At 38.7% G+C, this 57,671-nt stretch carries 49 protein-coding genes and 1 other RNA gene (1 of these 50 running past the window's edge); 27 read left to right on the forward strand and 23 right to left on the reverse strand.

Annotated features, from left to right (window positions below; all coding sequences use genetic code 11):
• Window positions 1–260: 260 nt before the first annotated feature.
• The 3 genes from AW165_RS07120 to rimI all read left to right on the forward strand — a co-directional run bounded on the left by AW165_RS07120 (window position 261) and on the right by rimI (window position 2,821).
• Entirely contained in the window at window positions 261–1,142 is an 882-nt protein-coding gene (locus AW165_RS07120; RefSeq protein ID WP_060465354.1) for a metal-dependent hydrolase, read from the forward strand.
• Between the two features lie 235 nt (window positions 1,143–1,377).
• Complete coding sequence (locus AW165_RS07125; RefSeq protein WP_032057683.1) at window positions 1,378–2,253, forward strand: metal-dependent hydrolase; 876 nt, start codon at window positions 1,378–1,380, stop codon at window positions 2,251–2,253.
• A 106-nt stretch (window positions 2,254–2,359) separates the two neighbouring features.
• On the forward strand, window positions 2,360–2,821 hold the full coding sequence (gene rimI, locus AW165_RS07130; protein WP_060465355.1) for a ribosomal protein S18-alanine N-acetyltransferase: 462 nt from the start codon (window positions 2,360–2,362) through the stop codon (window positions 2,819–2,821).
• Here the strand turns inward: rimI and AW165_RS07135 are convergent.
• The 3 genes from AW165_RS07135 to trxB all read right to left on the reverse strand — a co-directional run bounded on the left by AW165_RS07135 (window position 2,807) and on the right by trxB (window position 5,442).
• Window positions 2,807–3,622, reverse strand: coding sequence for an arginyltransferase (locus AW165_RS07135; RefSeq protein WP_004703325.1), 816 nt, complete (start codon window positions 3,620–3,622; stop codon window positions 2,807–2,809). The two genes, rimI and AW165_RS07135, sit on opposite strands and share 15 nt — an antisense overlap.
• Window positions 3,623–3,640: 18 nt before the next feature.
• Entirely contained in the window at window positions 3,641–4,372 is a 732-nt protein-coding gene (gene aat / locus AW165_RS07140; protein WP_016803285.1) for a leucyl/phenylalanyl-tRNA--protein transferase, read from the reverse strand.
• Between the two features lie 122 nt (window positions 4,373–4,494).
• Entirely contained in the window at window positions 4,495–5,442 is a 948-nt protein-coding gene (trxB, locus tag AW165_RS07145) for a thioredoxin-disulfide reductase (RefSeq protein WP_002121722.1), read from the reverse strand.
• A gap of 269 nt (window positions 5,443–5,711) precedes the next feature.
• On the opposite strand from trxB, the gene AW165_RS07150 reads away from it, so the two are divergent.
• Complete coding sequence (locus AW165_RS07150; RefSeq protein ID WP_060465356.1) at window positions 5,712–8,765, forward strand: DNA translocase FtsK; 3,054 nt, start codon at window positions 5,712–5,714, stop codon at window positions 8,763–8,765.
• A gap of 151 nt (window positions 8,766–8,916) precedes the next feature.
• Window positions 8,917–9,537, forward strand: coding sequence for a threonine export protein RhtC (rhtC, locus tag AW165_RS07155; RefSeq protein ID WP_031947563.1), 621 nt, complete (start codon window positions 8,917–8,919; stop codon window positions 9,535–9,537).
• Between the two features lie 41 nt (window positions 9,538–9,578).
• On the opposite strand, the gene AW165_RS07160 is transcribed toward rhtC, so the two are convergent.
• The 6 genes from AW165_RS07160 to AW165_RS07185 all read right to left on the reverse strand — a co-directional run bounded on the left by AW165_RS07160 (window position 9,579) and on the right by AW165_RS07185 (window position 13,942).
• Window positions 9,579–9,866 carry a PA4642 family protein gene (locus tag AW165_RS07160; RefSeq protein WP_002121755.1) on the reverse strand — a complete coding sequence of 96 codons (288 nt, stop codon included), beginning with the start codon at window positions 9,864–9,866 and terminating at the stop codon, window positions 9,579–9,581.
• Window positions 9,867–9,949: 83 nt separating this feature from the next.
• On the reverse strand, window positions 9,950–10,222 hold the full coding sequence (minE, locus tag AW165_RS07165) for a cell division topological specificity factor MinE (protein ID WP_000896934.1): 273 nt from the start codon (window positions 10,220–10,222) through the stop codon (window positions 9,950–9,952).
• A gap of 2 nt (window positions 10,223–10,224) precedes the next feature.
• Window positions 10,225–11,037, reverse strand: a complete 813-nt coding sequence (minD, locus tag AW165_RS07170) for a septum site-determining protein MinD (RefSeq protein WP_002121719.1) — start codon at window positions 11,035–11,037, stop codon at window positions 10,225–10,227.
• A gap of 66 nt (window positions 11,038–11,103) precedes the next feature.
• Entirely contained in the window at window positions 11,104–11,832 is a 729-nt protein-coding gene (gene minC / locus AW165_RS07175; protein WP_005075304.1) for a septum site-determining protein MinC, read from the reverse strand.
• 120 nt (window positions 11,833–11,952) lie between these two features.
• The gene (locus tag AW165_RS07180; protein ID WP_005803142.1) at window positions 11,953–12,999 is read right to left on the reverse strand and encodes a hypothetical protein; all 1,047 of its coding nucleotides are present in this window, start codon (window positions 12,997–12,999) and stop codon (window positions 11,953–11,955) included.
• A 16-nt stretch (window positions 13,000–13,015) separates the two neighbouring features.
• Window positions 13,016–13,942 (reverse strand): acyltransferase, encoded by a 927-nt coding sequence (locus AW165_RS07185; protein WP_057085441.1) that lies wholly within the window; start codon window positions 13,940–13,942, stop codon window positions 13,016–13,018.
• 246 nt (window positions 13,943–14,188) lie between these two features.
• On the opposite strand from AW165_RS07185, the gene AW165_RS07190 reads away from it, so the two are divergent.
• From AW165_RS07190 to AW165_RS07235, 10 genes are all read left to right on the forward strand, one after another.
• Window positions 14,189–14,842, forward strand: coding sequence for an OmpA family protein (locus tag AW165_RS07190; RefSeq protein ID WP_009390536.1), 654 nt, complete (start codon window positions 14,189–14,191; stop codon window positions 14,840–14,842).
• Window positions 14,843–15,035: 193 nt separating this feature from the next.
• Window positions 15,036–17,075: a UvrD-helicase domain-containing protein gene (locus AW165_RS07195; RefSeq protein WP_005070868.1), complete on the forward strand. Its 2,040-nt coding sequence runs from the start codon at window positions 15,036–15,038 to the stop codon at window positions 17,073–17,075.
• 24 nt (window positions 17,076–17,099) lie between these two features.
• On the forward strand, window positions 17,100–17,552 hold the full coding sequence (dut, locus tag AW165_RS07200) for a dUTP diphosphatase (RefSeq protein WP_002121799.1): 453 nt from the start codon (window positions 17,100–17,102) through the stop codon (window positions 17,550–17,552).
• 198 nt (window positions 17,553–17,750) lie between these two features.
• Window positions 17,751–19,169 (forward strand): phosphomannomutase/phosphoglucomutase, encoded by a 1,419-nt coding sequence (locus tag AW165_RS07205; RefSeq protein ID WP_060465357.1) that lies wholly within the window; start codon window positions 17,751–17,753, stop codon window positions 19,167–19,169.
• Between the two features lie 15 nt (window positions 19,170–19,184).
• On the forward strand, window positions 19,185–20,090 hold the full coding sequence (argB, locus tag AW165_RS07210) for an acetylglutamate kinase (protein WP_002121716.1): 906 nt from the start codon (window positions 19,185–19,187) through the stop codon (window positions 20,088–20,090).
• Between the two features lie 122 nt (window positions 20,091–20,212).
• A complete protein-coding gene (locus tag AW165_RS07215) occupies window positions 20,213–20,995 on the forward strand; it encodes a GNAT family N-acetyltransferase (RefSeq protein ID WP_002121744.1) in 783 nt (260 codons plus the stop codon).
• A gap of 107 nt (window positions 20,996–21,102) precedes the next feature.
• On the forward strand, window positions 21,103–21,951 hold the full coding sequence (locus tag AW165_RS07220) for a class II glutamine amidotransferase (protein WP_060465358.1): 849 nt from the start codon (window positions 21,103–21,105) through the stop codon (window positions 21,949–21,951).
• Between the two features lie 251 nt (window positions 21,952–22,202).
• Complete coding sequence (locus tag AW165_RS07225) at window positions 22,203–22,658, forward strand: bacteriohemerythrin (protein WP_002121698.1); 456 nt, start codon at window positions 22,203–22,205, stop codon at window positions 22,656–22,658.
• Window positions 22,659–22,811: 153 nt separating this feature from the next.
• Window positions 22,812–23,879: a hypothetical protein gene (locus tag AW165_RS07230; RefSeq protein ID WP_155859632.1), complete on the forward strand. Its 1,068-nt coding sequence runs from the start codon at window positions 22,812–22,814 to the stop codon at window positions 23,877–23,879.
• Entirely contained in the window at window positions 23,879–24,193 is a 315-nt protein-coding gene (locus AW165_RS07235; protein ID WP_014205982.1) for an RnfH family protein, read from the forward strand. Before AW165_RS07230 ends, AW165_RS07235 begins: the two co-directional genes overlap by 1 nt.
• Before the next feature lie 64 nt (window positions 24,194–24,257).
• Here the strand turns inward: AW165_RS07235 and AW165_RS07240 are convergent, their stop codons facing one another.
• A complete protein-coding gene (locus AW165_RS07240) occupies window positions 24,258–24,656 on the reverse strand; it encodes an outer membrane protein assembly factor BamE (protein WP_002121740.1) in 399 nt (132 codons plus the stop codon).
• A 111-nt stretch (window positions 24,657–24,767) separates the two neighbouring features.
• Between AW165_RS07240 and fur the strand changes: the two genes are divergently transcribed.
• A complete protein-coding gene (fur, locus tag AW165_RS07245) occupies window positions 24,768–25,205 on the forward strand; it encodes a ferric iron uptake transcriptional regulator (protein ID WP_002121758.1) in 438 nt (145 codons plus the stop codon).
• Window positions 25,206–25,274: 69 nt separating this feature from the next.
• On the opposite strand, the gene AW165_RS07250 is transcribed toward fur, so the two are convergent.
• Window positions 25,275–26,393: a PilT/PilU family type 4a pilus ATPase gene (locus AW165_RS07250; protein ID WP_060465360.1), complete on the reverse strand. Its 1,119-nt coding sequence runs from the start codon at window positions 26,391–26,393 to the stop codon at window positions 25,275–25,277.
• A gap of 19 nt (window positions 26,394–26,412) precedes the next feature.
• Window positions 26,413–27,450, reverse strand: a complete 1,038-nt coding sequence (locus tag AW165_RS07255; protein WP_002121749.1) for a type IV pilus twitching motility protein PilT — start codon at window positions 27,448–27,450, stop codon at window positions 26,413–26,415.
• A gap of 126 nt (window positions 27,451–27,576) precedes the next feature.
• Here AW165_RS07255 and AW165_RS07260 point away from each other — a divergent pair, with 126 nt between their 5' ends.
• Complete coding sequence (locus AW165_RS07260) at window positions 27,577–28,269, forward strand: YggS family pyridoxal phosphate-dependent enzyme (protein ID WP_032057669.1); 693 nt, start codon at window positions 27,577–27,579, stop codon at window positions 28,267–28,269.
• Between the two features lie 200 nt (window positions 28,270–28,469).
• Here the strand turns inward: AW165_RS07260 and AW165_RS07265 are convergent, their stop codons facing one another.
• On the reverse strand, window positions 28,470–32,066 hold the full coding sequence (locus tag AW165_RS07265; protein WP_060465361.1) for an AAA family ATPase: 3,597 nt from the start codon (window positions 32,064–32,066) through the stop codon (window positions 28,470–28,472).
• Between the two features lie 9 nt (window positions 32,067–32,075).
• Complete coding sequence (locus tag AW165_RS07270) at window positions 32,076–33,344, reverse strand: exonuclease SbcCD subunit D (RefSeq protein WP_060465362.1); 1,269 nt, start codon at window positions 33,342–33,344, stop codon at window positions 32,076–32,078.
• A gap of 163 nt (window positions 33,345–33,507) precedes the next feature.
• Between AW165_RS07270 and AW165_RS07275 the strand changes: the two genes are divergently transcribed.
• On the forward strand, window positions 33,508–33,981 hold the full coding sequence (locus AW165_RS07275; protein WP_212823837.1) for an OsmC family protein: 474 nt from the start codon (window positions 33,508–33,510) through the stop codon (window positions 33,979–33,981).
• Window positions 33,982–34,056: 75 nt separating this feature from the next.
• On the opposite strand, the gene AW165_RS07280 is transcribed toward AW165_RS07275, so the two are convergent.
• Window positions 34,057–34,434: a VOC family protein gene (locus AW165_RS07280; protein ID WP_014205987.1), complete on the reverse strand. Its 378-nt coding sequence runs from the start codon at window positions 34,432–34,434 to the stop codon at window positions 34,057–34,059.
• Window positions 34,435–34,814: 380 nt separating this feature from the next.
• On the opposite strand from AW165_RS07280, the gene AW165_RS07285 reads away from it, so the two are divergent.
• On the forward strand, window positions 34,815–35,267 hold the full coding sequence (locus tag AW165_RS07285) for an ABZJ_00895 family protein (RefSeq protein WP_017386708.1): 453 nt from the start codon (window positions 34,815–34,817) through the stop codon (window positions 35,265–35,267).
• A gap of 83 nt (window positions 35,268–35,350) precedes the next feature.
• Entirely contained in the window at window positions 35,351–36,256 is a 906-nt protein-coding gene (locus AW165_RS07290; RefSeq protein ID WP_060465364.1) for a TIGR01777 family oxidoreductase, read from the forward strand.
• Here the strand turns inward: AW165_RS07290 and AW165_RS07295 are convergent.
• Window positions 36,248–37,363: an NAD(P)/FAD-dependent oxidoreductase gene (locus AW165_RS07295; RefSeq protein ID WP_060465365.1), complete on the reverse strand. Its 1,116-nt coding sequence runs from the start codon at window positions 37,361–37,363 to the stop codon at window positions 36,248–36,250. The genes AW165_RS07290 and AW165_RS07295 overlap by 9 nt on opposite strands.
• A 25-nt stretch (window positions 37,364–37,388) precedes the next feature.
• Window positions 37,389–38,402 (reverse strand): porphobilinogen synthase, encoded by a 1,014-nt coding sequence (hemB, locus tag AW165_RS07300; protein WP_060465559.1) that lies wholly within the window; start codon window positions 38,400–38,402, stop codon window positions 37,389–37,391.
• Between the two features lie 142 nt (window positions 38,403–38,544).
• On the opposite strand from hemB, the gene AW165_RS07305 reads away from it, so the two are divergent.
• From AW165_RS07305 to ssrA, 5 genes are all read left to right on the forward strand, one after another.
• Window positions 38,545–39,042: a thioesterase family protein gene (locus AW165_RS07305; protein WP_002121786.1), complete on the forward strand. Its 498-nt coding sequence runs from the start codon at window positions 38,545–38,547 to the stop codon at window positions 39,040–39,042.
• A 267-nt stretch (window positions 39,043–39,309) separates the two neighbouring features.
• Complete coding sequence (locus AW165_RS07310; RefSeq protein WP_060465366.1) at window positions 39,310–40,461, forward strand: EmrA/EmrK family multidrug efflux transporter periplasmic adaptor subunit; 1,152 nt, start codon at window positions 39,310–39,312, stop codon at window positions 40,459–40,461.
• Window positions 40,462–40,467: 6 nt separating this feature from the next.
• Window positions 40,468–41,991 carry a DHA2 family efflux MFS transporter permease subunit gene (locus AW165_RS07315; protein ID WP_005803108.1) on the forward strand — a complete coding sequence of 508 codons (1,524 nt, stop codon included), beginning with the start codon at window positions 40,468–40,470 and terminating at the stop codon, window positions 41,989–41,991.
• Window positions 41,992–42,295: 304 nt separating this feature from the next.
• Complete coding sequence (gene ggt, locus AW165_RS07320) at window positions 42,296–44,281, forward strand: gamma-glutamyltransferase (RefSeq protein WP_060465367.1); 1,986 nt, start codon at window positions 42,296–42,298, stop codon at window positions 44,279–44,281.
• A 161-nt stretch (window positions 44,282–44,442) separates the two neighbouring features.
• Window positions 44,443–44,802, forward strand: a transfer-messenger RNA (tmRNA) gene (gene ssrA / locus AW165_RS07325).
• Between the two features lie 453 nt (window positions 44,803–45,255).
• On the opposite strand, the gene AW165_RS07330 is transcribed toward ssrA, so the two are convergent.
• Window positions 45,256–48,963, reverse strand: coding sequence for an SIR2 family NAD-dependent protein deacylase (locus AW165_RS07330; RefSeq protein ID WP_060465368.1), 3,708 nt, complete (start codon window positions 48,961–48,963; stop codon window positions 45,256–45,258).
• A gap of 465 nt (window positions 48,964–49,428) precedes the next feature.
• Between AW165_RS07330 and AW165_RS07335 the strand changes: the two genes are divergently transcribed.
• A complete protein-coding gene (locus tag AW165_RS07335) occupies window positions 49,429–50,829 on the forward strand; it encodes a KAP family P-loop NTPase fold protein (RefSeq protein ID WP_060465369.1) in 1,401 nt (466 codons plus the stop codon).
• Window positions 50,830–51,135: 306 nt separating this feature from the next.
• Here AW165_RS07335 and AW165_RS07340 read toward each other — a convergent pair whose 3' ends face one another.
• Both AW165_RS07340 and AW165_RS07345 read right to left on the reverse strand, forming a co-directional pair.
• Window positions 51,136–51,987: a TIGR02391 family protein gene (locus tag AW165_RS07340; RefSeq protein ID WP_060465370.1), complete on the reverse strand. Its 852-nt coding sequence runs from the start codon at window positions 51,985–51,987 to the stop codon at window positions 51,136–51,138.
• Between the two features lie 226 nt (window positions 51,988–52,213).
• Complete coding sequence (locus AW165_RS07345) at window positions 52,214–52,498, reverse strand: hypothetical protein (protein ID WP_000675273.1); 285 nt, start codon at window positions 52,496–52,498, stop codon at window positions 52,214–52,216.
• A gap of 770 nt (window positions 52,499–53,268) precedes the next feature.
• On the opposite strand from AW165_RS07345, the gene AW165_RS07350 reads away from it, so the two are divergent.
• Window positions 53,269–54,093 (forward strand): hypothetical protein, encoded by an 825-nt coding sequence (locus AW165_RS07350; protein WP_000826026.1) that lies wholly within the window; start codon window positions 53,269–53,271, stop codon window positions 54,091–54,093.
• 59 nt (window positions 54,094–54,152) lie between these two features.
• Here the strand turns inward: AW165_RS07350 and AW165_RS07355 are convergent, their stop codons facing one another.
• From AW165_RS07355 to AW165_RS07365, 3 genes are all read right to left on the reverse strand, one after another.
• Entirely contained in the window at window positions 54,153–55,499 is a 1,347-nt protein-coding gene (locus tag AW165_RS07355) for an OprD family outer membrane porin (RefSeq protein ID WP_060465371.1), read from the reverse strand.
• Between the two features lie 77 nt (window positions 55,500–55,576).
• Window positions 55,577–56,962 carry an MFS transporter gene (locus tag AW165_RS07360; RefSeq protein ID WP_060465372.1) on the reverse strand — a complete coding sequence of 462 codons (1,386 nt, stop codon included), beginning with the start codon at window positions 56,960–56,962 and terminating at the stop codon, window positions 55,577–55,579.
• A gap of 172 nt (window positions 56,963–57,134) precedes the next feature.
• Window positions 57,135–57,671, reverse strand: partial view of a dihydrodipicolinate synthase family protein gene (locus AW165_RS07365; protein ID WP_060465373.1) — the 3' portion only. It continues 408 nt past the right edge of the window; only the last 537 of its 945 coding nucleotides appear in the window; the start codon falls outside the window, past its right edge; the stop codon is at window positions 57,135–57,137.

Below are 57,671 nucleotides of genomic sequence, written 5' to 3' on the forward strand. Positions count from 1 at the left end.
CCGTGAAGGTGGTCGTACTGTAGGTGCAGGTGTTGTTGCGAAAGTAACTGCATAATCACTTTCAGTGAAAAAAAAGCGCTCTTTTTAGAGCGCTTTTTTTATACTTAATTGTCTAACAATCACTATAAAGGCTGGCCCTAACTGATATTTCAATGTCCTTATTTCCCCTTAACCCTTTTTGTTAAATTTGTATGATAAGAATTAAGAAAACGAACAATAAAGTTTGAGTAACTAGGGTTACTTACTAAGGAGCTTTGGGTATGAATGCTAAAGTGAATATTACGAATCGTGCAGGTGCAAGCTTTCCAGTACGTCGTATGAATTTTGACTTTAATGATGTACCAGAATATTGGATGAGTGGTTCTGCTGGACTCACACATTTTATGACTGCATTGTCGGCATTGTTTCCGGCTGGTGAGAAATTCTTTATAGATAGTGTACGAGCAGTACGTTATCACCCAGCGATTAAAAATGATGAAGCGCTCCAAAAAGAAATTAGTGCTTTTATTGGGCAAGAAGCAATGCACACTCAAGAGCATGTAAACTTCAATGCTTCTGCTCAAAAGTTTGGCCATGATGTAGAAACGTTAGAGAAATTTACCGATACGGCAATTCAAACAGCAATTAAAACTTTTGTAAAAATTGTCAAACCTTTCGGTATGACAAAAGAAATGGTTGATTTGACTGCTACAACGGCTCTTGAGCATTTTACCGCTACTATTGCGTCGCAATTATTGGTCAATAAGCACATTCAAGAGCTTATGACAGATGAGACAATGTCAACGATGTGGTATTGGCATGCTATTGAAGAAAATGAGCATAAAGCCGTAGCTTATGACGTATACGAAGGTGTATTTGGTAAAGGTCTAAAAGCCTATGCGTTACGAACCAGTTCTTTAGTATTTGCTATGACTTTAATCTTTTTAATCCAGTCATCTTTTGTGCTTCGTTTATTAAAGCAAGATAACAAGTTGAATTTAGATGAACTATCAGTAATTTATAAATACGGATATAGCCCATCTAAAGGTATTATTAGTGGTATGGCTAAAGAAATGTTAGCTTACTTTAAACCTGGCTTTCATCCAAATGACCTAGATACCGTTGGTCTATTGAAAACATGGAAAGCAAAATTAGGTTTATAGATTTAATTCATGATCTATAAAGGGCCGATAGAGGCCCTTTTTTATTTTTCTATAACTATTTTAAAGAGATCATGGAGCAAATATTGCACCTTTATGTGTCTATGAATGACCTCATCTGATATTTCTCTGTCCTCATCTGCACTTAATTGGTACATCGAAAGACGTATGATTATAAATATTAAGAAAATAAATAAAGTTATATGTGAATTAGCTATTCACTTAAAAGGAGTCTGAGATGAATGCTAAGGTAAATATTTCCAATCGTGCTGGCGCTAGTTTCCCGGTGCGTCGTATGGATTTTGAATTTGCTCAGGTCCCACGCTATTGGGCAAATTATGATGCTGCATTAACACATTTTATGACAGCATTATCGGCCCTTTTTCCAGAGGGTGAGCAGTTCTTTGTAAACAGTACGCGTGCGGTTCGAAATGATCCAAAGCTTGCTGATCCAGATCTTCAAAAAGAAATTAGTGCTTTTATTGGTCAAGAAGCGATGCACTCCAAAGAGCATTTAGCATTTAATGCTTCAGCACAGGCTTATGGTTATGATGTGCGTCATATGGAAAAGCAAACAGGAAAAGTCATTAAGATGGGTACAGCTGTTGTAACCAAATTAATGAAACCTTTTGGTTATACTAAAGAAATGATTGATTTGACTGGAACCTGTGCTCTAGAGCATTTCACATCGACCATTGCAGCTGAACTTTTACAAAACCCTGAAATTCAGGCCATGTTCCAAGACGACACTATGTATCATTTGTGGATGTGGCACGCAGTTGAAGAAAATGAACATAAAGCTGTGGCATTTGATGTGTATACAAGTATGTACGGACAAGGTCCGAAAGCTTATTTTATGCGTTCAACAGCCTTGATTATTGCAATGGCATTAATCTTTGCAACGCAGTCTTATTTTACTGCTAAGTTACTCAAGACTGACGAAAAATTAACTTGGAAAGATACGAAGTACATGCTTAAGTTCATGTATGGTCGTAAAGGTTTTATGACTCGTCAAATTCCAGAGTTACTTGATTTTTTAAGACCAAAATTTCATCCAAATGATTCGGATACCACAGCATTGCTGGCAACTTGGCGTGAAAAATTAGGTCTTTAAAATTACTTTAAAAAAGGACAATTCAATTGTCCTTTTTTTTGCTCGTTTTTTCTTGGGAAGTTTTTATAATACGCACTACTTTAGAATCTTCATTGCGTTGAAACTCATGATTCGTATTATGCAAAACACTGATGTGGATATTGTCGTTCAAATTGAAAAATCAGTTCAGTCCCATCCGTGGTCAAGACAGCAATTTATTGAATCTTTGAATTCTTATCAATGTACAGTGATTGAGTCACAAAACAGAGTGGTTGGGTTTTGCATTTTACAGCCTGTTTTAGATGAAGCTAATTTGTTACTCATGGCAGTTGATCCTAAAATGCAAGGGCAGGGTTTAGGATATGAGTTATTAAGTGCATCAATTGAAAAATTGGAAAATCAGCCAGTACAAATCTTTTTAGAAGTTCGTGAAAGTAATAAAGCCGCTATTGGTTTATATGAAAAAACAGGCTTTCACCAAATTGATCTGCGTCGCAATTATTATCCTACCCAAGATGGTGGGCGGGAACATGCGGTCATTATGGTAAAAACCTGTACAGATGATTTCGCATCTTTATTTAATGATTAAATTATTCCATTCAGAAGGTAGCGTGGTCATAAGAGACGTACCTAGTTGTTGAATTTCTTCTGGTGATAATGACCTGTTTAAACGGCGCCATTGCCCATCGAGCAGAAGTTCTAAAGGGGTATATTGCGATTTATAGTTCATTTTGGCTGAATGAGGCACCCAATAGCCTAAATAAAGGTACTCTAAACCGAGTGATTTCACATATTCAATTTGGTTAAGAATAGAGTAAACACCAAGTGATCTACGATGCTCATCGGGATCAAAGAATGTATAGACAGCCGATAGTCCATCATCCATTAAATCACAAGTAGAAACGCTAATGAGCCGATTGTCTTTCCAAAGCTCAAGAAAAAAACTATCTGTGCAGCTATGTACTAAAAACTTTTCAAACTGATCTAAGCTCGGCGGAAACATATCACCATCTGCATGGCGTTCATTAATATAGCGTTCGTATAAATCATAATGAATTTGTGCTGCTTGTCGCGTAGGCAGAACAGTCATGGTGAGATCTTGATTTCGTTTCCATGCTTTTTTTTGCATGCTGTTCATTTGAAAATCGGCAACTGGAACACGACAAGACAGACATTGTCTACATAAGTGACATTCAGGGCGATAAACAAAGTCGCCACTACGGCGAAAGCCTAAACGAGAAAGTTCTGAAAGAGTGACCACATCAATTCGATGGATGGGATCTAAAAACACCATGCGTGCTGATTTATTTTCTAAGTAGCTACAATCATGAGGTGGAGTAATATAATACTGCAGATCATTTAAAAGGGACTTCGGGTGATATGATTTCATGATTGGTCCCTCCTGTTATCATTCCATTAATTTTGCATCTAATGCTATTGTTTTACTTGAAAATACACGTTCTTGATACTTTTTCCAATTGATAGAGGGGTGAATAATTACATCTTGTAACGATTTTAAGTAGTCTTGACGAGAAAGTGTACTGGCTCCCAGACTAATTAAGTGACTGTTTACGAGTTGGCAGTCTATCCATGGTAGCTGATTTTCTTGTCCTATGAGCATTAATGTATAAAAAGCCATTTTTGAAACATCGGTTTCGTTGCTAAACATTGACTCACCAAAACACCCTTTGCCAATCGTAACACCGTATAAACCTCCTACAAGCTCCTCTTGTTGCCATACTTCAATACTGTAACCATAACCAGCATTAAACATCTCACAGTAACCTTGAATAATATCCTCGCTAATCCATGTTTCATCTGCATAACTTCTTGGCAAAGAGCAAGAGCGAATAACTTGTTCAAAGGCATGATTTACCGTAATGGTGTAATCGTACTTTTTCATGTTTCGAATGAGTGATTTACTTGGTTTATAGTTTTGAGGGTAGATCACGCAACGAGGTTCTGGGCTCCACCAACAAATAGGCTCATCTTCATTAAACCAAGGAAAGAGACCATGGGTGTATGCTTCATATAGGGTAGAAGGGGAGAGGTCCGCTCCGATACAAATTAAACCATGCCCATCTGGATCGGCTTCAATGGGATCAGGAAAAATGAATTGGGAAAGTGGAAGTGTATTCATAAAAATAAAATAAGATGAGCTTTAAGGTTATGCTATAAAAATTAATATATGTCAGCTAGTCATTATTCTAAAAAAACAGCCGTTATAAGAACGGCTGTTTTAAAACTCTAGAAATCTATTAATTAAAGATTATCTAGATATTTTTCAGCATCTAGAGCCGCCATACAGCCAGACCCAGCAGAAGTAATCGCTTGGCGATAAATGCTGTCAGCGACATCACCAGCAGCAAAAACACCAGCTACAGAAGTCGCTGTTGCATTACCAGAGGTACCGCTTTGCACTTGGATGTAGCCATCACGTAGGTTTAACTGGCCTTCGAACATTCCAGTGTTTGGCTTGTGACCAATTGCTACGAACAGACCATGAACCTCTACGTCTTGCTTAGAATCATCTTGAGTTGATTTAAGGCGAACACTGGTTACGCCAGTATTGTCACCCAATACTTCTTCAACTTCGTGATTCCAAATAATGCTGATTTTGCCTTCTTTTTCTTTGGCAAATAAATGATCTTGCAAAATCTTTTCAGAACGTAAAGTATCACGGCGATGTACTAACGTTACATGTGAAGCAATATTTGATAAATAAAGTGCTTCTTCAACAGCAGTGTTACCACCACCAACAACCATTACTTTTTGGTTTTTGTAGAAGAAACCATCACATGTTGCACATGCGCTTACGCCTTGTCCCATAAAGTTTTGTTCAGACTCTAGGCCAAGATATTGAGCTGTAGCACCAGTTGCAATAATTAAAGCGTCACATGTGTACTCTTCCATATCACCTTTAAGAACAAAAGGACGTACATTTAAGTCCACTTCGTTAATATGGTCATAGACGAGTTCTGTACCAAAGCGTTCAGCATGTGCTTGCATACGATCCATTAATGCAGGACCTGTTAAACCTTCAGGATCGCCCGGCCAGTTGTCAACTTCGGTTGTTGTTGTAAGTTGCCCACCTAGTTGTAAACCTGCAATTAAAGTAGGTTTAAGGTTTGCACGCGCTGCATATACTGCTGCACTATAGCCCGCAGGGCCAGAACCGAGAATAATTAACCGAGAATGACGAGCACTCATTGAGGGTATCCTTATTTATTTCGAGAATTTTGAAAATTATACGTGAATTTGCCGATCAATAGCGTTAAATCAATGTGGATAATATTGATCAGGTCAATCGAATTAAGTTATATAACAATATAGAAGTGCCTTATGTTAACAACAACTGTAAAGAATCATGCACCTTTTTTGTAAGAACAGGTGCATAATATAAAGTTCATTCGTTGAAGATCTAAAATGTAGTTCTTCACATCTCTAAACCAATAATTAAATGGGTTACAGGACAGTATATGACTGCGGTGTCAAGTGTTTATGCACAGCGCTTATTGATGACATTATTCTTGGTTTCTTTTGGTATTTATATGTTTCTGGCAACAGTAACATATACACCATTTGACCCGGGCTGGATGCATATTTCCAGTGATACTCAGCAAGTATCCAATGCAAGTGGTATTGCTGGCGCATGGATTGCAGATTTGCTGTTTGGTTTTTTAGGATGGGCAAGTTTGCTTATTCCAATTTTCCTTTTCATTGAAGCAATTCAGGTTTGGTGGCCACGTAGTTTCCTAAACCGCCCATTTCGTTATGCTGCACAATTCTTCTTAATTCTAGTTGTATCTAGCTTACTTTATTTACATTGGAATGTGCCGGCAGATACTTTAGATAATGCAGCTGGGGGAATTATTGGTTATGAGTTAGGTCAAAGCCTATCTCAATTGTTAACAATTTACGGTGCGACCTTATTTTTACTGGTTTTCGGGGTAGTCTTGTTTACACTTGCATTTGGGGTGCAATGGAGTAAAACATGGGTTACGCTCAAAGCGACACCAAGTTATTTACAAGATTTATTTTATAAGAACGTATCTCCGAATGAATCGGATTATGACTTAACAACTCAACCTGCCAACAAAGCAGCCGCGGTTAAAGTTGCTGACAATGTAGAAACGAATGCTAATACTTCAGATGAGAAAGAAGCATCAGTTCAATCTGAAACAGCTCAACCGCAATCTACGACAACGCGACATGATGCGGTTGCTGAGCGCTTATTTGCAGATGTGCTAGCGAAAGAGCAGAGCCGACCTGAACCTGTTGCAGATACACAAGTTGCAAATACTCAGAACTTTGAGCATACGCTTGAACAGGCCCATAAACTTGAACGAGATAGCCAACGCTTAGTTGCGACTGGCGAAGTATGGCGTGCTTTACAACGTGATGATGCAAGTCATAAGCAAGAAATTGATGCACTTTTAAGAGCTGCTGATGATTCGACAGAGATAGAACAAGTTCCTGCTCATGAGCAATTCCAGCAAACAATTTCTCAAGTAAATCAAAATCAACCATCATCAAAACAAGACTTACATGGTCTTGATTGGAATGATGATGAAATTTTTGATGAGTTACTTGCCGCGGTTCCAAACAGTAAAACTGCAACAGATGTGCATACACCATTTGTTCAAGATCACCATGTAGAAGCAGAACCAACTTCGCAATCTGTTAATATTGCGAATGAAACATCTTCAAATATTTCAAATTTAAATCAATCACCTAAAAATTTAGCAAACGAACAAGTCTTTGAAGATTTTGATGATTTATTAATAGATGAAGACATTGCTCCAGCTGAACCTGTAAGAGCAAGTAGTTATGCGCAATCTTCAGCATTTGTAAAAGCTCCTATCCAAACGACTATTCAGGCCGACAAACTTTCAAAAGAAGAGTTTATCGAAGCTTGGCAGGAGACTGCTGGAAAACCGCAGGAAAATTCTGATTTTGATGAAGACGATTTCGATTTTGATGCGCCGTTAACAGATGCATCAGGCCGCCCAATGTCTCGTGCAATGCAAGTTGCTAAGAAGCGTTTGGATTTGCCAACTTTACCGGGTCTTGACCTACTTGATAAGGTCGATCCAAATAAGAAAGTCAACTTTACTGAAGAGCAACTTTCACGTTTGTCTGAATTGCTTGAAATTAAATTGCAAGAATTTAACGTTAAAGCACAGGTGGTAGAGGCTCAACCAGGGCCAGTTGTAACTCGCTTTGAGTTAGATTTGGCGCCGGGTGTGAAAGCTTCTAAGGTAACGAATATCTCACGTGATTTGGCGCGTTCAATGTCGATGGCTTCTGTTCGTGTCGTGGAAGTCATTCCTGGTAAACCATATATTGGTATTGAAGTGCCAAACAGTGCCCGTGAAATGGTACGTTTGATTGAGTTATTGGAAACACCAACATATCGCGACCCAAGTGCATTAATTAGTATGGCGATGGGTAAAGATATTTCAGGTAATCCTGTACTCACTGATTTAGCGAAAGCACCACATATGTTGGTTGCTGGTACGACAGGTTCTGGTAAATCGGTTGCGGTCAACTCGATGATTTTATCGATGTTGCTTAAATACACACCTGATCAATTACGTTTAATTCTAATCGATCCAAAACAGCTCGAACTTGCAAACTATAATGATATTCCACATTTATTAACTCCAGTCGTTACTGACATGAAAGATGCGGTAAGTGCTTTGAACTGGTGTGTGAATGAAATGGAACGTCGTTATAAACTTATGTCGTTCTTAAAAATTCGTAAATTAAGTGACTACAACCGTAAAGTTGAAGAAGCGATTGCGAATGGTGAAGACTTAATTGATCCGACTTGGAAACCAAGTGATTCTGCGACACAAGAACGTGCACCTCGTTTAACGCCATTACCATCTATTGTCATTGTTGCGGATGAGTTCGCCGACATGATTATGCAAGTGGGTAAAAAAGCAGAAGAAATGATTACCCGTTTGGCGCAAAAATCTCGTGCTGCTGGTATTCACCTATTGCTTGCAACTCAACGCCCATCTGTTGATGTTATTACCGGTTTGATTAAAGCCAATATTCCAACGCGCGTCGCACTACGTGTAAATAGTAAAATTGACTCACGTACTATTTTGGATGCTGGTGGTGCAGAAGACTTGTTAGGTCATGGTGATATGCTGTTCTTGGGCCCAGGTAAAATTGAGCCGGAACGTGTGCATGGTGCTTTCATTAGTGATGATGAGGTAAACCGTATTTGTGATGCTTGGCGTGAGCGTGGTGAGCCTGACTATATTGATGAAATCTTGACACCATTTGATGAAGAGCCAGCATCACGTGGCTTTGAAGAGGGTGAAGGTGGTTCTGACCGAGATGCTCTTTATGATCAATGTGTGTCATTCGTATTAGAAACTCGAAAAGCGTCTACATCTTCGCTACAGCGTAAATTTAGCCTCGGTTATAACCGTGCCGCTCGAATCATTGATCAAATGGAAGAGAACGGCATTGTGAGCTCAATGGGCCCTAATGGTAAGCGGGATATTCTAGTTTAAGCCAATATAATTTAAGCCTCTTCGGAGGCTTTTTTATAACTTAAATAAAGTGAACCTATTTATAAATGACTTAAAGATTTTATCGTCTAGTAAAAAAATGCTAATGTATTTTCCCTAAATAAATAACAATGAATTAAATCAGGAGAAAGACATGCTATTAGCTCTGATTACTTTAGCCTTTATTCACTTTTGCGCACTTATTACTCCCGGGCCTGATTTTTTCCTTGTATCTCAAACTGCCATTAGCCGGTCTCGTAAAGACGCTATGCTGGTCGTTGCTGGTATAACGGCGGGTGTTATGTTTTGGGCGTGCTTGGCACTGATGGGGCTAAATCTTATCTTTGAAAAAATGGCTTGGTTAAAGCAAGGATTGCTCATTGCTGGTGGCTTATATCTATGTTGGTTGGGCTATCAGATGCTACGTTCGGCTTTTTCAAAAAATCAGCAAGAGGGCAATGTTGCTGTTGAGCTCCCAAAAGCACCTTACTTATTTTTTATTAAAGGCTTGATAACCAATCTATCAAATCCGAAAGCTGTTATTTATTTTGGTAGTGTTTTCTCTTTATTTTTAGCTAATCCTCAACTTGATCAAGTTCACTGGCTACTCTTTATTATTGTCACAGTCGAGACAATTTTATGGTTCTGCTTTGTGACTTTTATTTTTTCATTACCGAGTTTTAGAGCAGCTTATCGTAATTTTTCAAAATGGATTGATGGTATTTCTGGCGGTATTTTTACAGTATTTGGCATTTTCCTGATTGGCAATCGATAAGTTTAGATAAGAAAAAAGCCTCTTTTAGAGGCTTTTTATTTTTAAGCAAACTTTGCTAGAACTTCTAAAAATGGTGCCGATTGACGCGGAAACTTAGCAATTACATCATGGATGCGTTGGCCTTCAGGGTCTTTGGCATTAATATCACGTCCGTCCGCAATAAATTGCGTTAAAAGACGCTCATAGTCTGTTGGGCGCATATGTTTGAATGCATGGTAGAGCACATGAAAATCTGCATTCACACCACTTGGAGGAAGTTGGTTGAGGTAGGCAAAAACACGCTCATCGGACCATTCTTCATTGAAAGTTGCTGGCTGTGATAATGCCATGACAATCTCCTCATTTTAAAAAAGGCAAAATAACTTGCGTTATTTTGCCTTGATTCTGATTTATTGAATAGTCAGAAATAGAATTATCGTTCTTCAGGTAAATTGATATTCATTTCTAACATTTCGATATTAGCTTCAGAGCGAACTTGCATTTGGATATGCTGTTCACCTACACCGCTAACATAACGACTAACCACTTGCATGATTTCTTTTTTCATCTGATCAATTTTGTCTTGGCTTAAACGGCGGCCTAAACCTTGTTCAGAAGCAACAATAACTTTCAAACGATCTTTGGCAGTTTGAGCACTTGATGGTTTTTCTTCGCTGCTAAATAATTTACTCCAGAATCCTGCCATATCTACGCTCCAAATAGTCGTGCTAACCAGCCTTTAGGTTGAGCTGTGATGTGTCGATAAGGACGGTCTTCGCCAAGGAAGCGTGCAACCAAATCATCATACCCCTGACCAGCTTTAGTTTCTGAATACAGAATAACTGGCTTACCTTCGTTTGATGCTTGTAATACACTTGGACATTCTGGAATAACACCTAATGTCGGTACGCGTAAAATATCTTTAGAAATATCATCAATTGTCAGCATTTCCTGACGGTCAGCACGTTCCGGGTTAAAACGTGTAATACATAAATGTTTACGTATACGCCCTTCGTTGTGTTCAACTTTCTTGGTCTTGCTATCTAACATACCAATAATACGGTCAGAGTCACGTACTGAAGAGATTTCAGGGTTTGTTACAATGATTGCTTCATCTGCATGATACATGGCTAAAATCGCGCCACGCTCGATCCCTGCAGGTGAGTCACAAATGATGTAATCAAATTCTTGAGATAGCTCATCAATAACACGAGCAACACCTTCGTCGCTCAACGCATCTTTATCACGTGTTTGTGAAGCCGGTAAAATATAAAGGTTTTCGATATCTTTATCGCGAATAAGGGCTTGCTGCAGACGTGCTTCGTTATTAATAACATTAACAAAATCATAAACAACACGACGCTCACAACCCATAATCAAATCAAGGTTACGTAAGCCTACATCAAAATCAATCACAACAGTTTTATGACCACGAAGGGCTAAACCTGTTGCAAAAGATGCGCTCGTTGTAGTTTTACCTACACCACCTTTGCCTGATGTTACGACAACAATTTTGGCCACCGAATCCACTCCTATTATGGTCATACACCCTTAAAAGGGCTGTTTTTTGGTGATTTGCTTAATAAATTAAAGTTCTAGAGCTTCAAATTCAAGCTCTTGCTTTTCATTTAAATAAATATGTACTGGTTTTTTTACCACATGTTTAGGGATATCATCTGCGACACAATACGTTCCGGCAATGGAAACGAGCTCAGCCTCTAAAGATTGGCAAAAAATGCGTGCAGCTGCGTGCCCGCCCGCACCAGCAATGACTCTACCACGAACTGTGCCATAAATATGTATATTTCCTGAAGCGATCACCTCGGAACCACTATTCATGCCAGCCTTTAAAATAATATCGCCGTTATCTTGTACAAGGGATTGGCCTGTACGCAAAATTTCATCATGATAAGAGGTAATATGAGCGACCGCTATCTTGTTTAGTGGTTTTTTTGTTTCTGCTGAAGACGAGGCAGGAGCTGTAGCAGGTTTTTCCACAATAGCCACTTGTTCAGCTGTCGCTTTAATGCGTTGTAATGGTTGATCTGCCGGTAAAACAGGGAATTGAATAGCGCGAGCCTCATCTCCTAAAATACCGTCGATTACCGCCATTGGTTGTAAACCCAAGCTCACCAGAAGTTGAATCAATGCAATTAACTCTTGCTCAACTGTACTGTCAATAATCACTAAAGTTCCTTGATAGGAACCTTCATTTAAAATATTTGATAATTGCTGGCGGATCACATCATGATCATTGGTATCGAAGGTTATCCTGCTAAAGTTAACCATTCTGCCGGTAATCCGTATATCAGCCATAAGTCTTCCTTCAAGGCGTTAAACGAGCTGTAATATCGTTAAGTTTATTGTAAATAGGGCAAATGCTAGAACAATTCGTGCCAATTCTCTAGCGTGATTCATAAAAAATTAAATAAATGCTTATTCTTTGATTCGATCATACTCCGCAAGGGTTTGTTGCCATTGTTTGACCTTGACTTGTTTACGTACAGACTCCAGTGTCTCGAATACGACAGATTCAACCAATTGCTCAAGCTGACGATTATTAATATTGATTTCACTTACTCTTTGAGAAATTAATTGATAAGTAGGATTTGGAGCATCTTGAGATCCCTCAATTAAAGGTTCAATTAAACCTGCACTAATATTTTCACCTAATCTTTGACCAATGCTTTGAATTTGCTGTTCAATGCGGCCACCGACTAAAGGAATTAAGCGTAATAATTGAGTTAGCTCAGGCGTATCAATAATGGCTTGATCTACAATTTTGCCCACACCTTTTGTAATGGCAGGCTTTTGTTCTTTTAAAGCGGTGGCTAAAGATTCTTGTAATAATGCAGTTAGAGCGACAGTAAATTGCTCACGATGATGATTAACCAAGTCATGAATAATCTGTTTATGGCTAGAACTGGTTTCAAGTTCATATCTAATGCCATCAATCACGGTAATTACAACGCGGTCAGATAATTCTTCCATTACGACGCGATAGTAAAACAGCCCAGTTTTCCGCCAGCTTTCCGGAACAACTGGATAGCCCAACTCATGTAAACGGTAAGCAATAATCCCAGCGCGGAATAAACGTAAAAAACGGAGCTGAGGAATAATAGCTAAAATTTCATACCAGTGAATAAAAGGAAAAAAGAACCAACGTTTATGGTGCTTATTGATGATCGCAATAGCCCAGCGTACAAGCAGCTCAATAATTAAAAAACCAATAAACCAAGCTTCTGACGTAATCACCCAAGGATGTAGTGAAGTACGATAAAAGCTGAGTACTTGGGGCAAGTGAATATGTTCAAAGAACCATGCCCCAATACTGCTCATTAAAAAGAAATTAGTCGCAAGACAGAACAAGTTAAAAATGATAATAAACACCATAAAGATGTCGTAGACCAAAAACAGCTTAAATGAAAGGCTGTTTGGGTCTACATGATGGTATTTCGTTTTTTTCCCAGAACTGTTTTGCATAATAACGGGTGCTTTCTTAAATATTTGCAGTGGTATATTGAGACTTCATTTGCTCAATAAGTTGATCTTTTTCGGTCCAAATGTCATGAACCCATTGCTGAAAACGTTCACGATAAGCTGCGTCATCTTCATAGTTGCCGCCAAGTACCCAGTCTGGAATTTCAATTTTACGTAAGTTAACCGCAATTTTAGAAACATCCCCAAGCCAGAAATTGCTATATCCCGGTACGCCATCAGGATAGACGATGGTCATATCAACTAGGGCATCGATTTTGTCACCCAAGATGTTTAATGCAAGCGCCAAGCCACCTGCTTTGGGTTTTAGCAAATGCTTATAAGGGGATTTTTGCTGGTCATGTTTTTCTTGAGTAAAACGAGTACCTTCCAAATAATTTAATAGGGTGAAGGGCTGACTTAAAAGCTGCTCACAAGCTTTACGTGCTTCCATCATGTCACGGTCTTTAAGTTCAGGATTCTTCGCGATCTGTTCTTTAGTGTGACGTTTCATCATTGGGAAGCCTAAAATTTTAAATGCTTGCCCAACAAAAGGAATAAAGATGAGTTCCCATTTAGTAAAGAAACGGGTAAGGGGCATACGGGTTAAACCAAAATATTGATTTACAGTCGTGTCAACCCAACTTTGATGATTACAGGTCATTAAATAACGACCTTGCATATTCAGATCAAGCCCTTCATCAATGGTAATGTCCCATTTTAGATTGGGTAGAACATGGTCAATTAACCAGTTATTTACCCCTAACCAGCTATTTGTAATTTGAATATTAGTTTCATCTATTTTTGATGATTTTTTTAAAAGCTTGGTCAGACCTAATGCAAGAACAGGAGGACCATGAAAAAAAGTACTTCCTGTAATGACTGTACCTACAGTGAGTCCACGTGTAATTTTTTTTAGCGCAGATTGTTTATTGGGTGCAGTTGGCATATAAATGACCCCGAATGTCTCAAATCCATAGAAAAGTTGTTCAACTATAACTGTCATAATATGAAATACAACGTTATCTTAGACAACAATGAAGAAATTGTGATGAGCTAGCATCTTAAAGTGCATCAAAATATTACAAAAACATAACTAAACTGTTTATTATTAACAAAATATCAATGTTTTATACTTCCTTTTTGTTTCATTATTCATTCAGACAACAAAACACACAAAGTGAGGAGGCATGCAATGCGTGCATTAGTTATTTCAACAGTGGTAGGGGCAGCAGTAGTTCTTTCTGGTTGTCAAACAACTGGTAATAATCTTGGTGGCGTTGAATACGATAAAACCGCATTAGGTACTTTAATTGGTGCAGCAGCTGGTTATGGTATTTCTAAATCAAATGCAAACTCTAGCCGTCAAAACAACCGTGCTGCGGCAATTGGTGCAGTTCTTGGTGCTGCTGGTGGTGTATACCTTGACCAGAAAGAGAAAAAATTACGTCAACAAATGGCGGGTACTGGTGTAGACGTTGGCCGTAACCCAGATGGTTCTGTTCAATTGATCATGCCTGGTAGCATTACTTTTGATACAAACAAATCAAACATCAAGCCAAACTTCTACGCAACTTTGAACAAAGTGGCTCAAACTTTGGCTGAAGATAACAAGAGTGCAATTCTTGTAACTGGTTATACTGATAACACTGGTAATGACTCTATCAACATTCCATTATCACAAGCACGCGCTCAATCAGTACGTAGTTATTTAGCTAGCCAAGGCGTATCTGCTAGCCGTATCGACGCGCAAGGTTATGGTTCATCTAACCCGATCGCAGATAACTCAACTGCATCTGGCCGTGAACAAAACCGCCGTGTAGAAATCAGCATTTATGCTAAACAATAAGATCTAGTTTATTGTTTCAAAAACCACCTTCGGGTGGTTTTTTTATGGGGGCAGTACAAAAAATAATCACGACATTCTGCGGCGCATAAATTGCATTATTAGACATCATTTATACATATCCGTAGATTTACTATTGGGATTCTAAAAAAGAGATGACTATAATCATGCTCGAAAAATTAAGAGGTAATACACGATGTCATCTGCCAGTCAATTGAACAACAAGCAAGAAGAAGCCATGAAATATACTCAGGGCCCTTTATTGGTGCTTGCTGGCGCTGGTTCAGGTAAAACATCGGTAATTACGCGTAAAATTGCCTATTTGGTGCAACATTGCCGTATTCCTGCGCATCGTATAACCGCGATGACCTTCACAAACAAAGCTGCGCGTGAAATGAAAGAGCGTGTGACCAAGCTTTTGTCGCGTGAAGAAGCAAAAGGTCTATCCGTATCGACCTTCCATACTTTTGGTTTAAACCTTTTACGTTTAGAACTTAAAAATTTACCTTTAAAAGCTAATTTTTCGATTTTGGATGCAGACGACTGTAAACGTATTTTGATGGATTTGATGCATCGTGACAATTTATCGGGTGCAGAGAGTAAAGAATTAATTGCCAAGGCAATGAAGAAAATTTCAGATTGGAAAAACGATCTGATTTTGCCTGAACAAGCGCATTCGACTTGTGAAACACCAGAAGATGTCCAGTTTGCTCATCTTTATCAACTTTATGAACGTAATTTACGTGCCTACAATGCTGTCGATTTTGATGACTTGATTGTTATGCCAACACGCTTATTGCAAGAAAATGCAGAAGTACGTGACAAGTGGCAAAACCGTGTCCGTTATTTATTAGTCGATGAATATCAAGATACCAACACCGCGCAGTATATTTTGGTCAAACTTTTAGTTGGGGTAATGGGGCAGTTCACCGCGGTAGGTGATGATGACCAGTCGATTTACGCATGGCGTGGTGCTAAGCCTGAAAATATGGCATTGCTTAAACAAGATTTCCCAAATCTACATATTATTAAGCTTGAACAAAATTACCGTTCGACCAGCCGTATTTTAAAAGCAGCTAACTGTGTGATTCAAAACAACCCACATATTTTTGACAAGAAATTGTGGAGTGATAAAGGACATGGGGAAGTCATCCGAATCATTACATGTCGTAATGATGACGATGAAGCAGAGCGCGTGGTCAAAGACCTACTGACTCACAAGCTGATGAACGGTAAGAACTGGAAAGATTATGCTGTGTTGTATCGCGGAAACTTTCAGGCACGTGTGTTAGAAACCCAGCTTCGTCAAATGCAAATTCCCTATAAACTCTCTGGCGGTACATCGTTCTTCGCCCGTGCAGAAATTAAAGACGTGATGAGTTATTTACGTCTTATTATTAATCCAGAAGATGATAGTGCTTTCTTACGAATTATTAATACGCCTAAACGTGCGATTGGCCCTGTTACTCTAGAGAAACTAGGTTTATTTTCACAAGAAAATAATTTGTCTTTACTCGGTGCTTCTGCGGACCAGCGTTTAAGCATGGTGCTTCCTAAAAAGGCAGAAACACAGCTTCATGAGTTTGCCGATTTTATCGCGACATTTACGCGTGAATTGTTAGAAGATGATGAGCCTGTGCCTAAAGTTCGTCAAATGATGAATGAAGCGGGTTATATGGATTACGTTCGAGAACAGTCAGCAACACCTGCACAAGAGAAAAGTAAACTCGATAATATCGAGAACTTATTTACCAGTATTCAAAATCTGATTAATCGTGCTGAAGATGTTGATGAAAAGAATATTGAAAGTGTCATCCGAAAACTAGTTTTGCTCGATCTGTTAGAACAGCAGCAAGAAGAAGAAGATACAGACAAAGTTAACCTTCTTACTTTGCATGCAGCAAAAGGTCTGGAATTCCCATATGTGTACATTATGGGACTTGAAGAAGAACTATTGCCTCACAAGAACTCGATTGCAGCAGAAACCATTGAGGAAGAGCGCCGTCTCATGTACGTGGGAATTACACGTGCACGCCAAGGTTTAACGTTAACTCTAGCGGAACAGCGTAAAAATGGTGGACAGATGAAACAAATGACGCCTAGCCGTTTCCTTGATGAGCTTCCGCAAGATGAGCTTGAGTGGTTAGGGCGTAAAAAGAAAATTGCGGCTAATGTTGACCCTAAAGAACAGGCTCAACAATATCTGGCAAATTTAAAAGCTTTATTAAAGCGTTAATTTTTTTAATTTTTAGGAAATCCCATGAAAGTTCAAGTGAAATTGCTCGATCCGCGTTTAGGTAAAGAATGGCCTTTACCTTCATATGCAACAGCAGGTTCAGCGGGTTTAGATTTACGTGCCTGTTTAGATGAAGCAATTGATATTGAACCAGGACAAACTGTTTTAGTTAAAACAGGTATGGCAATTTATATTCATGATGTAAATTTTGCTGGTTTAATTTTACCGCGTTCAGGTTTAGGTCATAAACACGGGATCGTGCTTGGCAACTTAGTTGGTTTGATTGATTCGGATTATCAAGGTGAATTGATGGTTTCAGTTTGGAACCGTGGTCAAACCACATTCCGTTTAGAACCAGGTGAGCGTTTGGCACAATATGTTTTAGTGCCAGTCGTACAAGCTGAATTTGAGCAAGTAGAAGAGTTTGAAGAAACTTTACGTGGCGCTGGTGGCTTTGGCCATACAGGTAAACAATAAGTTTTTTTAAATATTAACGAAAATCAAACGCCTGTTGAACAGGCGTTTCTTTTTACATCTTGAATGTTACAAAGGATTATATTACAACACGCTTTACTCATATTCTTTTAACTTTTTTAGCAAACAAACCTTTCAAAAATTTTGAATAATCTATGTTTTTGCGATAGATCGAATTGATCTTTAAATAGAAGATACGCTATGAATGTAAGACACTCATTTCCAAAAAGTATTTTTCGTGCTTACGATATTAGAGGCAAACTTTCTTTCTTAACCACGGACGTTGTCCGTTCAATTGCCTACGGATTGGCACAACAATACAAACAAGCAAAACAAACTCAATTAGTAATTGGCTATGATGCCCGGCTCACAAGCCCAGCCTATGCACACTTAATTGAAGAAATTTTAATAGAACAAGGTTTAAAAGTGACCAATATTGGTTGCTGTTCATCACCAATGATGTACTACATTGCACGAGATTTTGGTGGCAATGGCATTATGGTGACAGCAAGCCATAACCCAAAATCTGATAATGGTATTAAGTGGATTTTAAAAGGCGAACCGCCGTCTCCGGAAATGATTCAACAGGTGGGTGAAGAAGCCCAAACTTATGTACCAAGCCATTCAATTTCTGTACTTGAGTTAACCTTACCGCAATTTAAAGCTGAATTTTGCCAGCAATACCAACAAGCCATTTTTAAAGATATTCAGTTAAAACGTCCTTTAAAAGTTGTTTTAGATGGTTTGCATGGTTCAGCTGGGCATTGTTCAAAACTAATCTTAGAAAAAATGGGTTGTGAAGTCATTGCTTTACGCACTAATCCAAATGGAGAGTTTCCAGATCACGCACCAGATCCATCACATGCAGCTCATTTAATTAGCTTGCGTAAAGCCGTGGTCGAGCAGCAGGCTGATATCGGCATCGCTCTTGATGGCGATGGAGACCGTGTTGTCTTAGTCGATGAAAAAGCACAGATATTAACAGCAGATCGCTTATTATCGCTTTTTGCGCAAATGTGCCTTGAGCAGCATCCAGAGCAAGAAATTGTTTTTGATGTGAAATGTTCACGTATGGTTCAAGAGACCGTCGAGAAACTCGGCGGAAAAGCAAAAATGATCCGCACGGGAAGTAGTTTCCTAAGGGCTTATTTATCTCAATCGAATGGACGTGCCATTTTTGGTGGAGAATATGCAGGTCATTATGTGTTTAATGATGGCCGTGGTTTTGGCTACGACGATGGTTTATATGCTGCATTACGAGTAATGGAGTATTTTACCCAATCTGATGCCGCTACAATTTCTGAATTATTTGCTCCATATCCAGAAAGATGTTGTACAGAAGATACCTATATTGGTACTTATCAGTCTGATCCAAAGTATGTATTACAAGATATTGAGATTTTAAGTCATCGCTTAGGGGCACGTATTAGTAAAATTGATGGCGTACGTCTTGATTTTGATGATGGTTTTGGCATTATTCGAGCATCAAATACTGGTGAATACTTTACAGTACGATTTGATGCAGATAATCCTTTACGATTAAAGGAAATCCAGCAAAAATTTGTAGATATGTTGCAAGAACACTATCCGCAAATTGCACAAGAACTTTCAGAGGCCTAAGTAAGGAGAGGCGTAATGCCACAACATCAGCATATCGGTGTCGACAAAGCAAAAATCTTGATTGAAGCTTTGCCGTATATTCAACGCTTTACTGGTAAAACGCTGGTGGTGAAATACGGTGGCAACGCAATGACTGATCCGGAGCTTGAAAGTTCATTTGCCCGAGACATCGTTTTACTTAAAACTGTAGGATTAAATCCGATTGTTGTTCACGGTGGTGGGCCGCAAGTGGATTCATTCTTAAAGCAGTTAGGCCGTGAATCTGACCGTATTGACGGTATGCGCGTAACTGATGCTGCAACCATGGAAGTGGTTGAAATGGTGTTGGGCGGCAGTGTAAATAAATCAATCGTTAACCTGATTAATAAACACGGTGGACGTGCGATTGGTTTAACGGGTAAAGACGGTAATTTACTTCGTGCCCGCAAATTGCTTATGGAAAAGCAGGAAGAAGATGGTTCTATCAAACATATCGACTTGGGTATGGTTGGTGAAGTCACAGGCGTTAAAACAGATGTATTGGAAATGTTCACCCAAAGTGACTTTATTCCAGTGATTGCACCGCTAGGTGTAGACGAAGAAGGCAATACTTATAATATTAATGCTGATTTAGTTGCAGGCAAGGTTGCAGAAGCATTAGGCGCTGAAAAATTAATTTTGCTCACCAATATTAGCGGTGTGCTTGATGAAAATAAAAATCTGTTAACTGGTCTTACGACACAAGAAGTTGATCGCCTCATTGAAACAGGTGTGATCTATGGCGGTATGATTCCTAAAGTAGGCTGTGCGCTTGATGCTGTTAAAGGCGGCGTTGTGAGTGCGCATATTGTTGACGGTCGAGTGCCACATGCAACATTACTTGAAATCTTCACTGATCATGGTGTTGGAACGCTGATTTCTAACCGCACTAAAACAGCTTAAGAAATCCGTTATTCTCAATAAAAAGATCACCCTAGGTGGTCTTTTTTTATACCATTTTGATTTGGTCATTTTTTTGTCATGAGCTTTGACTAGTGTAGGGGGTGTCACTAGGAGCGTTCATTATGCTGGAAAAATTTAATCAATATCGCCAAACCTGGACTTTACCTTTAAATCGTCATAAAGCAATAAATCAGACGCAATTTCGTTTTGAGTGGGTTGATAATTTAAAAGAATTACAAGATGTACAACGGTTTCGTGCACAACAATTTAGTCAACAATTCGGAATCAAGTTTGAAGATAACTTAGACCAAGATATTTACGATTTTGGTTGTGAACATGCGGTCTTGCGTGAAAAGTGGACTGGAGAAATTGTAGCGTATACGCGTTTAAAACTATTTCAAGGCCATGAAATAGCACAGAGTTATAGCGCACATGAGTTTGATATAGTTCCTCAGTTATCGCATCTTCCAAATGTGTTAGAAATAGGCCGTACTTGTGTACATCCTCGCTTTCGTAATGGTAAAGCATTATCTATGCTGTGGTTAAACCTTGCACCGAAAGTGCTATGGTCAATGCGTGCTAAATATTTAATGGGCTGTGTCAGTATTCATTTGCAAGATAATTTGGCTAGAGCGTACTACACACATCGTCAGATTCAGCAGTTACCAGAAAGCAAAACGATTGATATCCGTTCGAAAAAAATCTATGAACCTGAATATCCTGAGTTTAGCTTCCCACAAGATGAACGTATGCCAAAGCTATTCCAAATGTATCTGAGCATGCAATCAAAACTATCGAAACAGGCTTTTTTTGATGAAGAGTTTAACTGTTTGGATTATTTTGTATTTCTTGAGGTGAATAAAGTCGCGACCTCGTTTGTCATGAATAAAATGGTGCAGCGTTAATCATATTTCCTATTTTGTAATAGCCAGCACATATTGAGATTTGCAAGCACTTTTACTCTCATGCACAATAGAGCGATGGGGTAATTAGAAGTAGTTTAAAAAGCGATATGTGCCAGCTATTAGGAATGAATTGTGCAACACCAACGGATATCACTTTTTCCTTCCGTGGTTTTTCACAGCGTGCAGGAATTACCTCAGATCATAGTGATGGATTTGGCATTGCATTTTTCGAAGATAAGGCGTGCCGTTTATTCGTTGATAACCAATCGGCAGTTGAGTCTCCAATTGCCGATCTTATTCGTAATTATCCTATTAAATCACGTAATGTGATTGCTCATATCCGTAAAGCTACTCAAGGCAAAATCACTTTAGAAAATTCACATCCCTTTATTCGTGAGTTGTGGGGGCGACACTGGATTTTTGCTCATAATGGCGATTTACATGACTTTAATCCGCCGTTAAGTGGACGTTTCACACCAGTAGGTAATACCGATAGTGAGCGGGCATTTTGTTATTTGCTCGATCAACTCGTTGAAGTATTTGGTTATGAAGAGCCAAGTCTTGAACAAATCTTTGAAGTATTAGAAAAGATTTCTCCGCAAATTGCAGAATATGGCACATTTAATTATTGCCTATCTAATGGCAAAGCATTATTTAGTTATGCCATTACTAAATTACATTGGCTCGTTCGTGAATATCCATTTAATCATGCTCATTTAATTGACTTAGATGTCGAAGTCGATTTTAGCCAGGTAACAACACCTGACGATCGTGTGGCAGTAATAACAACTGAACCTTTAACACATAATGAAAATTGGACAGCGTATCAACCTGGTGAAATGATTTTATTTCAACATGGTAAACCAATTAAAAAGGCTATTACCTTTGTAGAAAGATTAAAGCGTGAACAGGAAAATCCTCAACTTAAACGTATTACGCGTGCAGATCAGTATTAATATAAAATATATTTAAAATATATGAATAAGGATATTTATATATTTTTATCATTTAATAATAAAATATTTTGTTTAAAAAATACTTTATTATTTTAGTTGGTTAATTTTAATTAAAATATATAAAAACAATAGCTTGTGTTAAATTTAATTTTTATATGCTAAAGCCGACAAAATAGGTTTGTTTTTATTTATATTCTTTAAATATATCATGCAGTTTATGCAACAATCATTAAGCATCATTGGGGAGATGTATGAAAATGAAATGGGCTTCAGAATATAATACGGGTATTGATGTTATTGATGAGCAACATAAACGAATACTTGATTATATTAATGAGATTGATGATGTAAAAGATGAAGAGGATAGACGTCGTATTAAAGATGTTCTAGACAATATTATCGATTACACGCAATCACATTTTACTTTCGAAGAAAGTTTGCAAGAGGAAGCTGATTATAAATATCGTGTACCTCATAAACGTGTACATGATTTGTTTATTAAAAAAATCGAGCTATATCGTGAGCGTTTTGAAATGGGTCACACGATTGAAGCAGAATTACAAGAAATTTTGGCTAAATGGTTAATTAACCATATTCAACATGATGATGCCGATTATGTAGGAGCAGTAAAAGAAAATATGATGGGAATTATTAGAGAAAAAGAAAAGAAAAAAGGGAAAAACTGGTTTGCTCGGTTTTTCTCATAACCTGAAATAAAAATAACTCATAATTTCAGTTAGCGCGGCAAACTATCGATTCGGTAGTTTGCTTTTTTTATTGAGCAAACTTTGATTTTCAAGCATGACACGGGCAAAATATCTCTAGTCTTTTTCAAGGAATGCATAATGCAGGACATACCTATGTCACGATGGTTATCGCCCCTGATGGCGTTTTGCTTATCTTTCATCATTATGGCGACATTGGCACCCACAATGGGAATCCAGATTGATCGTCAACTCGATTTCTGGTTATTGTGGTTAGGCACAATGTTGTTATTGGCACTACCAGTTTGTTATTTGGAAATTGCTTTAGCAAAACGGTCGAAGACTACAGCCTTAAATGCTTTATCAAGTTTAACTCGTGAAGCAGATAGTTCTCCAAAATGGCGTTTGGTTGGCTGGCTTGCAGTTATTTTTATTCCATTTTTAGCTGGTAATGTACTAAGTACCGCTGGCAATTTACTGACTACACAACTTAATAATAGTGTTTCAGGACAACTTGTTTTTGCTGGTCTTGCTGTTGTGGCCCTCATTTTATCCTTTATTCCACGTCAGATTTTAATCTTACTGATGACGATTGGTGTAATTGCTTCTCTTGTTTTAGCTAACACGATGGGAACGACTTTAGAGCCTTGGCATTGGACCAATGTTGAGTTTAAAGAGTGGGGTAATGCAACTGTACTTGCACTTGTTGCGAGTGGGCTAGGTTTAGGGCTTTACTGGCAAAATAGTGTAGGTGTTGTTCAGTCGCAAGAAGGTGCAACGAAAACTGTTCTTCCAATTTGGTTAGCTCAGTTAATTGCTGTGATTGCCTTCGGTTTCTTTTCTTTACAAGCACAGCTTCCTGTTTTTACTTGGATCTTTACCGCAGTAATGACAACAGCGTTATTTGTGCAATTGGCTAGAGAGCAGCTTGCTCAGCGTCAGCTTATGCCTATTTTACAGTGGGTGATTATTGTTGTAACGATTGCTGTTTGGGCTGTGCCTGAGCTTCATAACATCTTTACGCTGATTTTGATGCTTTGGGGATTACTCATTTGCTTGATCTATGCCATTTTTGCTGGCTGGGTTATGAAAATTAGCCATTTGCGTAAATCTATGAATTTTAGCAATGAGTTGTTTTATAACTTATGGCGCATTGCGGTACGTATTGTATTGCCGCTTTCAATTGTCATTGCCATGATTGCGGTGATTGGACAAATGATCTGATGGAAAAAGCTCAGCAAGTGTGGGTTGCTTATGCAGCCCCAGAGCAACAGTTTTTAGTTGCTATTCCATTTGAAGCTGGTATGACTGCATTACAAGCAGTTGAGGCGAGTGGCTTGCAGACACAGGTCAGTTTGCCTGAGCCATTACAACTTGGCATCTTTGGTGCAAAAGTTGAAGCACATGCGATTTTGCAAGCTGGTGATCGAGTTGAGGTTTATCGACCTTTAACGATTAACCCTAAAGATATACGTCGTAAACGCGCCGAGAAAAACCCTGTGGGGCGATATATTAAAAGTAATCGCTTTAAGCAATAAGCCCCATAAACAAAACCCCTCAAAGTATTTCACTTGAGGGGTTTATTTTTATTAGAAAAAACGATTATAGTGGTGGTGCAGTTAAAATCGCTTCTTTAGAAGCAGGTAAACCTGGTTGCGATTCTGGAATAGTTTCTAAACCTTCAATTTTAGTTACTGTGCCAGTGCCATCAAAGTAAATTTTTAAATGCTGACCGTGTGCTGCGGGGATTTTTGCTTTTTTAGCATAAGTTCCCGGGATATAGTTGTAAATGTAGTCCCAACGTAGAGGATTGAGGGGATCAGTCACAGTTGGACTACCAAGCAAAAAACGCACTTGCTGGAAATTCATGCCGACTTGTACTTGAGAGGCTTGAGCTTTGGTCAATGGAGTCCCTTGAGGAATATCAACCTTATATACACCAAAGATTGAACAACCAGCAAGGAGTGAAGTGACTAATAACGTCAGCACGAGTTTTTGCATTTTGCTACACTATCCCAATAAATTATGATGCATTTGATCAAAGGATAGATCATACTTCATCTAAATTCTATTGCCTATTCCAACTTGAGATTTGTTGAGAGACCTTTTTTCATGCCTATTTCCAATCAAGATTTGCGCAAAGCTGGACTTAAAGTTACCCTTCCTCGAATTAAGATTTTGGAATTATTAGAAAATTCAAAACAACATCATCTTAGCGCTGAAGATATTTACAAGACTTTGTTAGAACAAGGGGAAGATGTCGGCCTTGCGACAGTTTACCGTGTGTTAACACAATTTGAAGCTGCAGGTATCATTCAGCGCCACCATTTCGAAAATAATCATTCTGTTTTCGAAATTATGCAAGAAGATCACCACGATCATTTGGTTTGTCATAATTGCAACAAAGTTATTGAATTTACTAATGATGTTATCGAGAAAGAACAGCATGCTGTAGCTGAGCAACATGGGTTTACCTTAACGGGTCACTCATTAAACCTCTACGGTTACTGTAACGAACCTGAATGTCAGGAAGTACTGCGCAAGAAATAATCGTTTTCACACAAAGAAAACAAATAAAAAAGGAAGGTTACGTTTAACCTTCCTTTTTTTATGAAGAAATTACTGTCGGTCGAAGGTTAAATGCTGATTTGTGCCTGCAATTTGATCAGGTCCTTCTTCGGCAAGCTTAATTGTTAAACGCAAATCGTTTGGTGAGTCGGCATGTTTTAATGCATCTTTATAGGTAATTTGGCCTGACTTATAAAGATCAAACAGTGCTTGGTCAAAAGTTTGCATACCGAGTTCACGTGAGCGTTTCATTAAATCTTTAATTTCATGAATTTCGCCTTTGCGAATATAGTCTGAAATTAGTGGTGAGTTAATGAGAATCTCAATCGCTGCACGGCGCGAATTACCATCTGGAGTCGGAATAAGTTGCTGTGCAATCATGGCCTTTAAGTTAAGAGATAAGTCCATGTAGAGCTGACTGTGGCGGTCACTTTCAAAGAAGTGAATAATACGGTCAAGTGCTTGGTTGGCATTGTTTGCATGCATTGTGGCTAAGACCAAGTGTCCCGTTTCGGCGAAGCCAATCGCGTAGTCCATAACTTCACGAGAGCGAATCTCACCAATCAAGATTACATCGGGTGCTTGTCGCAACGTATTCTTTAAAGCAATTTCAAATGAGTCTGTATCAATCCCGACTTCACGTTGGGTAATGATGCAGCCAGCGTGTTCATGAATAAACTCAATCGGGTCTTCAATGGTAATGATATGACCTTTAGAGTTATGGTTACGATAGCTAATCATTGAAGCCAATGATGTCGATTTACCTGTACCTGTTGCACCTACAAAAATAATGATGCCGCGTTTGGTCATCGATAAATCTTTAAGCACAGGTGGTAACTGCAAGTCATCAATTGAAGGAATTTTAGTTTCAATTCGACGTAGTACCATGCCGGGCATGTCACGCTGTTGAAAAGCACTCACACGAAAGCGGGCAGTTTTATCGCGGTTCATAATGGCAAAATTACATTCACGAGTCTCTGCAAATTCTTTGCGTTGTTTTTCACTCATGATGGAATGTAATAGTTGTCCAATAATTTCGCCTGAAAGACTATTTTTTGAAATGGGAACAATTTGCCCGTTAATCTTCATCGATGGTGCAACGCCATCTGTAATAAAGAGGTCGGATGATTTTTTTTCAACCATGAGGTTGAGCAGGTCATTAAAATCCATATTTATTCTCTAATTATTTTTATAAAAATGATTCAGGCTGTTTAGCAGCAGTACGTGCGGTTTGTGGGCTGATCACACCGCGAGACACCAAATTTTTTAAGCTTTGGTCGAGGGTGGTCATGCCATGATTTGCACCAGTCTGAATAGCTGAATACATTTGCGCGACTTTGTTTTCACGAATTAAGTTACGAATGGCAGGAATACCAATCATGATTTCATGAGCTGCCACACGACCGCCGCCATTCTTTTTAAGCAGGGTTTGTGAAATAACAGCCTGCAATGATTCAGAGAGCATGGCACGAACCATATCTTTTTCTTCGGCTGGGAATACGTCAATTACACGGTCAATGGTTTTCGCAGCAGAAGTGGTATGAAGTGTACCAAATACCAAATGTCCTGTTTCGGCAGCAGTAAGTGCTAAACGAATAGTTTCGAGGTCACGCATCTCACCGACTAAAATAATATCAGGGTCTTCACGCAGTGCTGAACGTAGCGCCTCATTAAAGCCGTGTGTATCACGATGTACTTCACGTTGGTTGATGAGACATTTCTTAGATTGGTGTACAAATTCGATAGGGTCTTCAACCGTTAGAATGTGGTCATAACGATTTTCGTTGATGTAGTCCATCATCGCTGCAAGCGTCGTTGATTTACCCGAACCTGTTGGACCTGTCACCAGTACAATCCCGCGAGGATAGTCACAAATGTCTTTAAAGATTTGTCCTAAGCCTAAATCTTCCATGGTGAGTACTTTGGACGGAATGGTACGAAACACTGCACCCGCACCACGGTTTTGGTTAAATGCGTTTACACGGAAACGAGCAACGTTGGGCACTTCAAAAGAAAAGTCGGTTTCGAGTTTTTCTTCGTAGTCACGACGCTGTTTATCATTCATGATGTCGTAGACCAAACGATGAACATCTTTATGATCTAGAGCAGGTAAGTTAATGCGACGGACTTCACCATCAACGCGAATCATTGGTGGCATGCCAGCAGATAAGTGTAAATCGGACGCGCCATTTTTCACAGAGAAGGCGAGTAGCTCTGTAATATCCATAATTTCCCCAAGTAAATCAAAATATGTCATTATTTTGTAGAATAATATACGGCTTTCACCGAGGCTTACCAACACCTCGCTTTAGGTGAAAAGCAAAAAAGTTTTTTGAAAATGAGAACCTTGTCAATGAATTACCTGCAAGATGCGCGTCAGCACGTATTACAGCAAATCCAAACTGCTTGTGAACATGCTCAGCGTGCGCCTGAAACTGTGCAACTTTTAGCCGTATCGAAAACACATCCAAGTGAAAGTTTGCGTGAAATGTATGCAGCAGGGCAAAGAGCATTTGGCGAAAACTATTTGCAAGAAGCTTTGGAAAAAATCGAAGCTTTACACGACTTAGACATTGAATGGCATTTTATTGGTCATGTTCAACGCAACAAGACGAAGCATTTGGCCGAGAAATTTGATTGGGTACATGGTGTAGATCGTTTAATTATTGCCGAGCGATTATCTAACCAACGTGGCGATGATCAATCTGCACTTAATATTTGTTTGCAAGTCAATATTGATGGGCAAGACAGTAAAGATGGTTGTGCACCAGATGAAGTTGCCGAGCTGGTTGCTCAAATCAGTCAATTACCAAAAATCAAGTTACGCGGTTTAATGGTCATTCCAGCACCTGACAATACTGCTGCATTTGCAGATGCTAAAGCCTTGTTTGATGCTGTGAAAGACCAACATGCCCACCCACAAGATTGGGATACTTTAAGTATGGGAATGTCGAGTGATTTAGAAGCTGCAATTGCTGCTGGTTCAACCATGGTTCGTGTAGGAACAGCCTTATTTGGTGCTAGAGACTATTCGCAAAAAGGCTAATGTAAGCTTTATCTTACAGAAACTGCGGCCTTTTGCGGCTATGGCAGACAACGTTTTTTTCGTACTATGAACTCATCAGGAAACAGGATGTTTCTAAGAATAACAATAAACAGTGATGAATGGATGCATACAGGTACGACAGGAGTTATACCAACGCAGAATCTAAAAAAGCCCCGACAGGATGTCGGGGCTTTTTAGTTTTAACCTACTACTTCTATGGTACTTGCACCTGCACCGAGTGGTTTTACCTGAATTTGTACAGGAATACGCTCATGCATTTCTTGAATGTGTGAGATGAGAATGACTTGGCGTCCCTGATTTTGCAATTGGTCTAAAGCATTCATTACCATGTGCAAAGATGAGGCGTCTAAAGTACCAAAGCCTTCATCAATAAACAGCGATTCAATTTTCATTGAGCCCGAGGCCATATTGGCAATCGCTAAAGACAAGGCAAGGGCAGTTAAGAACGACTCGCCGCCAGATAGCGATGCGACAGAGCGAGTTTCGCCGTCCATGTCATGGTCAATAATCGCAAGGCTTAAAGACTGATCTAGACGTTTTAACGTATAACGTTGAGACAGCATTGCCAGTTGCTGGTTGGCATGTTCCACTAAAATATCTAGGTGATATTGCTGGGCATAGTCGCGGAACTCTTTACCTTTTGCATCACCAATCAAGCCTGAAATTTTGCTCCAGCGATGTTCTTCTTGCTGAATATTTTGAATTTGCTCAGCGTATTGTTGCTGTTTAGCCAGATTTTGCTGATGGACTTCAAGCTTAAGCTTAAGCCGATCACGTACTTCAAGCTGGGCTTTGAGTTCTACAATATTGTTTTGAATAAGGCTAACAAGCTTTTCATATTCAATGTCTGGCTGAGTTTGTAAGTGCTCGCTTAATTGCTCTTGCATGGTTTTAAGGGCAGAAGAAGCTTCACTTAATAAACGCTCGGCATGATTAAGACGGTTACGAATGTCTTGCTCTTGGGCGGAATTGATTTGCATGAGCGCCGTAAGATCAGTTGCCTGAAAATCAGTATGGGCTTTTAACCAGTTTTGAATTTGTTCATTAATCTGCTGCTGGTGCCCCGCAGTGTGTTGATGTTGATGCTTAAGCTGATCGAGCGATTGTTTTTGTTGTTCAAAGTGCTGTCTGGTTTGTTCGAAACGCTGTTTAGCTTCATGATATGCCGTTTGTTGCTGCTGACGTTTAGCGTCATGCTCAATTAACCATTCGTGCGGTTTAATGTCAGCGCGGCCAGTCATTTGCTGAATGAGCGACACCGCTTTTTCATTATTTTGTTGGCCTTTAAGCGTAATCTCTTGGAGATTTTGATCGATCTCATCAATTTGCTTGGCCATTTGTTCAAAGTTAGCAGTTAACATTTTAAGTTCTTGTTGCTGCTGTTCAAAACGATGTGAAAGCTGTTCTTGTTGCTCAAGCTGCTTAGCGCGTGCATCAAGAATAGTCCAAGTCTGCTTAGCCGTTTGGCTACTCGACTGCTGCCATGCGTGCTGTTCGGCTTCAGATAAACACTCAACAATATGTTGAACTTGTTGTTGCCATTGCTGTGCCGTATTGAGCAAGCTTTCATTGCGCTGAATAGATTGCACCAGTTGATTGTGATGTTTAATCGCTTGGGTTAAACGCAAGTTTTCTGAGTCAAATGAATTTATGGCAGTTTGCGCAGCTTGTCTGAGTTCGTTCAGCGTTAGCAAGATCTGCCCAGGAGCTTGATTAAGCTCAATGTGTAACTGATTGAGGTTAAACGCTTGCTCAAGTTCTTGTTGCAAGCTTGATTGTTTTGTTTGAAGTTGAGCTAGATATTTCTGAACTTGCTCAAGCTCGGCACGACACTGGGTAAGTGCATGTTGCTGGGTTTGCCATGCATTAAATTTAGTTTGCTCGAGTGCAACAGCTTGCTGCTCTTGTTGTTGCTGCAAATCGAACAAGGCCTTGGAGACTGCACTGTCATCAACACGATAGGGATGATGTGTACTTCCGCACACTAGACAAGCTTCGCCTTCTTTAAGATTGGCACGTAACTGCTCAATATTTTCAGTGTGTAGTAAACGCTGCTGTTGCAGGATGTGCTGTAACTTTTCACGTTCAGTTTTTGCTGTTTGGTAGTCTTGTTCAGCTAACTGACAAACGGTTTTAAGCTGCTGCTCTTGGGCTGAGGTCTGCGTTTGTTTTTCAGAGAATTGCTGAAGCTCAGCATATAGCTCATGATAAATTTTAATTTTTTGCTGAATCAGATCTAACTGAGTGATTTGAGCAAGTTTCTGATCTTTATCTTTACGCTGTTGCTCAAGTTTTAACTCAATTTGTTCAACTGTGCCGAGTGAAGCTGTGAGTTGTTCGAGTTCACTTTTAGCTTCCGATAGCTTTTGGCGAGCAAGGGTAGGATTGCCAAGCTGTTGTTCAATTGCTTCGTAATTTTGAATAAATTGCCCGAGCTGATGCAGATGCGCTGAAAGGCCTTTGTCCAATACAGCATATTGCTGAGTCTGAGTAAGCTGCTGTTGTAGATGAACTTGGTTCTGCTCAAGCTGTGCAATGTGCTGTTGCACAGTGTTTTGCTGTTGTTGCAGTGGACTGAGTTTCTGCTCAAGTACATTTTTCTTTTCTTTGCACTTTTTATATTCATCGCCAATAAAAGTACGTTCTTGAATAGACTGTCGAACTTGATTTAAAGATTGTTGATGCTGTTGCTCAAAATCGAGCGTTTGTTTGAGTTCTTGCTCTGCAAGTTGATATTGTTTTTGACCCGTTTCAAAAAATTGTATTAACTCATTAAACTTGGTTTGAGCTTGCTGAATTTGTGGCTCAAGTTGTTGTAGCGTGTGTAAATTTTGAGCTTGCTGAAAAACTTGTGGGCGTATTTCAGAGAAAACTTCGAGTCTTTTTAATTGCTCACGCTCACTAGCCAATTGTTGATGATGATTTTGTTGAGTTTGAAACTGTTGTTGTTTAGCTTGAACTTCTTGTTCAAGTTTTGCCTTACGCTCAAACCATTGTTGTTGTTTGTCTAAGACATTTTTTTGTTGTTCTAACTGTTGATGGTTTTGCTCGGCTTGCTGATATTGCCCGGTAAATGCAGCAATATCTTCATCAGACAAAATTTCGATATGTCCTAAAAAATCTTCAAGCTGTTTACGCTGCTTTGCTATATCTGCGGTTTTACGAAAAGCCAGCTCACCAATTTTGGCGAAAATGCTGGAGTTGGTCAGGTACTCGAGTAACTCTCCACGTTCGCTGTCTCGTGCTTTTAAAAACGCGGTCACTTCTGACTGAGCAAGTAGTACAGCACGAGTAAACTGTTCAAAAGAAAGCTGGGTAATTTGTTTAACTTTTTCATCAACCGCTTTGGCTTTGTCGGCAAGCACCACGCCATCGGTCAGGCATTTTAAGTGGCGCTGTACACTTTGTAATTTACCATTTGGGTTTTCGCGTGCCCGTTTAATTTCCCAACGTGCCAAATAGCGTTTTTGATCTTGTGCGATAAAGCAAAGCTCAGCGAAACCATGTCCTGTACCACGGCGTAAGACTGTTAAAGGTGAGTTAGTGAGTAATTCAGAACCATCGACATCTTTTAATTTACCATCGCTGTCTTTTAGACGTGGAACCCGATTAAACAAAGCTAGACACATGGCATCTAAAATGGTCGATTTACCTGCGCCAGTTTTCCCTACAATAGCAATGAGACCTGCATGGGCGAGAGGCGCGCTTTCAAAATCAATAAAGTGTTCATCAGAAAGAGATGCCAGATTTTTTATTCGAATGGATAAAATTTTCATGACATATCCTTAATGGCTTGCATCATTTTCAAGATGTTTTTGTGCTTCTTGTACTAGGCTTAGAAAATCTTTTAATACTGCATCATCTGCGCTGTAACCTTGTTTTTCCCAAATATTTTGAAAGAGTTTTTCTGGTGTTGGGGGTTCAAGTGCGATTTGCTGAGTAGTATTTGAATCGGTCGCGTCTTTATTTACATATTGACGTGAAATACGTACTAAACGATAGCGGTCAGGTGGTAGGGCCGCTTCAAACTGCTGACGTAGATTAGGCTGTGGCGGCGTTAAACTATAATATTCAATATCGACATATTCACGGTGGTCAATATTCTCAATTACGCCGTTTGGCAAGGCTTTGAGTTGTTGCAGCACTTCGTTTAATTCACCACGAATGCGGTGCAACTGTATACAACGTGGAATTTCGACAGCGTCAAATTGCAAACGGCTGTCTGTGTCTTGAGTCGGATCAACTTTGACTTCAACTACTTGGTGCTTATAGTTAATTTCACTAAAAGAAAGCGGAATTGGCGAGCCACTATAACGAATGTGTGGCTGACCTACTTTTTGTGGTTTATGCAAATGCCCTAAAGCGACATAGTCGACAGCATCTTCAAATAAAGTCGTTGAAAGTGCCTCTTCATTACCAATAATAATGGGGCGTTCAGAGTCGGATGTTTCCCCACCTTGCATGTGGGCATGCGACATCAAAATAAGCGCTTGCTCTGGTGTCTTACGACGTTTGGCTTCGGCAATGAGTTGCTGGTGCAAATAGGCAATCGCGTTTTTGCTGTTAGTTGTATGTTCATTAAAACCCGTAATTTCGGCCGAGCGTAAAAAAGGCAGGGCAAGGCACCACGCCACAATATCCTGATTTTGGTTATAGATAGGTAAAAGTAGTCGATCGAGATCTAGGGTTTTATCTTCATTCCAGCGAACCACGCCCACGGTTTTTGCATTGTATTTTTCTAAAAGTGGTTCGACCTGTTCAATACGGTAGCCTGAGTCATGATTGCCCGCAATCATGAGTGTTTGCATGTGCGGTGCAATGCGATGTGCATCTGCTAAAAATTGGTAGAGTTGTTTTTGTGCTTGAGAACCCGGGTTAATGACATCAAAAATATCGCCAGCAATAAGCAGAGCATGCGGCTGTTTTTCTTGAATTTGAGTGAGTAACCAGCTTAAAAATTGTTGGTGTTCGTAGTGGCGTGAATGATTATAAAAAAACTGCCCCAAATGCCAGTCAGAAGTATGTAGAAAATGTACGGACATAGAAACAGACATCAAGCCAAAATAAACACAGATACGTTAGCATAAATTGGCGAGAGATTTTATCAAGACATTTTAAAGTGCTCGTTATTTAAGCCCCACTAAAACTTGAATTAAATTTTTCACTTTAAACGCTGCTTTGTTACTATCAGGGCAAACCATGAACTTTGAGAAAAAAATGACCATTCATGAATACGAAGTAAAAATACAGTGGGAAGGCAATACGGGTACAGGCACTTCATCTTATCATTCTTATAAACGCGATTTTAGTATTCAGCATCCGCAAAAGGCCACAATTCAAGGTTCATCAGATCCTGCCTATTTAGGCGATGTGACCAGATGGAACCCTGAAGATTTATTGGTGGCATCAGCTTCAGCTTGTCATAAGCTTTGGTATTTACATCTGTGTGCAGTCAATCATATTCATGTGCTGAGTTATGTCGACAAAGCACTTGGCTTTATGGAAGATGCAGATCCAGTTAAACGTGGTCACTTTACCCAAATTATTTTAAGACCAGAGATTGTTTTGGAAAAAGGTGCCGATCAAGAACTTGCTGCAAAACTACATGAAGAAGCGCATCATGAATGCATGATTGCCAATTCGATGAATTTCCCAATTACATGTGAAGCAAGCTTTAGCTTTGCCGAATAATTAATATGAAATAGCCACCGTTAAAAAGGCGGTGGCTATACATTAAAAAATAATTAAAGTGGTTAAATAAAATCTTTAAGCTGCATTTTCATCGACTTGAAAAATACCAAAAACGTTGTGGTCTAAATCGACAAAGTAACCATGCCAAGCGCGGCCCGGAATAGCAAATTTATCCATTGCGACAATACCACCTTGCGCTAAAATTTTTGCAGCTATGTCATCAAAGTTTTCGACCTGAACCGAACAGGTAAATGCATTGGTGCCATATTCTATTGGAGGTGTTTGAGCAGGGCGTTTTAATAGTCCACCCATAATTGAAGGTGTCTCTATGCGGTAATATTCAATTGGTAAGTTTGGATCTAATTTAAATTGCCAACCAAACACAGCTTGGTAAAACTGCGCATCGCGGGCAGGGTTTGAAGACTGGATTTCAAAATAGGCAATAGTGTTCATATTATTTAAATCATATTTTTATGGTGTAAAAAGTATAAGCATAGCCTTTATAGGCACGAAAGTACTATTGTGTACGGTGAGCGTAAAATAAATGAAAGTGCTAGAAAATAAAAACCGACGATTCGAGTGATGAGAGAATCGTCGGTCAAAAACTTCATCAAGGGTTTCGGCTGCTAACAAAACCTAATCCGAAGGAAGGAAAGAGTCGTAATGAAAGGTCACCGAAACAATTTTGCGGATGCCGTGCAAAGGAAGTATTCGGTTGCTGCGACCTTGTTACCCTATATAACGTCAAGAGATCAGGATTGGTTGACAGAAAAATGAAAAAAAATCGAAAAAAATTTATAATTATTTTTTGAACCCATAAATTAGGCAAAAATATGACCAAATTACGTTCTTACTTTCTCTGGTTTTTTGGTTTATGCATTGTGCTCACATTAATTGTAGGTGTGGTTGCAGCACTATTACCAGCGAGTGTAGGTGGTATTTTAACAGCCGTTCCATATTTAGGCGCAATGATTTTTGTCTTATTTAAATTTTTAAAGAAAGAACGCCGTGCACCGACTGTACCAGAAAAAAAGAAATTTACTTTAGGTTTTACCCTGATTTTTTGGGGCTATAACTTATGTGGTGTTTTATTTGGCCTATTTTTATTTGCCAGAAAAGACCCTGAGATTTTGCAAAACTTTATGCTTTACCTCAAACAACCTCAGTTTTTAAGCATTATGGTGATTATGCTTTTAATGTTAGCTATTCCACTTTATTTAATTACCTACTGGTTTTATGGCAAACAAGCACAGCGAATGGCTGACAAAATGTTTAACGTGCAATAGATCACTACGAAAACTCATACGATTAAATATAAATGAGTCTTATACAATTAAATAAAACTTGAATCCTCAGCTTAGGAGGAAATATGAATAAGAATGTATTAATTACAGGTGCCAGCGGTTTTATCGGAACGCACTTAATTAAGTTCCTGCTACAAAAAAATTATAACGTGATTGCAGTGACACGGCAGGCTGGAAAGACATCTGACCATCCTGCCTTGCAGTGGGTGCAAAAGTTTGAAGATATTTCGACACGGCAAATTGATTATGTGGTGAATTTGGCAGGTGCAAATATTGGCGAGAAACGCTGGACCGAGTCACGTAAAAAACAATTGATTGAAAGCCGTGTGAATACGACCCGAAAATTGTATGCATGGCTCAAGCAATCTCAAATTTTTCCAGAAGTGATGGTCTCTGGTTCTGCAATTGGTTATTACGGAATAGATGATCAAGAAAAGTGGACAGAAGTGTGCACAGAACAAAGCCCGCCACAGCCTATTTTTATGTCCGAGCTTTGCCAGGAGTGGGAGCGAGCAGCGTTAGTAGATTCTCAGCAAAATACCAAAATTATTCGTTTAGGTGTAGTGTTTGGGCAGGGCGGTGGTATCTTGCCTAAAATGTTGCTTCCTATTCGACTCAATTTAGTGGGGCAAATTGGTCACGGTCGTCAGCCTGTGGTTTGGGTACATATTGAAGACGTATTAAACGCAATTGAGTTTATATTTCAACATCCTCAATCTGCTCAAATTCACAATGTCGTGGCACCAGAAAATGTGACTCAAAAAGCTTTTGTTGAACAAGCTGCTGAGGTTTTAAATAAGAAACCACTTTTGTCAGCGCCTAGCACTGTTTTTCGCTGTTTGTTGGGCGAACAGTCGCAGTTGATCTTAAATGGGCAATACGTCAAACCCGCCGCCTTACAAGCAGAAGGATTTGAGTTCGCCTATCCGCAATTAAAAATGGCTTTAGAGAATATATTGGCGTCAGGCTAAGATTTTATTTTGCAAACGCTCCGGTGAATAGGCTTTGGCATCTACTAATGTCGGTTGACCCAGCATAAGCTGACGGAGCAATTGCGCAGAACCTGCGCCCATACACAAACCATTTCTAAAGTGCCCAAAGTTTGCCCACAGGTTATCCATTTCAGGCATTTTGCCAATGTATGGAACACCGTTTGGTGAACTTGGTCTGAGGCCTGCCCAGCGATGTACGATCGGGAAATCGGCCAGTTCAGGCACCATTTCTAAACATGCTTCTAAAATATTGTGCTGAGTCGTTTCATCGGTAGAGGTGTCAAAACCACGATGTGCCATGCTTGATCCACACACAATATGACCGTCCATACGTGGAATCAAATACATCACTCGATTCATACACATGGTCGGTAGCCAGTGAGCTGGGGTTTTAAATAATAACATTTGGCCTTGCACAGGTTCGACTGGAATTTCGAGTTGTAATTGTGAGTTCCAGTAATGACTCCAAGCCCCCGAAGTTATTACAAAATGATCTGCTGTGTGTTTGAGACCATCTTCGGTTTGTATGGCTTGTATAACGTCGCCATGTTGAATCAGTTTTTTAACAGCAGAGTGCTCAAAAAACTCAACATTTGGATGTTGTTTTAAATAGCTAATCAGGGACTGTAATACACGCGGATTGCGAATATTAGACAGTTCAGGAAAATAAATCGCTTCTTGAAACTGATCGGAAATATGTGGATTTACTTGCTCTAGGGCATCTCGCTGTAAATATTCACAGCGCTGCATCGGTTCTTGATGCTGCTCGGCGTAGGAAAGTCCAACGTCAAAATCTTCTTCATCAAAAATCAGCATGCCTGTGTCATGAATTTCAAAATCAATGCCTGTAACAGGGTAGAGCTTTTGGTTCCATGCTTGATAAGAGGCTTTGCCGAATTGAGCGAGTTGGTTCACTGCATGCACATAGCGCCACGGGTACATCGGAGAGAGAATACCTCCACCAGCCCAAGAGGCTGCTTGTCCCGCTTGTTGTTGATCAAAAATGCTGATCGTACAGCCTTGTTCAACCAACTCCAGCGCAGACATTAATCCACTTATGCCCGCGCCAATGATTGCAATATGCATGCAGTGTTATCCTTTCTCTGCGAACTTAGTTCATTTCCTTGAGTTTTTCAGCAGCGGTTTCTGCAAAGTAAGTCCAGATTCCGTCTGCACCAGCGCGGCGGCAGCACATCAGTGATTCTAAAATGACTGAATCTGATAACCAACCATTTTGAATTGCGCCAGCTAACATTGCGTATTCGCCACTCACTTGGTAAATGAATGTCGGAACACCAAAGGTATCTTTCACTTCACGTACCACATCCAGATATGGCATGCCCGGTTTTACAATCACCATGTCGGCGCCTTCTTGAATATCAAGCGCGATTTCATGTAATGCTTCGGCACGGTTGGCAAAGTCCATCTGGTAGTTATATTTATTACCACCTTTTAGGTTGGATGCAGAGCCAACAGCATCACGGAATGGACCATAGAAGCTAGACGCATATTTCGCAGAGTAGGCCATGATGTTGGTGTAGATGTGACCATTGGCTTCTAAAGCCTGACGAATCGCGCCAATACGGCCATCCATCATATCACTTGGAGCAATCACTTCGGCACCTGCTTCTGCGTGACTTAAGGCTTGTTTAATCAAGCATTCTACAGTCTCATCATTGAGCACATAGCCTGTTTCATCAATAATGCCGTCTTGACCATGAGTGGTATATGGATCGAGGGCACCATCAGTGATTAACACCATTTCTGGTAATTCTTTTTTTAGCAAACGACAGGTGGTTTGTACTAAACCATCTTCACGCCATGCAGCTTCTGCGGTGAGGCTTTTATCTTCTTGCGGGGTAACTGGAAAAAGAGCCAGTTTTGATACGCCCAATTCCAGAAGTCTTTCAGCTTTTTTCAGTAACAAATCTGCCGACAAACGCTGAATGTTTGGCATACTTGGAATATCTTGGGTTTGATTTTTTCCCGGTAATACAAATACTGGATAAATCAAGTGATTGGTAGTGAGCTGTGTTTCGCTGACCATCGCACGCAACTGGTCATTTTTACGGATACGGCGCATGCGAGTGGCTGGAAATGCAGGACGATTGAACGTATAAGTCATAACAATCTCGATGTTCGGTATTACACTAGGATAGGTTGGCGGATATTCCATTACTGTCAACCGACTGCTGTATTGTAGCCCCATAATGCTGGATTTGTACAAAATTATGGGTGTTTATCATGCTTTTAAATTTAGGCAACATATGAGTGAAGAAAAGAAAAATTGGACTGGGAACATTCATTTAGGTGCAAAAACTGACCTAACTGTGGTTCTCAACCAATTATGTAAGGCGTTTAATAGCTCTCCTTTTTTTAAGCATAGTGGAATGATTATGCGTGTGGTGGACGGGCACATTGAAGGCTATATCGAGATGCAACCCAACCTGATTGGCAATTTGGCATTTCAGATTTTGCATGGTGGCGTTGCTGCAACTTTGCTCGATAGTATTGGCGGAATTGTGGCTATGGAACACCTCTATCGCCGTTCAACCCCAGAAACTTTAACTGAAACCATTAAGCAAGTGTCGCGTTTGGCAACAGTCGATATGCGTGTAGATTATTTAGCACCAGGGCGTGGTAAATATTTTATTGCACGTGCTGAAGTATTACGTTTAGGTCGTAAAGGCTGCACCATGCGCATGACCATGGTCAATGATGAAGATAAAGCCATTGCTGCGGGTATTGCTTCATATGCCTATTAAGCAATGAATTGAATCATTTAAAAGCGCCAAGTGCGCTTTTTTTAGTGTTTGAAAAGCTAAAATTTTCATAAAAACTTTGAGATAAACATTAATTTAATTAGAACGAACGCATGAGTTATAAAATTTTATTCTCATATTATGAGGTTTTAGCGTTAAAATTAGCTCCTTTGACAATGCGGTATGTCTTGTTTATAGAAAAAGAAAAACTCTATAACAAGGTGTAGTGCGAGATTGATGGCAAAGCCAACTCATCTTTAGGAACATACCATGACTGATGCACAAAGCAATGTACAAGAAACAGTGCCAACAACATCTGCCTCGGATGAAAACAATCAAAACAAGCGCAAAAAATTTCTTGGTTTTTTTGCGCTGATTTTATTGATCGCCGCTATTTTGTATGCAATCTGGGCATTATTTTTAAATAATTCCGTGAGTACGGATAATGCCTATGTTGGTGCAGAAACCGCGCAAATTACTTCAATGGTGAGCGGACAGGTCGCTCAGGTTGTCGTAAAAGATACCCAAACTGTACATCGTGGTGACGTGCTGGTTCGTATTGATGACCGTGATGCCAAAATTGCATTGGCTCAAGCTGAGGCAGAACTTGCCAAAGCAAAACGCCAATATAAACAAACTGCGGCAAACAGTAGTTCTTTAAACTCTCAAGTGGTGGTGCGTGCTGACGAAATTAACAGTGCCAAAGCACAGGTTGCTCAAGCACAGGCAGATTATGACAAAGCTGCTTTAGAGTTAAACCGCCGTGCACAGCTTGCTGCCTCTGGTGCAGTGTCTAAAGAAGAGCTCACTAAAGCACAAAGTGCAGTTGAAACAGCTAAAGCAGGGCTAGAGCTTGCCAAAGCTGGTTTAGCGCAAGCGTCTTCAAGCCGTAAAGCTGCTGAAAGCACCTTAGCTGCAAACGAAGCCTTAATTCAGGGTGTAAGCGAAACCTCGACTCCGGATGTACAAGTTGCACAAGCGCATGTAGAACAAGCTCTGCTTGACTTGGAACGTACCGTGATTCGTGCACCAGTTGATGGTGTGATTACACGCCGTAATATTCAAGTGGGTCAACGTGTTGCGCCGGGTACGAGCATGATGATGATTGTGCCGCTCAATGATTTATATGTAGATGCTAACTTTAAAGAAAGTCAGTTGAAAAAAGTCCGTCCGGGTCAGGTGGTCACGCTTACTTCAGATTTATATGGCGATGACGTCGAATATCACGGCAAAGTGATGGGCTTCTCTGGTGGTACAGGCTCTGCCTTTGCCTTAATTCCGGCTCAAAACGCAACAGGCAACTGGATTAAAGTGGTTCAACGCTTACCGGTTCGTATTGCACTTGACCCGAAAGAACTTGCTGAACACCCACTGCGTGTTGGCTTGTCGATGGAAGCAAAAGTCGACTTATCTGCGAAGTAAACGCTTATGAAAACGCAAACACCTTTTGCCGAACTAAGCGGTGGCCGTTTAATACTGGCAGCGTTTGTTATTGCCTTGTCGAACTTTATGGTCGTGCTCGATACGACCATTGCCAACGTATCTGTACCGCACATTACCGGTAATCTTGCTGTTTCAAGTACACAAGGAACATGGGTTGTTACGTCATATGCTGTTGCAGAAGCGATTTGTGTACCTTTAACAGGTTGGCTTGCAGGTCGCTTTGGAACTGTTCGGGTTTTTATTTTTGGCCTGATTGGTTTTACCATTTTTTCTTTCTTGTGCGGCCTAGCAAACTCATTAGGCATGCTGGTGTTTTTCCGTATTGGCCAAGGTCTATGCGGTGGCCCACTTATGCCACTCAGTCAAACCTTGCTGATGCGTATTTTCCCTCAAGAAAAGCATGCACAGGCGATGGGTCTATGGGCCATGACTACCGTCGTTGGGCCAATTTTAGGGCCAATTTTGGGTGGTCTGATTAGTGATAACCTGTCTTGGCACTGGATTTTCTTTATTAACATACCAGTCGGGATTATTTGTGTTTTAGCGGCAATCCGTTTGCTTAAACCAGCCGAAACAGAAACGATTTCTTTAAGAATCGACACGGTCGGTTTAGGTTTGTTAATTCTCTGGATTGGTGCGCTACAGCTCATGCTCGATTTGGGGCACGAACGCGACTGGTTTAATAGCACCAGCATTATCGTTTTAGCTTTAACTGCCGCCATTGGCTTTGTGGTGTTCCTCATATGGGAACTCACCGACAAACATCCCGTCGTGGATGTCAAAGTCTTTAGGCATAGGGGCTTTGCCATATCGGTGCTGGCTTTGTCGCTTGGCTTTGGCGCGTTCTTTGGCAGTATTGTACTGATTCCCCAGTGGCTGCAAATGAACCTTTCCTACACCGCGACTTGGGCCGGCTATTTAACTGCAACCATGGGCTTTGGTAGTTTGACCATGTCACCAATTGTGGCAAAGCTTTCGACCAAACATGACCCGCGCGCACTGGCAAGTTTCGGTTTGATTTTGCTGGGTGCTGTGACCTTAATGCGGGCATTCTGGACGACAGACGCCGACTTTATGGCGTTGGCTTGGCCACAAATCCTGCAAGGTTTTGCTGTACCGTTCTTCTTTATTCCACTGTCAAACATTGCACTGGGTTCGGTACTCCAGCAAGAAATTGCATCTGCTGCGGGCCTCATGAACTTTTTAAGAACCATGGCAGGGGCGATTGGTGCTTCAATTGCAGTCACCGTATGGGACGACCACGCCAAAGTTGCACGCAGTGAAATGGTTTCAAACCTTCATACAACTGAAGTACAAAACACACTTTTGCAAAATGGTTTTACGGCTGACTCGACGCTTGGAATTATTTCAAACCTTGTCGATAAAGAAGCCATTACCATGTCGGCAAACCATGTGTTTTTACTGTTTGCGATCGTGTTTGTCTTTGCGGGGCTGGTGATTTGGCTGTGCCCAAAACCCAAACAGGTCAGTGGTATGCCTTCTCACTAAACATCAAAAAGCATCTCTTCGGGGGTGCTTTTTTTAGGCCAACTACAAAATGAGTGTGTTTACAAATAGCAGATTTAGCCTGTATTTAAAGAAATAAAGCATGCCAGAATTGGGCAAATCAGTTATAAAAGAGTGTGATAACAAGCAAGGAGACATCAAATAGGGCACAAAATAAACACCCTTAATCATTTAATATTATTAAAACTTTATTTTTATCAAAGATTAAAAAAACTGAAGACCTGAAAACAAAGAAGCTTGCATGGCAATTGCATGGATAGGCAGGCGTATATATTGGAGTTATCACGTGAATAAAAGATATTCATTTTTGTTCAGTAGTTTATTAGCAGTCGGTTTATTACAAGGATGTGGAGATGACTCCTCGTCAGATCAGCCCAAGGATGATTCAAATACAACCCCGCCCAATTTAATTGTAGATAACGACCCCACCAGTTGTAGCAAACTGGCCCAAGATGGTTCAAGCGTGGTGGTCGGTTCAAACCAAAATGGTGACCCAGCAGCGCCTGAGGGTGCATCGGGTTATAGACTCGGTAACACGGTTAAATACGCAGATAAATATATGGTGGTGGCAAACACGCCACTTGCGGTAAAAGCAGGTTGTGATGTGTTAAAAGCAGGCGGTAGCGCAGTCGATGCAGCCGTTGCGGTACAAGCCGTACTTGGTTTGGTCGAGCCACAGTCGAGTACCATTGCCGGTAGTGGTTTTATGATGTATTACGATGCTAAAACCAAACAAGTCACTGCTTATGATGGCCGTGAAACTGCTCCAGCGGCAGCCAACGAATATTATTTAATTCGCCAAGATATATATGACCCAAATTCACCTCCGCCTGTACCAAGTGCACGCCGTAGTGGCCGTTCGATTGGTGTGCCAGGTGTGATGCGTTTGCTTGAACAAGCACAAAAAGAGCATGGCAAGCTTGAATGGAAACAGCTTTTTGGTGAAGCGATTGGTTTGGCTGATAACGGTTTCCGTATACCGGGGCGTTTGGCAGATGCCATTGCAAGTAATGCAAACAGCTTAGCGCTTGATGCAAATGCAATGGCAACCTATTTTCATTCAGATGGTTCACCACGTAAAGTCGGTGAGACCATGACCAATAAGGCTTATGTAAAAACCCTAGAAGCCCTTGCCGCGCAAGGCGCAAATGCGTTGCACACTGGTCCAATTGCCCAAGCGATTGTGGAAAAAGCTGCACAACCATTTGGGGATGACCCAGCAAAAACTCCAATTACCCCAAGCTTAATGACCTTGCAGGATTTATCGAACTATCAGGTTAAAAAACGCAATCCGATTTGTACGACGTATCGTGACCGTTACTATGTATGTACCATGCCACCTCCATCTTCGGGAGGGATTGCAGTGGCACAAACTTTGGGTATTTTAGAAAACTTTGATATGTCGCTTTATCCACCTAAAAACCCTGAAAATGAAGGTGGTGTGCCCGATGTTATGGGTGTGCATTTAGTGTCTGAAGCAGAGCGTTTGGCCTACGCCGACCGTGACAAATATGTGGCAGACACCGACTTTGTCGCTTTACCAGCACAGGGTATATCAAGTTTTATTGATAAAAATTACCTGAAACAACGTGCCGCACTGATTAACCCGAACCAAAGTATGGGCGTTGCACCAGCAGGTAATTTCAATCCAGCTTCGGGTGTCGACACGACTGTTGAACATGGCACGACTCAGTTTACGATTGTAGATGCCTATGGCAATGTGGTTTCAATGACATCGACTGTTGAATCGAGCATGGGTTCATTCCATATGGTGGATGGTTTCTTGCTGTCAAATCAGTTAACTGACTTTAGCGCAAACCCTTATGACAGCACTGGGGCACTGGTTGCCAACCGTGTAGAAAGCGGCAAACGCCCACGTAGTACTATGGCACCAACTTTAGTGTTTAAAGGCATCACGCCAGATGAGTTTTATATGGCAACAGGTTCACCAGGTGGAGGTACGATCATTCAATATGTAGTTAAAACATTGGTGGGTGCATTGGACTGGAACTTAAATGCACAGCAGGCCACTTCGCTTGTAAACTTTGGCGCAACCAATAGCAAAAACACCAATATTGATAGCTCGAATGTACAACTTTCCTTAGTTGACCTGATTGAAGGCTTAAAAGCAAAAGGGCATGGCATATCGAACACTGCGCAAACCAGTGGTATTTCAACGATTATGAAAGTAAATATAAATAATCAAAGTAAATACGCAGGTGGGGTAGACCCACGCCGTGAAGGGATCGTGTTAGGCAATGGAGCCTTATAGACCACACTTTAAAAAAAGCTGTCATTTTTGGCAGCTTTTTTTATATGGCCCTTGAAAAAAACAAAAGGCTCTCCATTATGTAAATATGTTCATCAGTGGCAGACTGTTGATAAATTGCACAACATTTTATTTTAGTTATGCTATGATGTTCAGACATTCATGGGGATGTTATTGGCTTCGACGCCGGTGATGAAACTCATAGATGCATGCCGAGAGCGCATTTTCTCTCGTAAATAAAATTTGCATTTTAATAGTCGCAAACGACGAAACTTACGCTCTAGCTGCCTAAGGGCAGTTTGTCCGCTTCCTAGAATACTTGTGGTTTAGGAACCCGACCGTAGCGCACGCACACAAGTCCGTATAGAGTCAAGCCTCGGGGCTTTATACCAAACTTAGAGGATCGCACCTTGTACCCTGTTCGTCGGGTCACTTGGTGTTAAAACAATAGACGATATCTAAGCATGTAGTATTCTCGAGCGTAGTGCTGGCGGACGCGGGTTCAACTCCCGCCATCTCCACCAAATATTTAAACTTATATGCTGTTAGATAATAGTGTATGAGACTGAAAGGCTTAAACTGTAATGGTTTAAGCCTTTTTTCTTGCTTTTATATACTTAAATATAAATCTATAATGAATGAGGGATTGCCAAGGACAAATGGTCTATAACCTTTAAACAAAGTAGAGGTCGTAAATGATTATATATATGGGTACTATGGAACATTATTAAATATTCCTACATATACTAATGAATTTGAGAGTTATTCTTTAGAGTTAAAACAATTAGCTTTGAACAATGTCTGCTCAGTTTGACAAGGACAAATAGCAGCTAAGTCTGGTTCACATGCTATATATTACAATTATGCTTTTGATGGTTCATTTCTTTTTAGTGTTGAAGTGACACCAGCTGATTGTGGTTATTAGGAAAAATGATCTAGTAATTTTTCTTTGGTTAGATTACTAGATCATAATATTATTAAAAACTAATATTACTTACCTCGGGTAGAGGGTCTTTTTTACCTTCTTCTAACCATTGTTTGATGATAATAGATTCTGAAAAAATTGTTTTTGAAATAGTATAAGCTAATCTATAACAATTTAACCTAATGATAGGGACATGCTCGGGATCTTTCTGTTTTGCTTTATAGTTTGTTTCTATGAGTAAGTATTCTAATCCTTCAAGAACGTATTTAGATATTATACTTTGTTGATCTTGAGAGCCATTTTTAAATATAGAGGTAGCTGCTAGTAATGCTTGTGGAAGATTATTTCTACGACGAGTAGATATAGCAAGCCCAATTTCTCTTATTAAATCTTCAACTGGGAATTCAATATCATTTACTATATTTTTAAATGACATCTCTATCCATAGATATAAACCATACATAGCATATTTGGCTTGTTCTTCATTATCAGAAATTAGCCCTTTTCTTATAAAACTATGCAGCTCATTTTTTGGAATTTCAGGATCTTTTAATAAAAAACCAATTAAATGATAGCAGTAGATTCCAGAATTGCTTAAAGTGTACATATTAGTAAAGATTTTCTTTATTAATTTTTTTGAAGGACGAATATTCATTAATATATACCTTAAAGAAATAAAGATATCTTGAAATTCTTTAGTTGGATCATAGAATTGATACATAATTTCATTTGGATCATATTCATCTAGAGTTTTAATAACAATATCTATCCAACTTAACAAATTTATATTAAATATTTCTTGATCCTCATCAGTAGTTTCTAAAACTTCTATGGAATTGGAAATTTCAAAAATAAAATTAGTGATTTCTTTTTGGTTTTCAAAAATTTTAAAATAACGTTTTTTAAATATATCTATTGCTAAATTTTTATCTATTAATGGTGAAACAATATAATTGTAATCAAAAATATTCGTATCTAAAGGAAAGTGTTCATCTGTTAAGACATCATTTTTCCATAAATATTCAGAAATAAGAGATTTTTGATTTTTAGTAAGAATTTCTGAAATCAAAATATAGCGAAGACAAGCCTCCCATCTAGGTCTTCCTGTTTGTTTTAAACCAGAAACTATTATATTAATTATTTTTTGAATTCTATCTTTATGTATTTTATTGGGTTTTAATATGATGGTTGTTTTGTTATCATAAATAATATTATATAAGTTGAATAATAGATCACTTTGACTATCTATCGGAAGTTCTAATAGAGAATAAATTCTTTCTGACCTAATTTCTTGTGAACTAGCTTCCCAACATCTTTTTAAATAGTTATATAGAGGTTTTTTTAACCATCGATGTTTAAATAAATTTATATTATTTATTAAAGCTATACATTGATCTAGATGGTCATCAAGTTCTCTATTACGTAATCTAATTACTAAACGAGAAAGAATTTCTAAACAGCTTCTAATATAACTTATCCAAAATAAATCTGGTGTTTGATTATACTTTTGAATAGCATAATTTAATAAATTATTAACCTGATTAATTAAATTATCTAGTTCATCTTTTTCTAGACAAGCTATACTTACTCTTGAGTAAATATTATTTATTAACTTGTCATCATCGATAGGTTGAAGTCTTATTACTAAACGCATTGCAAGCTTAAGATTTATAAGTTCATAATTGCTAATAACTGATCCAATTAAATCTATACCTACTTTAAAGTTATTTAATCTAAGAGGAAGTCCTGCTACTTCAGTTAAAAGAATGCACTGATATGCACTACAAATTGATTGATATTTATAATTATTAATTCTTAAAGTTTCTCCTCTCTTTTTATATAAGTCAAAGTTGGGGTTAGATATTTTTTCATTATCTTCTCTTCTTTTGTTTAAGTTATTAATAAATTTTGAAATTTGATCGTTTGTATTACAATAAGATAATGCTAATTGATCTTGTCTCTCAGAGAGGTTGAACTTTTTTATTTTTAATAAATCATATACTTCCTGATTATTAAAGTTTAATGCTGGGATACTTAAGAGGGCCCATCCTTCACGGGAAGAATTAGTATATTTATTAGATTTATCAGGATTTTTCTTTAAAATAGTAAAGCCTTTGATAATTAAGTTTCTAGCATAATAGGTTAAGTTAAGTTCAAGAAGAAGAGATGCTTTTCTAAACATCCATATAGGGTCACTGTTTTCTACATTCCAAATTTCTAAATTTTTTTCGAGATTTATAAAATCTAGATTAATTAATTGCCATTGACATCTTTCATGAATTAAGTAATTTTTTATTTCTATTGAATAGCTTTCAAATAAATTGATATCTAAGAGCTTATTATTGAAACCTTCATCGTCTAGTGCTAGACGACTGCTAGTTAAAGAGTACAACGAGTTATTAATATACCCTAACTGTATTTTGCTCCATTCACTAGTTTTTGAAACACCATTAATTGTTTTTTCTTTGAAGTTGAATTTTTTTACAAAAGTACACCATTTTTTATCAATATCATGAGGAAGAGGCACTAATTTGATTTGATAGAGCCATATGATTTCGGTTAAAAATTTAAATTTCTCATCATCAGAAAGATCATCATATTTAAATAAAAACTCATTTTCCCAATATTGTATTGATAAATCTAAAATAGGATGCTTCTCAATTGGTAGTACAATCCAGTCTGGATATATACTTCTATTGTGTTCCCATATCTCTAGAATTTCACGAAATTTTTCTAAAGGTATAGGATCCGAAAGACCTATTCTAGAATCACTTTTAGGCGTATTTTGTATATTTTTTTCGATAGGATATAAATAATCATTTATAACAGAATCAGTATAGTTATGAGTAGATGGCCAATATTTACTCTTATATGATTGTCCATATTGTAAAGTTTTAATAATCCATTCTGTAGCATATTGATGACGTAAATGTTCTGGCCATTCATGAGCTTTGGGATGATTAGCTATGTCTATTGGCACAACATTATTATTTTCTAACATCCTTCTTCTATGTGGAGAAAGGCCTAACCAACCTGCTAAATAAATTTTAGGGGCTGAATCACCTAAATTATCACGGACCCAACCTGACCATTGTAGGAAGTTAGGATCATCTCCAGAAAACCCTAATAATAGTACTGTTGATTCCATCATAATTTGCTGAACGGTATTAACAAATGGAGCAAATTTTTTAGGGTATGTTCTATAGTCTTCTTCTGTAAAAATGAATGGTATATGTGAAGGTACAGTTCCATGTAACTTTATTATGCGGGGAGAAGGGGTACAAGATAATTCATCTACTGTACGAACAATACTATAAGATCTTTCTGGTATTTCTAATTGTGTTCTCTCAAGTAGCGTATCCCAATTTGTTGTTAAAACTTCTCTCCATGGTAGCTCTAATAATTGATAATGGAGTTCGGATGGTTGATGCTCTAAGTCTGGTACAGATTCTTGAATGAAGTTATGAAGACTTCCTCTTCCGAAAGCAATTTCATATTCTTGAGCTAATCTTAAGAAACCACTTGTGCCTGACGCCTCTGATAAAGCTTGCTTTAATCTAGTTTGTTCTGAAGGAGGATAGAGTTTAGAGCATAAGTTTTTAGCTACTTGAGACCAAAGAGGGAACTTCTTTGCGGATGGACTAATAGGGGTAGCATTTAAACTGAAACCTGCCCCTATCATCACTGATGCACCACCACAACTAGTATCCCATAATAAATCTCTTATATGATTAATATGACTTTGGTCAGGAATACTCATAGATTATCACTCATCTTTAATTATTTAATAAATTTATAATTTTAAAGTTTATTCTTCAATAGTTACCTGAAAATTAAGTAAAAAATAAAGTCTATTTATACTTCTTTTATGTATAACATTAGCTGGGGCATTAGAGAGTAATAAAAAGACTTTTGTATCCCAATTTGTATTCCTGAAAATTAATTTTTATTATTGAAAAAGATATGTTTTCAGGCCAATTGTTGCTATCCCATCAAAATATTTTAAATAAGTCATATATTTATCGTGAGCGGCTTTTTTATGGGTATAATTTTGATGCAAATATACTTTTATAAAACAAGAGTGAAAATCTAAATTTTATTGGTTTTGAAAGGTGTGAAAAATTCTAGAAACGTAAAATAACTAATCTATAAGTATTTTTTTTGAATAATTGATTTTTTTTAGTGAAAAATGTAATTTAATTTTTTTATTAAGCTAATTATAAATATGAATCAACATATTAAATTTATCAAAGATCGCGAAGAAGCAATTATTGAGCCGTTCAAAGGCGATTTATGGGGGCGTAAGCAACTCAGTGAAAAATTAACTCACTTCGTTTCAAATTTGCAATGCGGAGCTACAATTGCTTTAGATGCAGAATGGGGAGCAGGCAAAACATGGTTCGTAAAAAATTGGAAAGCTAATTTAGAAAAGAATAATTATAAAGTTATTTATATTGATGCTTTTGCACATGATTTTGTTGAAGATCCATTTCTAATTTTATCTATGGAAATCCTTAATGTTGTTGAAGCTGATAAAGCAGTTGTTACGAAATTTAAAGATCAATTTATTAATGCTTATCATGCGGTTCTTCCAAATTTACCAATGCTTATTTGGTCACTAGCTATGACATTGATGGGGGCGGGATACTTTAGTAAAAGTGTTCAGGAAACTTTTACAGCAGTTAAAGAAGCTACTGGTGAAGCGGGAGAAAAAGCAGGAGAGCTATTAGAAGATGGTTTAAAAGAGCACCTAACGGAGTTGGTTGATAATTACAATACTAATAAAAATGAATTGAAATACTTTAAAGAAGCATTAGGTAACTTGGTTAAAGACTTAGAAACCCCATTAATCTTTATTGTAGATGAGCTAGATCGATGTAAACCTGAGTTTTCTATAAAATTAATTGAAAGAATTAAGCATTTTTTTGATATACCTAATATTGTTTTTGTACTTTCAACGAATAAGGCTCAATTAGGAGAATCAATTAATAGTTTTTATGGGTTTAAGTCCGCGAATAGTTATCTAGAGAAATTTATTGATTTAAATATCAAATTTCCAAAACGAGAAAGTGGTAGCTATATTGAAGTTATTAAAAATTACACACAAAAATTTAATTTAAAATTAAATAATACAGATATTTTATTATTATCAGAAATTTTTAATCTTAACTCACGAGATTTGATTAGAGTTTTACAAAAAATGGCACTAATGAATAATTTTTATTATGTTGCATCTAGGACGATGGCTTTTATCTACTTAGCAATGGAACAAAAATCTATGCATCCTAGTCGAATGACTGAAAAAGAATTTTTAGATATATTTATTACCCTATTGAGTCAGTATTCTAAGAATCGTTCTTCATTCAGGCAAAATAATTATGATTATGAAAATTTAGTTAAATTTTCCAATCAATACTATGAAAACAATATAAGTTATAATGATTCAGGATTGACTTATTTAATTAAATATTATTATTTGGAATATACGGATGAACAACTTAGCGAACAAACAAAAGAATTTAAGAAAAATTTGAAGGCGGAGCTAATGGCTAGCCATTCTGATAGGGGGGATGATTTTGTTAAAAGTTGGGACAATTATATAAATTCAGGATTTATTATTAATTAAATTTATAACATGGATTTAATTAACAGAAAAAACTAATTAAATTAAGTTTTATTGATACTACTTATATTGTGATTCTAAAAGTAATCTGAGTTAGTGTGGTGATAATAAATAAATCGATAATTATAATAGGGTACTTAGCAATGTTTCTTTTTTGATAATAGACTTGTTTTTATCTGAGTTCTATTATTTATACTGTATTAAGAATAAGTAGTAGAACTTTATAGGTGAATTTAGTAAGTACTAAAACTAATAATATACTGCGCATTACAATAAAGTAAGTAAGAGCTCTGCTGAGCTCTTTTTTATTTAATTAGATATGGGCTCTTCAAGAGTGGATCTTTCAATTGCTTCAGCTTCTAATAAGTACAATTCGTTAATTAAAAGAAACTCTCTAAAAATTTGGGTATAGTTTCCATTTGATTCTCGGTGTGCTCGTGCATTTCTAAAAGCTTGATAAGTACCAATGAATATATTTGCTCGACCAATATTTTCGCCATTATTTGGAACATTCCATGTAAGGGACGAGCTCGGAATATTGAAAGCTTTAGACATTAAAGTATTACTATGCTCATTGAGTCCTGTTCTTGTTCGAAGTATATCTTCTAGACGTTTGTAAGCTTTTAGAAGAGCAGAGTCAGGATCGTGCTTAAAAAGTAGAGCAAGGTCAAAAATTCTATTATCTAAAATTGAATAAGGTAGTTCCAGAGGATAGTAGCGTTTACGCTTAAGAGTTTCTGAAACTTCTTTTGTAAATGGATAGATATAATCGTGTAGTCTGATTGGACGGATGATTTCTTGTTTAAATAGAAGTTCAATTTCTGAGTCATTTAAAGTTGAATTGTTTGTCTTTCTTAAAATTTTTGAACTTACCAATATTTCTTCAGTTTCTATTTGATGTCTTTTTAATAATGTTAGTGCTGTTGCTAAGCCTCTAGGGCCTTCACCCATATATCCTGAGGTAAAACCTGAGCGTATTACATAAAAGCTCTCATTTTCGTCTTTAATAATAAAGGCATGAGTCTGCTCATTGGTAAGAAGCAAAGCATAGGTTAAATCTGAATGAGTTTGAATTAAATTACAAAGACTCATTAGACAGGTTTGAGTTATTCCCTGATTTCCCCAAAACTCTACGTGATAATAATTTTCAGTTTTAAACATTTGAATAATTAGTAGTTGTTAAATGTAGAGTGAATAATGAAATATAATTTATTAAAAATCTATAGCTTATGGAAATATGAGTTCACTGTAATTTTTTAATCTTAATTTATTTAGAACGATCACGTTCCCCCTAAGGCCCCCGTGCCACAACAGAACTTTAATTTTTTGCGCTGATTTAAAGTCATCCACCATTGCGGCACAGAGATAAGGGAGCTAAGCCAAATGCTTAGCCCATGTCATTTTTATCGCACCGCCGCATTACACTAAAAAAAGTAGGGGCAAAGTCCTGTGGGAGAGCAGGACTTTGCAAACTGACATGTTCTAGACGTTGCATGAGCTGAGGCGAATACACTTGTTCAAGCCGTTGGTAAATACAGTCGCAACTGGCTTGGGTATGCCCACCCGACAGGCAAATTTTTTCAAACTCCTGCTGCGTGCGTAGGTCACAACCCGAAACGCTGTAATCGCCGACAACGAGGCCTAAAACTAAAATAGTTTTATAAAATTTCATATTATTCTCGTGATGATTTGGGGATATCTCAATGAGAAAAAATAAACCGCTATATTTTAAGTTTTAAAATCATTTTTAAAGGCAATAGTTAACCCGCCTATAAAAGCAATAAAATAAAATGACTTAAATTTTAAAATAAAAATAATTTATAAATTTGAAAATTTAGATAATAGAAAACCTAAATTTTAAATAAATAAAAAGGTTATAAGGGAGAGGGGATAAGTTTATATCGTGGCATGGTCAACTCCTTAAAATGTATGGAGCTCTACCACCAAAAATCACCGTCAATTGATTAGGGTGGTAGAACGAAAGAGGGTTGACAGACCGGACATACAGAACCAGCACACCCGAAGGTGTCCCCCTTCCGCCCTACCGCAACGTGAGGGGGACGGTGGTTTTTACACACAGATCTCCCCCTCAGAAGGAGCAAATCTGATGCGCTGTATGTATAGCGGTCTGTCAAAACCGACTGGCAATGTAGGCCAGCGGGACCATAATAATCATAAGTTTTTAATAGGTCAATTCAATTTAAATAAAATATTATAAAAATTTTAAATATAAATTTATATTTTAATTAAACTCAAAAGTTAATATCTATAAAGCCAAAAATTAATAAAAATAATAAAGCTAAACTAAACGTTTAGCCTGTGCTTAAAATGTATAACGGTAATTAATAAATACACGGTGCTGGTCTTAGCCTTTAAGAGGCTTACCATGTATTTTTTCTATAAAAATGAGTATTCTATTTCGAAATTACAGGACTTGATGATATGAAAAGATTACTTTTATGTGGGGTAATAGCGTTTTGTACTACATTACATGCTAAAAATTTAACTTCAATTAATGACATCTATAAATTAAAAGATAAACAATTTGAAGAATGTGAGGTCAATGGTTTTAGTTTGCTTAAGTTAGATAAGGACTTAACGATTGGCCTTATTGCAAGGTTACATCCCTTTGGCGTTTTAAAACCTGGGGATTTTGATATGAGCGCTTGTCTAACAAAGAGAAATTTACAGGAAAATGTTATAACGACCTATTTTTGGCAAAAGAATCAAAAATTTGTAGGACAAAATCTTAAAAGTTATGTTGCCTATGACAGTTCTAATAAAAATATCTTAGTTATTTTATTAGATAATGATTTAAACACTTATATCTTAGGTAACCGCGACCAATATCTTATCGATGCATTAAAGAACAGTAGAGACCCAAGTGATGTAGCTTTTAGTCGTATTAACTGGAGTTCTACTAGATCTTTTAGAGATCTTGGACCAAACAATGTAATTCCTACTAAAGATGATCTACTTCAAATGCAGGAAGAAAAATACCAGATCGAAAAAAAAGATTTATTGTGTAAAGCTGGTTTTGAGATGGCTGAAAATATTATGAAAGCACGTCAAGCTGGAGTGAGTAAAACAATGCAGTTAGACTCAAATGAGCAGAATCTTTATAGATATCCTGAGTACTCAAAATATAAAATGGATTTAATAAATAAGGCCTATGATGAACCCATTCATGAAAACTCTATAGATAAATATGCTGTTAGTAAGGGATTTGCCTATAAATCATTTTTTGAATGCAAAAAAAGAGTATAGAGCTTAATTCCATAAGCTGAAAGGCTGTTTTAAAGCTAAGCGTTGAGCTTAGCTTGAACTTAAAATGTATAACTGTAATTAATAAATACACGGTGCTGGTCCCAATCTTTACGAGACATACCATTTATTTTTTCACCTAGGTTTGCATTTTCGAACTTTGACTCATAATGCAAAAATGAATAACGCACATCTAAGTTTTTCACCCATGGCAAGGCATAACTTACTGTAAAGTCAAAGTAACGCTCTTTACCATCAATATCACTGCTAATGTTACTTTGGTGAGCGCCAAAGCCATAAATATACTTCGCTTCGGTTTTTAAACCTTTCACGTAGTCTTTCCAGTTATATTTCAAGCGAAGGGCAACGGCGGTTTCATCGTTATTGGTAAAGTCAGGGCCAATGGTCGCAGAGGTCGGAAACGGGTTGGTGCCGTGGTCTTGCGTTAAAACCGAGTTGCGGGCCGAGTGCACGGCAAAGTTATCTTCTATCCAAAAACCATCAAACTTTGAAACGGCAATGCCACCTTCGAGATTATTCTTGGCCACATTTACATCTACAAAATAACCATTCCCACGGTTGTTAATGTCTTGGCCTTTGGTACAGTCCAGCTCGGACTCGGCACTGCATTTAAACAGCTTGCCATCGTCACGCGAGAAAAAAGCACCTGTGTTAAATGTCCACACCAAGCCATGCAAGGGCAGTTTATATTGAGCAATCGCCCCGTACTTTTTTAAATAATCTTTGCTATTTAAATATTCGATATTCATGCTCCAGTTTTTGTACTGATACTTGGCACCCAGCAAACCGACATAATCAATGCGCTCGTCATTTTCAGTCACCAGTTTTTCAAATGAGTCCATGCTGCGCGGTTTCCAGCGGTCATAGTAAGCCATGTAAGTCTGTAGCTGATCATTCAATTGAAACTGTCCACTCGCACCCGAAAAAGTATCGGGCACTGCGCGGTTATTGGTGCTTTTAAGCAACAGTGAGTCTTGCAACTGACGGCCTAATTTAATTTCGCCTTTATCGCCCAGTTTTGCTTTGATGTAGAGCTGTCCTAAAGTTGCAAAGTTTTGCTCAAGCTTGCCATTATTTTCGACTTCTAAAAGCTGAGCGCTCGGCTTGCCAGAGTCAAATAACTTGGTGACTGCATAGAGTGAGCCATCTACCCCAAGCCAGTCCCACAAGTAAGGTGACTGATAATTTAACTCAAGCCCTAAGGCACTTTGTTCATATTCACTCGACGAAGGTGAAGGGTTGGCAAGCGTGGGGTGGGCAGTGCCTTCATCGTTCCAGTAACGGGTGTTAAGTTTTAATTCTAACTTGCCAAATTCTTGAGGAAGTTCTGCATACGCATTGCTCACACTGCCTAAGCCAATACAGCCCCATAGCAAATATTTATTCATTTTAAATTCCTTTTTTAAGTATGAATAAGCCCTTTGCCTAACGCTGGGTTAGGCAAACTTTTTATGAACTGGATGAATTAAGGAGAGAGTTTTTCGAGCACTTGGCCTTTGGTTTCAATGGCAAACAAGAAGGTCACTAGGCCACCAATGAGTGCCACAACCGCCAGCACACTGAACACATATTGAATGCCGTAACCACCAACAACCAGACCCACCATAACAGGGCCAATTGCAGAGCCGGCACGTAACCAAGCGGTACTAAAACCAATGCCCATCGCACGTAGGCGAGTAGGGTAAAGTTCGGCAGCGTAAAGGTATAAAGAGAATGAAATCGTCTGCAAAATGGCATAGCTAATCGTTGCGAAAATTACAACTTCCATCGCCGATTTTGCGCCTAAAACCGAGAGGCTCATGAGTGGAATAATTGCCAAGAAAAACGCTGCACTGTACCAAGGACGGCGGCCGACTTTATCAATCATTAACGCACAGATAATAGAAGCAATCACACCCACACCCGAAGTAATCCAGCCATAACCTAAACTGGTTTGAAGCGACAGACCAAAGTGTTGTTTGTAGAGAGATGGCAGCCAAGTCACCATGGCATTGTTCACCATATACACGCAAAACCACATGCCCCACAGGGTAAAGGTACGTTTGCGGTAGATGCCACGGAACAACTCGCGCCAGTCGGTTTTTGCCATGCCTTGTGGGTTAATTTCTTTAACCACAGGTTCAGGCAAAGTTTTACCACTTTTGATGGCACCATCTTCAAAGCTTTTAACAACTTGATCTGCTTCTTTAAAACGGCCTTTCGAAGCAAGCCAACGTGGTGACTCAGGCAAGAAAAACCGTAAAGGAATGACCAGTAAAGATGGAATTAGGCCTACAATAAACATGACTTTCCAGCCGTAAATTGGCATCAGAAAAAATGCCGCCATGCCTGCAAACATAAGACCAAGTGGGAATAAAACCTCATAGAGCAAGAAAAACTTACCGCGCTTTTCTGCACCAATAAACTCGTTAATGTAGGCACTCGCAACAGGCACTTCGCCACCTGTTCCAACACCTTGTAAGAAACGGAAAATTAACAGCGACATTCCGCTCCATGCAAACAGACAGGAAATGTCCATTGCCACAAACAGTAAAATAGTAAAAGACAGTACTTTTAAACGACCGACTTTTTCGGCAAGAGAACCCAAAAAGATCGCACCAACCAGTTGCCCGACATAGCCCGCGGCAATGATCGCACCGACGTAGGCAGGCGTGAGGTGCCATTCGGTAATGAGTTGGGGTAAAGCAAAGGCAATTGCTAGAACAGTATAAGCGTCAAAAAAGGTCGCTATACCAATGGTAATACGCATAAATTGCAACCGACCAGTGACGGGTAGCCGTTCAAGTCTTGCAATAATTTCCGCATTTTTTTGATGATGACTAATTTGTTCTACATCCGCTAGATTTGTCATCTTCTATCTCCTTATTACTACATTCCTCGTAGTTTTTTTGTTCTATTTCGCACTACCTGTTCACCACAGTTTGCATGCTTTTTATTATTGTTTTTAAGAGACATGCCCGATGTTTGGCCTCAGGCAGCGTACAGGAAAAAAAGGCTAGCGTACATGCTAGCCCGAATAGAATTTAAGCAACGGCTTGGGTTAAATCGACCTTGCCAATTCCGGCTTGACGCATCGCATCATGAATTTCTTGCTCAGCACCATCTGCAAGTGGAAGCAGAGGCGAACGCACAGTGGCATGGTCCAAAATTCCGCGAGCAACCAATGCATGTTTAAGCGCGACGGTGCCTTCCATGTGTGAACCGCGATGATAGACATTGCGAGTCACTGGTAATAATTGGTCGTGAATCGCACGAGCTTTAGCGTAATCTTTAGCTTTACCTGCTTTAATCATTTCAATTAGCAGTTCAGGGGCAATATTGCCGTAGCCAACCAATGCGCCGTCTACATCAAACATGGTGTGAAGCAAATATTCATCGTGGCATGTCAACACCTGTAAGTCTGGACGTTCACGGCGAATAATTGGAATTTCAACATCCCAGCGGCGCATATTACGCACACCATTTTTCATGGCAAATACACCTGGCTGTGCAGAAATGTCGAGTAGAGTCTCTAGGTCGTAAGTGGCCTTCGTTGCATCTGGATATTGGAATAAAATAGA

The organism is Acinetobacter sp. LMB-5, assembly GCF_001541635.1.
Classification (GTDB): Bacteria; Pseudomonadota; Gammaproteobacteria; order Pseudomonadales; family Moraxellaceae; genus Acinetobacter; species Acinetobacter pittii.

Excerpts from the sequence above, each read along its gene's own strand:
- AW165_RS07120 (WP_060465354.1), top strand. The coding sequence starts at position 261 with ATGAATGCTAAAGTGAATATTACGAATCGTGCAGGTGCAAGCTTTCCA.
- AW165_RS07125 (WP_032057683.1), top strand. The coding sequence starts at position 1,378 with ATGAATGCTAAGGTAAATATTTCCAATCGTGCTGGCGCTAGTTTCCCG.
- rimI (WP_060465355.1), top strand. The coding sequence starts at position 2,360 with ATGATTCGTATTATGCAAAACACTGATGTGGATATTGTCGTTCAAATT.
- AW165_RS07135 (WP_004703325.1), bottom strand. The coding sequence starts at position 3,622 with ATGAAATCATATCACCCGAAGTCCCTTTTAAATGATCTGCAGTATTAT.
- aat (WP_016803285.1), bottom strand. The coding sequence starts at position 4,372 with ATGAATACACTTCCACTTTCCCAATTCATTTTTCCTGATCCCATTGAA.
- trxB (WP_002121722.1), bottom strand. The coding sequence starts at position 5,442 with ATGAGTGCTCGTCATTCTCGGTTAATTATTCTCGGTTCTGGCCCTGCG.
- AW165_RS07150 (WP_060465356.1), top strand. The coding sequence starts at position 5,712 with ATGACTGCGGTGTCAAGTGTTTATGCACAGCGCTTATTGATGACATTA.
- rhtC (WP_031947563.1), top strand. The coding sequence starts at position 8,917 with ATGCTATTAGCTCTGATTACTTTAGCCTTTATTCACTTTTGCGCACTT.
- AW165_RS07160 (WP_002121755.1), bottom strand. The coding sequence starts at position 9,866 with ATGGCATTATCACAGCCAGCAACTTTCAATGAAGAATGGTCCGATGAG.
- minE (WP_000896934.1), bottom strand. The coding sequence starts at position 10,222 with ATGGCAGGATTCTGGAGTAAATTATTTAGCAGCGAAGAAAAACCATCA.
- minC (WP_005075304.1), bottom strand. The coding sequence starts at position 11,832 with ATGGCTGATATACGGATTACCGGCAGAATGGTTAACTTTAGCAGGATA.
- AW165_RS07180 (WP_005803142.1), bottom strand. The coding sequence starts at position 12,999 with ATGCAAAACAGTTCTGGGAAAAAAACGAAATACCATCATGTAGACCCA.
- AW165_RS07185 (WP_057085441.1), bottom strand. The coding sequence starts at position 13,942 with ATGCCAACTGCACCCAATAAACAATCTGCGCTAAAAAAAATTACACGT.
- AW165_RS07190 (WP_009390536.1), top strand. The coding sequence starts at position 14,189 with ATGCGTGCATTAGTTATTTCAACAGTGGTAGGGGCAGCAGTAGTTCTT.
- AW165_RS07195 (WP_005070868.1), top strand. The coding sequence starts at position 15,036 with ATGTCATCTGCCAGTCAATTGAACAACAAGCAAGAAGAAGCCATGAAA.
- dut (WP_002121799.1), top strand. The coding sequence starts at position 17,100 with ATGAAAGTTCAAGTGAAATTGCTCGATCCGCGTTTAGGTAAAGAATGG.
- AW165_RS07205 (WP_060465357.1), top strand. The coding sequence starts at position 17,751 with ATGAATGTAAGACACTCATTTCCAAAAAGTATTTTTCGTGCTTACGAT.
- argB (WP_002121716.1), top strand. The coding sequence starts at position 19,185 with ATGCCACAACATCAGCATATCGGTGTCGACAAAGCAAAAATCTTGATT.
- AW165_RS07215 (WP_002121744.1), top strand. The coding sequence starts at position 20,213 with ATGCTGGAAAAATTTAATCAATATCGCCAAACCTGGACTTTACCTTTA.
- AW165_RS07220 (WP_060465358.1), top strand. The coding sequence starts at position 21,103 with ATGTGCCAGCTATTAGGAATGAATTGTGCAACACCAACGGATATCACT.
- AW165_RS07225 (WP_002121698.1), top strand. The coding sequence starts at position 22,203 with ATGAAAATGAAATGGGCTTCAGAATATAATACGGGTATTGATGTTATT.
- AW165_RS07230 (WP_155859632.1), top strand. The coding sequence starts at position 22,812 with ATGTCACGATGGTTATCGCCCCTGATGGCGTTTTGCTTATCTTTCATC.
- AW165_RS07235 (WP_014205982.1), top strand. The coding sequence starts at position 23,879 with ATGGAAAAAGCTCAGCAAGTGTGGGTTGCTTATGCAGCCCCAGAGCAA.
- AW165_RS07240 (WP_002121740.1), bottom strand. The coding sequence starts at position 24,656 with ATGCAAAAACTCGTGCTGACGTTATTAGTCACTTCACTCCTTGCTGGT.
- fur (WP_002121758.1), top strand. The coding sequence starts at position 24,768 with ATGCCTATTTCCAATCAAGATTTGCGCAAAGCTGGACTTAAAGTTACC.
- AW165_RS07250 (WP_060465360.1), bottom strand. The coding sequence starts at position 26,393 with ATGGATTTTAATGACCTGCTCAACCTCATGGTTGAAAAAAAATCATCC.
- AW165_RS07255 (WP_002121749.1), bottom strand. The coding sequence starts at position 27,450 with ATGGATATTACAGAGCTACTCGCCTTCTCTGTGAAAAATGGCGCGTCC.
- AW165_RS07260 (WP_032057669.1), top strand. The coding sequence starts at position 27,577 with ATGAATTACCTGCAAGATGCGCGTCAGCACGTATTACAGCAAATCCAA.
- AW165_RS07265 (WP_060465361.1), bottom strand. The coding sequence starts at position 32,066 with ATGAAAATTTTATCCATTCGAATAAAAAATCTGGCATCTCTTTCTGAT.
- AW165_RS07270 (WP_060465362.1), bottom strand. The coding sequence starts at position 33,344 with ATGTCTGTTTCTATGTCCGTACATTTTCTACATACTTCTGACTGGCAT.
- AW165_RS07275 (WP_212823837.1), top strand. The coding sequence starts at position 33,508 with ATGACCATTCATGAATACGAAGTAAAAATACAGTGGGAAGGCAATACG.
- AW165_RS07280 (WP_014205987.1), bottom strand. The coding sequence starts at position 34,434 with ATGAACACTATTGCCTATTTTGAAATCCAGTCTTCAAACCCTGCCCGC.
- AW165_RS07285 (WP_017386708.1), top strand. The coding sequence starts at position 34,815 with ATGACCAAATTACGTTCTTACTTTCTCTGGTTTTTTGGTTTATGCATT.
- AW165_RS07290 (WP_060465364.1), top strand. The coding sequence starts at position 35,351 with ATGAATAAGAATGTATTAATTACAGGTGCCAGCGGTTTTATCGGAACG.
- AW165_RS07295 (WP_060465365.1), bottom strand. The coding sequence starts at position 37,363 with ATGCATATTGCAATCATTGGCGCGGGCATAAGTGGATTAATGTCTGCG.
- hemB (WP_060465559.1), bottom strand. The coding sequence starts at position 38,402 with ATGACTTATACGTTCAATCGTCCTGCATTTCCAGCCACTCGCATGCGC.
- AW165_RS07305 (WP_002121786.1), top strand. The coding sequence starts at position 38,545 with ATGAGTGAAGAAAAGAAAAATTGGACTGGGAACATTCATTTAGGTGCA.
- AW165_RS07310 (WP_060465366.1), top strand. The coding sequence starts at position 39,310 with ATGACTGATGCACAAAGCAATGTACAAGAAACAGTGCCAACAACATCT.
- AW165_RS07315 (WP_005803108.1), top strand. The coding sequence starts at position 40,468 with ATGAAAACGCAAACACCTTTTGCCGAACTAAGCGGTGGCCGTTTAATA.
- AW165_RS07330 (WP_060465368.1), bottom strand. The coding sequence starts at position 48,963 with ATGAGTATTCCTGACCAAAGTCATATTAATCATATAAGAGATTTATTA.
- AW165_RS07335 (WP_060465369.1), top strand. The coding sequence starts at position 49,429 with ATGAATCAACATATTAAATTTATCAAAGATCGCGAAGAAGCAATTATT.
- AW165_RS07340 (WP_060465370.1), bottom strand. The coding sequence starts at position 51,987 with ATGTTTAAAACTGAAAATTATTATCACGTAGAGTTTTGGGGAAATCAG.
- AW165_RS07345 (WP_000675273.1), bottom strand. The coding sequence starts at position 52,498 with ATGAAATTTTATAAAACTATTTTAGTTTTAGGCCTCGTTGTCGGCGAT.
- AW165_RS07350 (WP_000826026.1), top strand. The coding sequence starts at position 53,269 with ATGAAAAGATTACTTTTATGTGGGGTAATAGCGTTTTGTACTACATTA.
- AW165_RS07355 (WP_060465371.1), bottom strand. The coding sequence starts at position 55,499 with ATGAATAAATATTTGCTATGGGGCTGTATTGGCTTAGGCAGTGTGAGC.
- AW165_RS07360 (WP_060465372.1), bottom strand. The coding sequence starts at position 56,962 with ATGACAAATCTAGCGGATGTAGAACAAATTAGTCATCATCAAAAAAAT.